54 protein-coding genes and 1 pseudogene (2 of these 55 cut by a window edge) are annotated in these 57,671 nt (G+C 45.8%); 33 read left to right on the forward strand and 22 right to left on the reverse strand.

The window, feature by feature from the left end; all coding sequences use genetic code 11:
* From KFE26_RS04100 to KFE26_RS04130, 7 genes are all read left to right on the forward strand, one after another.
* Positions 1–189, forward strand: the final stretch of a protein-coding gene (locus KFE26_RS04100; protein WP_212599734.1) for a sterol desaturase family protein. Its footprint begins 678 nt before the window's first position; only the last 189 of its 867 coding nucleotides appear in the window; its start codon lies off the left edge, out of view; the stop codon is at positions 187–189.
* Positions 190–358: 169 nt separating this feature from the next.
* Positions 359–982, forward strand: a complete 624-nt coding sequence (locus KFE26_RS04105; RefSeq protein WP_006080282.1) for a hypothetical protein — start codon at positions 359–361, stop codon at positions 980–982.
* A gap of 198 nt (positions 983–1,180) precedes the next feature.
* On the forward strand, positions 1,181–2,575 hold the full coding sequence (gene mpl, locus KFE26_RS04110) for a UDP-N-acetylmuramate:L-alanyl-gamma-D-glutamyl-meso-diaminopimelate ligase (RefSeq protein ID WP_198572859.1): 1,395 nt from the start codon (positions 1,181–1,183) through the stop codon (positions 2,573–2,575).
* 1 nt (position 2,576) lies between these two features.
* Positions 2,577–3,236 carry a flavin prenyltransferase UbiX gene (locus tag KFE26_RS04115; protein ID WP_212599735.1) on the forward strand — a complete coding sequence of 220 codons (660 nt, stop codon included), beginning with the start codon at positions 2,577–2,579 and terminating at the stop codon, positions 3,234–3,236.
* A 7-nt stretch (positions 3,237–3,243) separates the two neighbouring features.
* Positions 3,244–3,774 carry a hypoxanthine phosphoribosyltransferase gene (gene hpt / locus KFE26_RS04120; protein WP_028761726.1) on the forward strand — a complete coding sequence of 177 codons (531 nt, stop codon included), beginning with the start codon at positions 3,244–3,246 and terminating at the stop codon, positions 3,772–3,774.
* Between the two features lie 202 nt (positions 3,775–3,976).
* Positions 3,977–4,915 carry an ABC transporter ATP-binding protein gene (locus KFE26_RS04125; protein ID WP_113939775.1) on the forward strand — a complete coding sequence of 313 codons (939 nt, stop codon included), beginning with the start codon at positions 3,977–3,979 and terminating at the stop codon, positions 4,913–4,915.
* Positions 4,912–5,682: an ABC transporter permease gene (locus KFE26_RS04130; protein WP_006080287.1), complete on the forward strand. Its 771-nt coding sequence runs from the start codon at positions 4,912–4,914 to the stop codon at positions 5,680–5,682. The genes KFE26_RS04125 and KFE26_RS04130 overlap by 4 nt, the downstream gene beginning before the upstream one ends.
* Positions 5,683–5,721: 39 nt before the next feature.
* Here the strand turns inward: KFE26_RS04130 and asnC are convergent, their stop codons facing one another.
* Positions 5,722–6,183, reverse strand: a complete 462-nt coding sequence (gene asnC / locus KFE26_RS04135; RefSeq protein ID WP_006080290.1) for a transcriptional regulator AsnC — start codon at positions 6,181–6,183, stop codon at positions 5,722–5,724.
* 95 nt (positions 6,184–6,278) lie between these two features.
* Positions 6,279–6,956, reverse strand: coding sequence for a bifunctional tRNA pseudouridine(32) synthase/23S rRNA pseudouridine(746) synthase RluA (gene rluA, locus KFE26_RS04140; protein ID WP_105250130.1), 678 nt, complete (start codon positions 6,954–6,956; stop codon positions 6,279–6,281).
* Between the two features lie 203 nt (positions 6,957–7,159).
* Between rluA and KFE26_RS04145 the strand changes: the two genes are divergently transcribed.
* Both KFE26_RS04145 and KFE26_RS04150 read left to right on the forward strand, forming a co-directional pair.
* Positions 7,160–9,076, forward strand: a complete 1,917-nt coding sequence (locus KFE26_RS04145; RefSeq protein WP_212599736.1) for a U32 family peptidase — start codon at positions 7,160–7,162, stop codon at positions 9,074–9,076.
* Positions 9,077–9,276: 200 nt separating this feature from the next.
* On the forward strand, positions 9,277–9,651 hold the full coding sequence (locus tag KFE26_RS04150; protein WP_105250128.1) for a PH domain-containing protein: 375 nt from the start codon (positions 9,277–9,279) through the stop codon (positions 9,649–9,651).
* 159 nt (positions 9,652–9,810) lie between these two features.
* Here the strand turns inward: KFE26_RS04150 and KFE26_RS04155 are convergent, their stop codons facing one another.
* Positions 9,811–12,207, reverse strand: coding sequence for a toxin-antitoxin system YwqK family antitoxin (locus KFE26_RS04155; RefSeq protein ID WP_212599737.1), 2,397 nt, complete (start codon positions 12,205–12,207; stop codon positions 9,811–9,813).
* Between the two features lie 180 nt (positions 12,208–12,387).
* On the opposite strand from KFE26_RS04155, the gene KFE26_RS04160 reads away from it, so the two are divergent.
* Positions 12,388–12,705, forward strand: coding sequence for a cupin domain-containing protein (locus tag KFE26_RS04160; RefSeq protein ID WP_212599738.1), 318 nt, complete (start codon positions 12,388–12,390; stop codon positions 12,703–12,705).
* Between the two features lie 18 nt (positions 12,706–12,723).
* Here the strand turns inward: KFE26_RS04160 and KFE26_RS04165 are convergent, their stop codons facing one another.
* The 4 genes from KFE26_RS04165 to KFE26_RS04180 form a co-directional block, all read right to left on the reverse strand.
* Positions 12,724–13,896: an AAA family ATPase gene (locus tag KFE26_RS04165; RefSeq protein ID WP_212599739.1), complete on the reverse strand. Its 1,173-nt coding sequence runs from the start codon at positions 13,894–13,896 to the stop codon at positions 12,724–12,726.
* Positions 13,897–13,979: 83 nt separating this feature from the next.
* Complete coding sequence (locus KFE26_RS04170; RefSeq protein WP_212599740.1) at positions 13,980–15,146, reverse strand: membrane dipeptidase; 1,167 nt, start codon at positions 15,144–15,146, stop codon at positions 13,980–13,982.
* 176 nt (positions 15,147–15,322) lie between these two features.
* A complete protein-coding gene (locus KFE26_RS04175; protein WP_212599741.1) occupies positions 15,323–15,763 on the reverse strand; it encodes a SufE family protein in 441 nt (146 codons plus the stop codon).
* A 69-nt stretch (positions 15,764–15,832) separates the two neighbouring features.
* Positions 15,833–17,182 (reverse strand): cysteine desulfurase, encoded by a 1,350-nt coding sequence (locus KFE26_RS04180; protein ID WP_212599742.1) that lies wholly within the window; start codon positions 17,180–17,182, stop codon positions 15,833–15,835.
* A 345-nt stretch (positions 17,183–17,527) separates the two neighbouring features.
* On the opposite strand from KFE26_RS04180, the gene KFE26_RS04185 reads away from it, so the two are divergent.
* The 5 genes from KFE26_RS04185 (at position 17,528) to KFE26_RS04205 (ending at position 22,742) form a co-directional block, all read left to right on the forward strand.
* Positions 17,528–19,228, forward strand: a complete 1,701-nt coding sequence (locus tag KFE26_RS04185) for a methyl-accepting chemotaxis protein (protein WP_212599743.1) — start codon at positions 17,528–17,530, stop codon at positions 19,226–19,228.
* 280 nt (positions 19,229–19,508) lie between these two features.
* Entirely contained in the window at positions 19,509–20,348 is an 840-nt protein-coding gene (locus KFE26_RS04190) for a MipA/OmpV family protein (protein WP_212599779.1), read from the forward strand.
* Between the two features lie 9 nt (positions 20,349–20,357).
* Positions 20,358–20,747, forward strand: a complete 390-nt coding sequence (locus KFE26_RS04195) for a DUF3019 domain-containing protein (RefSeq protein ID WP_173497302.1) — start codon at positions 20,358–20,360, stop codon at positions 20,745–20,747.
* Position 20,748: 1 nt separating this feature from the next.
* Positions 20,749–21,453, forward strand: a complete 705-nt coding sequence (locus tag KFE26_RS04200; RefSeq protein ID WP_212599744.1) for a response regulator transcription factor — start codon at positions 20,749–20,751, stop codon at positions 21,451–21,453.
* The gene (locus KFE26_RS04205; protein WP_212599745.1) at positions 21,450–22,742 is read left to right on the forward strand and encodes an ATP-binding protein; all 1,293 of its coding nucleotides are present in this window, start codon (positions 21,450–21,452) and stop codon (positions 22,740–22,742) included. The genes KFE26_RS04200 and KFE26_RS04205 overlap by 4 nt, the downstream gene beginning before the upstream one ends.
* 260 nt (positions 22,743–23,002) lie before the next feature.
* Here the strand turns inward: KFE26_RS04205 and KFE26_RS04210 are convergent, their stop codons facing one another.
* The 3 genes from KFE26_RS04210 to KFE26_RS04220 all read right to left on the reverse strand — a co-directional run bounded on the left by KFE26_RS04210 (position 23,003) and on the right by KFE26_RS04220 (position 25,651).
* Complete coding sequence (locus tag KFE26_RS04210; RefSeq protein WP_028761861.1) at positions 23,003–23,461, reverse strand: CC0125/CC1285 family lipoprotein; 459 nt, start codon at positions 23,459–23,461, stop codon at positions 23,003–23,005.
* A 21-nt stretch (positions 23,462–23,482) separates the two neighbouring features.
* Complete coding sequence (gene ompV / locus KFE26_RS04215) at positions 23,483–24,256, reverse strand: outer membrane protein OmpV (protein WP_212599746.1); 774 nt, start codon at positions 24,254–24,256, stop codon at positions 23,483–23,485.
* Positions 24,257–24,610: 354 nt separating this feature from the next.
* Entirely contained in the window at positions 24,611–25,651 is a 1,041-nt protein-coding gene (locus KFE26_RS04220) for an NADP(H)-dependent aldo-keto reductase (RefSeq protein ID WP_212599747.1), read from the reverse strand.
* 454 nt (positions 25,652–26,105) lie between these two features.
* On the opposite strand from KFE26_RS04220, the gene KFE26_RS04225 reads away from it, so the two are divergent.
* From KFE26_RS04225 to nqrF, 6 genes are all read left to right on the forward strand, one after another.
* Entirely contained in the window at positions 26,106–27,479 is a 1,374-nt protein-coding gene (locus tag KFE26_RS04225) for a Na(+)-translocating NADH-quinone reductase subunit A (RefSeq protein WP_212599748.1), read from the forward strand.
* Positions 27,479–28,711, forward strand: a complete 1,233-nt coding sequence (locus KFE26_RS04230) for an NADH:ubiquinone reductase (Na(+)-transporting) subunit B (protein ID WP_028759366.1) — start codon at positions 27,479–27,481, stop codon at positions 28,709–28,711. Before KFE26_RS04225 ends, KFE26_RS04230 begins: the two co-directional genes overlap by 1 nt.
* The gene (locus tag KFE26_RS04235; RefSeq protein WP_105250117.1) at positions 28,701–29,507 is read left to right on the forward strand and encodes a Na(+)-translocating NADH-quinone reductase subunit C; all 807 of its coding nucleotides are present in this window, start codon (positions 28,701–28,703) and stop codon (positions 29,505–29,507) included. Before KFE26_RS04230 ends, KFE26_RS04235 begins: the two co-directional genes overlap by 11 nt.
* Positions 29,504–30,124 carry an NADH:ubiquinone reductase (Na(+)-transporting) subunit D gene (locus KFE26_RS04240; RefSeq protein ID WP_028761892.1) on the forward strand — a complete coding sequence of 207 codons (621 nt, stop codon included), beginning with the start codon at positions 29,504–29,506 and terminating at the stop codon, positions 30,122–30,124. Before KFE26_RS04235 ends, KFE26_RS04240 begins: the two co-directional genes overlap by 4 nt.
* 9 nt (positions 30,125–30,133) lie before the next feature.
* Complete coding sequence (gene nqrE, locus KFE26_RS04245) at positions 30,134–30,742, forward strand: NADH:ubiquinone reductase (Na(+)-transporting) subunit E (RefSeq protein ID WP_105250116.1); 609 nt, start codon at positions 30,134–30,136, stop codon at positions 30,740–30,742.
* A 77-nt stretch (positions 30,743–30,819) separates the two neighbouring features.
* Positions 30,820–32,037: an NADH:ubiquinone reductase (Na(+)-transporting) subunit F gene (gene nqrF / locus KFE26_RS04250; RefSeq protein ID WP_105250115.1), complete on the forward strand. Its 1,218-nt coding sequence runs from the start codon at positions 30,820–30,822 to the stop codon at positions 32,035–32,037.
* 119 nt (positions 32,038–32,156) lie between these two features.
* Here the strand turns inward: nqrF and KFE26_RS23965 are convergent, their stop codons facing one another.
* Complete coding sequence (locus tag KFE26_RS23965; protein ID WP_249195582.1) at positions 32,157–32,297, reverse strand: hypothetical protein; 141 nt, start codon at positions 32,295–32,297, stop codon at positions 32,157–32,159.
* Positions 32,294–32,473, reverse strand: coding sequence for an ankyrin repeat domain-containing protein (locus KFE26_RS23970; RefSeq protein WP_249195583.1), 180 nt, complete (start codon positions 32,471–32,473; stop codon positions 32,294–32,296). The genes KFE26_RS23965 and KFE26_RS23970 overlap by 4 nt, the downstream gene beginning before the upstream one ends.
* Before the next feature lie 167 nt (positions 32,474–32,640).
* Here KFE26_RS23970 and KFE26_RS04260 point away from each other — a divergent pair, with 167 nt between their 5' ends.
* On the forward strand, positions 32,641–32,958 hold the full coding sequence (locus KFE26_RS04260; RefSeq protein WP_212599749.1) for a hypothetical protein: 318 nt from the start codon (positions 32,641–32,643) through the stop codon (positions 32,956–32,958).
* Positions 32,959–33,209: 251 nt separating this feature from the next.
* Positions 33,210–34,412 (forward strand): serine hydrolase, encoded by a 1,203-nt coding sequence (locus KFE26_RS04265; RefSeq protein ID WP_212599750.1) that lies wholly within the window; start codon positions 33,210–33,212, stop codon positions 34,410–34,412.
* A gap of 118 nt (positions 34,413–34,530) precedes the next feature.
* Here KFE26_RS04265 and KFE26_RS04270 read toward each other — a convergent pair whose 3' ends face one another.
* The 3 genes from KFE26_RS04270 to yjjX form a co-directional block, all read right to left on the reverse strand.
* On the reverse strand, positions 34,531–36,993 hold the full coding sequence (locus tag KFE26_RS04270; RefSeq protein WP_212599751.1) for an ankyrin repeat domain-containing protein: 2,463 nt from the start codon (positions 36,991–36,993) through the stop codon (positions 34,531–34,533).
* A 241-nt stretch (positions 36,994–37,234) separates the two neighbouring features.
* On the reverse strand, positions 37,235–38,284 hold the full coding sequence (locus KFE26_RS04275) for a bifunctional helix-turn-helix transcriptional regulator/GNAT family N-acetyltransferase (RefSeq protein WP_212599752.1): 1,050 nt from the start codon (positions 38,282–38,284) through the stop codon (positions 37,235–37,237).
* A gap of 4 nt (positions 38,285–38,288) precedes the next feature.
* The gene (yjjX, locus tag KFE26_RS04280) at positions 38,289–38,849 is read right to left on the reverse strand and encodes an inosine/xanthosine triphosphatase (RefSeq protein WP_173246621.1); all 561 of its coding nucleotides are present in this window, start codon (positions 38,847–38,849) and stop codon (positions 38,289–38,291) included.
* 258 nt (positions 38,850–39,107) lie between these two features.
* Between yjjX and KFE26_RS04285 the strand changes: the two genes are divergently transcribed.
* Positions 39,108–41,672, forward strand: coding sequence for an acylase (locus KFE26_RS04285; protein WP_212599753.1), 2,565 nt, complete (start codon positions 39,108–39,110; stop codon positions 41,670–41,672).
* A 451-nt stretch (positions 41,673–42,123) separates the two neighbouring features.
* Complete coding sequence (locus tag KFE26_RS04290) at positions 42,124–43,419, forward strand: aromatic amino acid transport family protein (RefSeq protein ID WP_028761640.1); 1,296 nt, start codon at positions 42,124–42,126, stop codon at positions 43,417–43,419.
* 109 nt (positions 43,420–43,528) lie between these two features.
* Here KFE26_RS04290 and KFE26_RS04295 read toward each other — a convergent pair whose 3' ends face one another.
* The gene (locus tag KFE26_RS04295) at positions 43,529–43,972 is read right to left on the reverse strand and encodes a GNAT family N-acetyltransferase (RefSeq protein WP_105250107.1); all 444 of its coding nucleotides are present in this window, start codon (positions 43,970–43,972) and stop codon (positions 43,529–43,531) included.
* A 213-nt stretch (positions 43,973–44,185) separates the two neighbouring features.
* Between KFE26_RS04295 and KFE26_RS04300 the strand changes: the two genes are divergently transcribed.
* Together KFE26_RS04300 and KFE26_RS04305 are read left to right on the forward strand one after the other, a co-directional pair.
* Positions 44,186–44,482, forward strand: a complete 297-nt coding sequence (locus KFE26_RS04300) for a hypothetical protein (protein WP_212599754.1) — start codon at positions 44,186–44,188, stop codon at positions 44,480–44,482.
* Positions 44,483–44,691: 209 nt separating this feature from the next.
* Complete coding sequence (locus KFE26_RS04305; protein ID WP_212599755.1) at positions 44,692–46,026, forward strand: dicarboxylate/amino acid:cation symporter; 1,335 nt, start codon at positions 44,692–44,694, stop codon at positions 46,024–46,026.
* Positions 46,027–46,099: 73 nt separating this feature from the next.
* Here the strand turns inward: KFE26_RS04305 and KFE26_RS04310 are convergent, their stop codons facing one another.
* Entirely contained in the window at positions 46,100–46,516 is a 417-nt protein-coding gene (locus tag KFE26_RS04310; RefSeq protein WP_113939802.1) for an META domain-containing protein, read from the reverse strand.
* A gap of 71 nt (positions 46,517–46,587) precedes the next feature.
* Here KFE26_RS04310 and KFE26_RS04315 point away from each other — a divergent pair, with 71 nt between their 5' ends.
* Positions 46,588–46,818, forward strand: a complete 231-nt coding sequence (locus KFE26_RS04315; protein WP_212599756.1) for a hypothetical protein — start codon at positions 46,588–46,590, stop codon at positions 46,816–46,818.
* Positions 46,819–46,854: 36 nt separating this feature from the next.
* On the opposite strand, the gene KFE26_RS04320 is transcribed toward KFE26_RS04315, so the two are convergent.
* Positions 46,855–47,871: a GGDEF domain-containing protein gene (locus tag KFE26_RS04320; RefSeq protein WP_212599757.1), complete on the reverse strand. Its 1,017-nt coding sequence runs from the start codon at positions 47,869–47,871 to the stop codon at positions 46,855–46,857.
* Positions 47,872–48,039: 168 nt separating this feature from the next.
* Between KFE26_RS04320 and KFE26_RS04325 the strand changes: the two genes are divergently transcribed.
* Complete coding sequence (locus tag KFE26_RS04325; RefSeq protein ID WP_113939804.1) at positions 48,040–48,582, forward strand: GNAT family N-acetyltransferase; 543 nt, start codon at positions 48,040–48,042, stop codon at positions 48,580–48,582.
* Between the two features lie 80 nt (positions 48,583–48,662).
* Positions 48,663–49,013, forward strand: coding sequence for a hypothetical protein (locus KFE26_RS04330; RefSeq protein WP_131525100.1), 351 nt, complete (start codon positions 48,663–48,665; stop codon positions 49,011–49,013).
* Between the two features lie 38 nt (positions 49,014–49,051).
* Here the strand turns inward: KFE26_RS04330 and KFE26_RS04335 are convergent, their stop codons facing one another.
* Positions 49,052–49,456: a GNAT family N-acetyltransferase gene (locus tag KFE26_RS04335; protein WP_212599758.1), complete on the reverse strand. Its 405-nt coding sequence runs from the start codon at positions 49,454–49,456 to the stop codon at positions 49,052–49,054.
* A 158-nt stretch (positions 49,457–49,614) separates the two neighbouring features.
* On the opposite strand from KFE26_RS04335, the gene KFE26_RS04340 reads away from it, so the two are divergent.
* A complete protein-coding gene (locus tag KFE26_RS04340; protein ID WP_212599759.1) occupies positions 49,615–52,029 on the forward strand; it encodes a TonB-dependent receptor domain-containing protein in 2,415 nt (804 codons plus the stop codon).
* Positions 52,030–52,142: 113 nt separating this feature from the next.
* Here KFE26_RS04340 and KFE26_RS04345 read toward each other — a convergent pair.
* The 3 genes and pseudogenes from KFE26_RS04345 to metK all read right to left on the reverse strand — a co-directional run.
* Positions 52,143–52,471 (reverse strand): annotated as a pseudogene (locus tag KFE26_RS04345) (transposase); the annotation flags it as partial.
* A 77-nt stretch (positions 52,472–52,548) separates the two neighbouring features.
* Complete coding sequence (locus KFE26_RS04350) at positions 52,549–53,034, reverse strand: hypothetical protein (protein ID WP_212599760.1); 486 nt, start codon at positions 53,032–53,034, stop codon at positions 52,549–52,551.
* Between the two features lie 155 nt (positions 53,035–53,189).
* Positions 53,190–54,341, reverse strand: coding sequence for a methionine adenosyltransferase (metK, locus tag KFE26_RS04355; protein WP_028761631.1), 1,152 nt, complete (start codon positions 54,339–54,341; stop codon positions 53,190–53,192).
* A gap of 445 nt (positions 54,342–54,786) precedes the next feature.
* Here metK and tkt point away from each other — a divergent pair, with 445 nt between their 5' ends.
* Positions 54,787–56,781, forward strand: a complete 1,995-nt coding sequence (gene tkt, locus KFE26_RS04360) for a transketolase (protein WP_212599761.1) — start codon at positions 54,787–54,789, stop codon at positions 56,779–56,781.
* 116 nt (positions 56,782–56,897) lie between these two features.
* A protein-coding gene (gene epd, locus KFE26_RS04365) for an erythrose-4-phosphate dehydrogenase (protein WP_105250098.1) crosses the window boundary here: on the forward strand, positions 56,898–57,671 show its 5' portion. It continues 243 nt past the right edge of the window; only the first 774 of its 1,017 coding nucleotides appear in the window; its start codon is at positions 56,898–56,900; its stop codon lies off the right edge, out of view.

Below are 57,671 nucleotides of genomic sequence, written 5' to 3' on the forward strand. Positions count from 1 at the left end.
TTTGAGCCCGAGGTAGAGACTGTGATTTACGGCATTACTAAGCCAGTGAATAGTTTTAATCCCTTTAAAGTGACTTTTAGTGAATGGCGAGACATGTTTGCAGAGGTTACCGCGACAGGTTTGAGTGTTAAACAACGACTACGTATCTTGTTTGCTCCACCTTCCAGCAGTTTAAAAAGCGAGGAATAACAATTCACTGCATTTTCCAAGTTAAATAGCGCAAATGGCTAATAGAGTCTTGAATTTAGCCTTGCTAGCCTATATTCCGTTTTTTGCCACTGTTTTGGTGTAAAAATGTACAATCCCATACTTTGGTGGTACTTTTTGGGGTAAGGAATTTAACTCGGGAGGACTTATCATGATGGATGAACCTCGATTATCCGCGGAGGAGCTTGCTTGTTTTAGCGAACTTTTTTCGCCGACTCGTGTGGGCACTGCCTTGACTAACGATCCCCTAGTCAATCACGTGCTCACAGTCACAACTGAAGTACCGCAAGTTATCGCCTCGATTCTCGGTAAGGCAAAACTCACTTTATTGGCCGAAGTCGGGCCCTATAAACTCTGGTTTCCGCTACTGATGAAAGTGGATGACTTTGGTCAGTTTCAACCCACTTTAGGTGTGCCTGAGGTTCTCGATGCCTCGGGAGTGGAGCGCAGTTGGCGGTTAACTCAAGCCGATGATGTGTGGATATTCGACCACGATCAAGGTGAGCAATGGTCTGTTGCCTCGTTATCCAGTTCTGGCATGGCCATTCGTGCTAAATCACAGCAGCAATTTAAACAATTGTTAGGCAGTAAAGACTTGCAATTACAATTGCCCAATGGCGAGACTATGCGCGTCGATATCGAGCCTATTCGTAGCGAGAAAGGTCTGGCTTTCGTTAAGTTTCAGGCCGAAACCGAAGAGCGTGAAGCGTTACGTCAATTCTTATTTAGTCGTCACCGTAGCCAGCACGCTCAGCTCTACCGTGACTTACGTTAGTACCTGCATTGCGACAGTTTTCGGCCTTGTGTTAGTTGACCTGTTATCTAAAAATCTCAGTTCTGCAGCTCAAATGTGAAATCTACTGATTTTGAAACTGTCATTTGTGATTGCTGTACTTTTCCCTGATTGTTACCTGCCAATCTGTCGCTTGATGGATTAGAATGGCGGTGAATTCAACACATCAGAGCGAGCGGTATGCACGTACATATTTTAGGAATTTGTGGAACCTTCATGGGGGGGCTAGCGTTATTGGCTAGGGCCAAAGGGCACAGAGTGACGGGCTCGGATGCCAATGTCTATCCTCCAATGAGCACGCAACTAGAGGACCAAGGCATTGAGCTTATTCAAGGTTTTGATCCTAGCCAGCTGGGTGAAGCAGGGCACTATCCTGACTTAGTTGTCATTGGTAATGCCATGAGCCGGGGTAATCCTTGTGTGGAAGCCGTGTTGAACATTGGCATCCCTTATACTTCTGGCCCGCAGTTTTTAGCCGATCATATTTTGCCTGAGCGTTGGGTGCTGGCAGTGTCTGGCACTCACGGTAAAACCTCGACATCTAGCATGTTAGCCTGGATTTTAGATGATTGTGGTTATGAGCCTGGGTTCTTAATCGGTGGCGTACCGCAAAACTTTGGTGTGTCGGCACGTTTAGGCAAGACCGCTTTCTTTGTCGTTGAGGCTGACGAATACGACAGTGCCTTCTTCGATAAACGTTCGAAATTCGTGCATTATCATCCGCGTACCTTAGTGATCAACAATCTTGAGTTCGATCATGCCGATATTTTTGCCGATCTGGCTGCGATTCAAAAACAGTTTAACCACTTAGTTCGCACCGTTCCTGGTGAAGGCAAGATCATTTGGCCCGCCGATTCCCATGCCGTTAAGCAAACGATTGATATGGGTTGTTGGAGTGAGCAAGAAACCTATCATTTAGCCGAATCGACCAGCGGTTGGTATGGCAAAGCGTTAAGTGATGATTGCCATCGCTTTGAAGTGTTTTTTGATGGCGAATCTCAAGGCATTCTCGAATGGGATTTGATTGGTCAACACAATATTGAAAACGCCATGATGGCCATTGCTGCCGCACGCCACGTGGGCGTTAAGCCGAGTGCTGCAATTGAAGCTTTAGCTAAGTTTATGCCACCTAAGCGTCGACTCGAATTACTCGGAACCGTTAATGGTGTGAGCGTATACGACGACTTTGCACACCATCCAACGGCGATTGCGACCACGTTAAAAGGCATGCGGGCTAAGGTTGGGCAGAGCAAAATTACTGTGGTACTTGAGCCGCGCTCAAATACCATGAAGAGCGGTGTCCATAAAGACACTTTAGCTTTTTCTATGATGCAAGCCGACGAAGCCTTTTTATATCAAGCCGATACCATCGACTGGAATATGAAAGAAGCCATGGAAGCGGCGGTGATCCCTGTGACTGTGTTACATCAAATTGATGATGTGGTCGCGAAAGTCGCAGCAACCGCCAAAGCAGGCGACACCATAGTGGTGATGAGTAACGGCGGTTTTGGTGGGTTACATAAGAAGCTGCTGGCCGCATTAGAACAGGCTTCAACTGTAGAGCAGGTTAGCTAAGATGGCCTACGCAAAGTCGACTAAGGCGATTAGCTTAGCTTGGACAGGTGCCTCGGGTGCACCCTATGGGCTTAAGTTACTCGAGTGTCTATTGGTATCGGGTTATCAAGTGTTTTTGATGATCTCCAGTGCCGCTCGAGTGGTATTGGCGACGGAACACGGCTTACAGTTAAGCGCCAACGGTGACAAAGCCCATGCCCAGCTGTTGGCTTTGCTGCACGAAAAAGGCGTGATTATTGCTGGCGAGTTAGTGGTATTAGGCAAAGATGAGTGGTTTTCGCCGCCTGCATCGGGTAGCGCTGCACCTAAACAAATGGTGATTTGCCCTTGCTCGACGGGGACGTTAGCGGCTGTAGCCACTGGAATGAGTAATAATTTACTCGAACGCGCCGCCGATGTGGTGATTAAAGAGCGCGGTCAGCTTATCCTAGTACCGAGGGAAACTCCTTTTAGTGCCATACACTTAGAGCATATGTTAAGCCTTTCTCGCCTCGGCGCGACCATTATGCCCGCTGCACCCGGTTTTTATCACAATCCCAAATCGGTAGAAGATCTGGTAGACTTTATGGTCGCTCGAATTCTCGATCATTTGGGCGTTGACCATGCATTAACGAGTCGCTGGGGTTATGACAAACAGTCTAACCGCGACCTCGACAATTGAGACTTATATGAAACACACCACCGAAGTGATGATCTCTGCTGAAGAGATAAGCCAGAAATTGGATCAAATGGCCGAGCTAATCAATGCCCATTATGCCCACAGTGAACGTCTGCTGATGGTAGGCTTGTTAAAAGGCTCAGTGGTCTTTATGGCTGACCTGTGTCGCCGCATTAAAGGCCATGTTGAAATCGATTTTATGTCGGTTTCCAGTTATGGCAATACTATGACCAGCTCACGGGATGTGAAAGTGCTGAAAGATGTGCAATCAGATATCGCCGGTCGCGATGTATTGATTGTGGAAGACTTGATTGACTCAGGTAACACCTTAAGCAAAGTGCGCGAGATGTTGTTACTGCGGGAGCCTAAGAGTCTTGCACTGTGCACCCTGTTGGATAAACCTGAGCGTCGTGAAGTGGATGTGAAGGTCGATTTTATCGGTTTTACTATCCCTGATGAGTTTATCGTAGGTTATGGTATTGATTATGCTGAGCAGTATCGCAATCTACCTTATATCGCCAAAGTCGTACCACTCGATTAAGTGTCCGATACAGTTTAAAACTCCCGCAACAGGCGGGAGTTTTGCTTTTTGCGGCAATATAAAAAGCATTAATGATTGAATCATTAAAGATTTTTTTTCAATCAATTAGCTAATTTTTTGCTTTAGTTCTGCAACCCATCATTGTAATTGTGTTTTTTAGCACCATCTTATTACTTTCTAATGTGTAAGGATCGGTACAAATATGGCGAATATTACCCATGCTCTGGTACTCGAAGGGCTTAAAAAAACCTATAAAGGCGGCGTCGAAGCGGTTAAAGGCATCAGCCTCACCGTCAATCAAGGGGATTTCTTTGCCTTGCTCGGCCCCAATGGTGCGGGTAAATCCACCACGATTGGTATTATTAGCTCCTTAGTGCAGAAGAGTTCAGGTACGGTCAAAGTCTTTGATTATGATATCGATAAGCAGCTAGAACACGCCAAACTCTGCATTGGTTTAGTGCCACAAGAGTTTAACTTCAACCAGTTTGAAACCGTGCTGCAAATTGTGGTGAATCAAGCGGGTTACTATGGTGTGCCAAAACCTATCGCCCTTGAGCGTGCCCAAAAATACTTAAGCCAACTGGATCTGTGGGAAAAGCGCAATAGCCCTTCGCGGGAATTATCCGGCGGGATGAAGCGACGGTTAATGATTGCGCGCGCTCTGATGCACGAACCTAAATTATTGATTTTAGATGAACCTACCGCAGGTGTGGATATTGAACTGCGCCGCTCTATGTGGGAGTTTCTTAAACAAATAAACCAGCAGGGCGTGACGATCATCCTGACCACTCATTACCTTGAAGAAGCGGAAATGCTTTGCCGTAATATCGGCATTATCGATAAAGGTATTTTAGTGGAATGCACTAGCATGAAGGCGTTGCTGAGTAAGCTGAATATGGAGACTTTTATTCTCGATCTTCGTCGCGATACTGGAACGGCCCCCGTGCTCGATGGCATGGCTTGTCGCTTAACCGACTCTCATACCTTAGAGGTGGATGTAGCGAAAGAGCATAATCTTAACGATGTCTTTAGCCAATTGAGCGCAGCCAATATTGAAGTGCTATCGATGCGTAACAAGTCTAATCGGTTAGAAGAACTCTTCGTCGAACTCGTGAAGAAAACTCAGGGAGCCTCAGCATGAATCAGCTCTACTTTATTGCCTTTAAAAGTATTTTAAGTAAAGAGATTAATCGTTTTACGCGAATTTGGATCCAGACCTTAGTCCCGCCAGCGATTACCATGACTTTGTATTTTTTGATTTTTGGTAACTTAGTCGGCAGCCGGATTGGAGAAATGGGCGGCGTATCTTATATGGAGTTTATCGCCCCTGGTTTGATCATGATGTCGGTGATCACTAACTCTTACTCGAATGTCGCTAGCTCATTTTACAGTGCCAAGTTTCAACGTAATTTAGAAGAGTTGATGGTGGCACCTGTGCCCCATTATGTGCTGATTGCTGGCTACGTAGGTGGCGGCGTGGCGCGCGGTTTGTGTGTTGGCCTGATAGTGACGTTAGTGGCCATGTTCTTTGTCGACATTAGCTTACATCATGCAGGTTTAGTGGTGATGACAGTGTTTTTAACTTCAGTGTTATTTTCATTGGGTGGCTTAATTAACGCTGTTTTTGCTAAAAGCTTCGACGACATTAGTATCATCCCCACCTTTGTGCTTACCCCATTAACTTACCTTGGCGGCGTATTTTACTCCCTGTCACTCTTGCCCCCATTTTGGCAAGGCGTGTCGGCACTTAACCCTGTGGTCTATATGATCAACGTGTTCCGCTACGGCTTTTTAGGCTTCGCCGATATCAGCGTGCCATTATCCATTGCCATTATGATCGGTTTCTGCGTCGCACTTTGGACCTTAGCGTATTACTTAGTCTCGCGCGGAATAGGCCTGCGTTCGTAACCTAATGTGTTTGTTTATAGAGTATAAGGATGATTTTATTTATGGCTTAACCGCTCTGACGATTGGGTTTTGTAGGCTGATCAAGGTTTCTGTCGACTGGATTTCATCGATAGATTGGATGCGATTGATGAGCACGTGTTGTAAGCCGTCGATGGATTGGCACATGACCTTTACGAAAATGCTGTAGTTGCCTGTGGTGTAATAGGCTTCGACGACTTCTTCGAGAGCGTTGAGTTTGGCGATAGCTGCGGGGTAATCGCCAGCACTTTTAAGGTTGATACCGATAAAACAGCAAACGTCATAGCCTAAGGCTTTAGGGTTTACCGTGATCTGCGCACCTGTAATGATCCCCGCTTGCTTCATTTTTTCTACCCGAACATGGATAGTGCCGGCGCTCACGCTAAAGCGTTTAGCGAGTTCGGCAAAGGGTGTGCGGGCATCCTGCATTAGGGCTTCGAGGATATGATTATCGAGTTGATCGCGCTGAAATGCGGTATCCATAAATAAACTCTCTATAACGTAGTGAATTGTCATAAAGTTACGTTTTTTTATGGGGAATTGCTACCTATTTTGCCCGTATTATTTGATTTTAGTGATCATTGTTCGCCCAAAGGCTCACAAAAAGGGACTTTTGCGCTAAAAGTCATACTGACACCCGAGTAGGGATGTTTGATGGTGAGCTCTGCTGCATGTAGTAATAGTCGAGGCGCTAAGGATTTTGCCAGTGAGTCGGCATAAAAACCATCGCCTAAAATCGGATGTCCTAGCGCCATCATATGCACCCGTAATTGGTGTGAGCGGCCTGTGATTGGCATCAGTTTAACCAGCGTTGAGCGTTTGGCGCGGCTCATTACTTGGTAGTGAGTCAAAGACGGTTTGCCAACAAGATGATCGACTTTCTGTTTAGGGCGATTTGGCCAGTCGCAGATCAGTGGATAATCAACGCTGCCAGTGTCATTTTTGAAATGGCCTGCGACCCTTGCATAATAGGTCTTACTGGTTTCTCTATCGTGGAACTGACGTTTTAATTCCCGCTCTGCGCTACGAATAAGGGCGACAACGATCACGCCAGAGGTCGCCATATCGAGGCGATGGACGATTTGACAATGGGGATGCTCAGCTTTTACTCGAGCATAGACACTGTCGTAATGGGCTGGGTCGCGACCGGGCACAGACAACAATCCTGAAGGTTTGTTGATGACGATAATGTCTTTATCTTGATAAAGAATATCGAGCCAAGGAGTGGTCGGTGGTTGGTAAATAAAATCAGTCATAAATAGTGCCTATTCGTCAATGCGGGGCAAAGATACTCTGCTCGGCTTGAGGGTGCAAGTGTGAGGCCCAAAGATCGGCTGTGCCATTATCCTCGCTGACAAAAGTAAAGCGGATTAGTTGATGATTTGCTGATAGAGCTGTATTTGAGTTTTTGTTATACTCCCGTCCTTTTCGTTAATGATCATTTTGAGTCTGTGAAGCCATGAGCCAGCCAGAGATATACACTCCCGAGAATCTTTCTCACGTCCATAACCGTCTTGAGTTATTGGCACCTGCAAAAAATGCTGACTACGGTATCGAAGCCATACGCCATGGTGCCGATGCGGTATACATAGGTGGTCCTGCATTTGGTGCGCGGGCAACGGCGGGTAACAGTGTTGAAGATATCGCGCGCCTGTGTACTTATGCTCATCAATACCATGCTCAGGTATTCGTCGCCCTCAATACCATTTTGATGGATAACGAACTGGCCGACGCCGAAAAACTCATTTGGCAATTGTACGAAGCGGGTGCTGACGCGCTGATTGTGCAGGACATGGGTGTATTGCAGCTCAATTTGCCGCCGATTGCCCTGCATGCCAGTACCCAAATGGATAACCGCAGTCCAGAAAAAGTGGCGTTTTTAGAGCAAGTTGGTTTTTCTCAGGTGGTGCTTGCCCGTGAATTGGGCTTAAGCCAAATCCGTGATGTCGCCGCGCATACTAATATGCAGCTCGAATTCTTTATCCACGGTGCTTTGTGTGTGGCTTACAGTGGCTTATGTAATTTGAGTCATTCCTTTAGTAACCGCAGTGCTAACCGCGGTGAATGCTCGCAAATGTGCCGTCTGCCGGGCAATCTTAAAACCCGTCAAGGGGATGTATTAGCGCAGAATGAACACTTATTGTCTTTAAAAGATAACAACCAAACTGAAAACCTCGAAGCGCTCATCGATGCGGGCATTCGCTCGTTTAAGATTGAAGGTCGCCTAAAAGATTTAAGTTACGTTAAAAACGTCACCGCGCATTATCGCCAAAAGCTGGATGCGATTATGGCGCGTCGCCCTGAGTTTAAGGCTTCGTCCCACGGCCGCTGTGAACATTCTTTTATCCCCGATCCAGAAAAGACCTTTAACCGTGGCAGCACAGATTACTTTGTTAACGAACGTAGCCAAGGCATTAAAGATTTCCGCTCGCCAAAATACATAGGCGAAGAAGTCGGTAAAGTGGTCAGCATAGGTAAAGACTTTATCCAAGTGAGCTCTAGCCATGAGTTTAATAATGGCGATGGCTTAGCGTTTTTCCCCGCGAATTTTGCTATGGCAAAACAATCCGATGACAAGCTGCAAGGCCTGCGGGTTAACCGTGCCGAAGGGTTAAAACTGCATATATTGCAGGTGCCAAAGGATTTAAAGGTCGGCATGACTTTATATCGTAACCATAACCAAGTCTTCGAAGCCCTGCTATCGAAAGAATCTTCTAAACGGATTATCGGCGTCGATTTACGGTTGAGTGACACCCAAGATGGACTGGCGCTGACCTTGACGGATATCTATGGCCTAACCGCCACAGTCAATTTAACAGTCGAGAAGACACCTGCGACAGATGTCGATAAGACCTTACAAAATACTCGCACTCAGCTGGGTAAGCTCGGCAGTACCGACTTTGTTGCCCGTAGCATTAGTATCGATACGGCCCAAGCTTGGTTCTTGCCTGCATCTGTGCTCAATGGTCTGCGCCGTGATGGTGTGGCCGCCTTAGAGGCTGCCCGTGTGCAAGGCTATGTGCGTCCACTGCCGTGGAAGCATAATCAAGATGCAGTCTATCCCGTCAAGCATTTGAGTTACTTAGGTAATGTTGCCAACGAAAAGGCCAAGGATTTTTATCAACGCCATGGCGTGATTGAAATCCAAGATACCTATGAGAAAAATGGCGTTACCGAAGATGTGCCATTGATGATCACTAAGCATTGCCTACGCTTTAACTTCAATCTGTGTCCGAAAGAAGTGCCAGGGATCAAGGCAGATCCTATGGTGCTTGAAATCGGCAATGATGTGCTCAAGTTGGTATTCGACTGCCCTAAATGCGAAATGATGGTGGTCGGTGAAAACCGTCAAGTGCGAGGCCAGAAGCACCTTTAATATTTGTCATTAGGAGCATTGCCCGAGTGCAATGCTCCTAGCACCTATTCAGCTACATCCATGCACCTACACTAGCCTACCTCTCATTGATGTTGCTCTCACCAGCGTCACTCTCATATTTTCATCAAAGCCTTATATTGCACATGCGGTAATGAGCAGATATCTTATTGAAAATAATATCAATAATAAGGGATGTTAAAATGGGATTGTTAGACGGTTTACTCGGTAATGCTGCTGAGGTTGATTTACAGGAATTAGCCGAGGAATTAAGGCCTATCATGGGCATTCAAGAAGAATTAAAACTCGCCTACAAAGTGATCCGCGATTTGTTTATTTTCACCAATAAACGCCTGATCTTAATTGATAAGCAGGGACTTACAGGCAAGAAGGTTACTTATCATTCCATACCGTATAAATCCATTACCCATTTTGAAGTGGAAACGACAGGCCATTTTGATATGGATGCCGAGCTTAAAATTTGGATCTCAGGCCAGAGTGAGCCTTTAGTAAAAGAGCTCAAGCGTGGTACGGATGTCGTGGGTATTCAAAAGACTATTGCCACTTTTGCACTTTAGTTTTTTTGCACTTTAGTTTTAGTGCTGCGACTTAGATTCATTTAGTGCTATCAAGCTTGGAATTGTTATCGCAAGCTAACGGTTAATGGGAGTAAGGTAAGCCAAGTTTTATCTGGGCTTACCTATCCTCGCTATCGAGTGTGATTCAAATCTGCTTGATTAATTTAACACTATCCTACTTGTGCTAGTGGAGTGCTCTATCGGTTCGCCCGCCATAGTATAGGTTTCGGAAAGCTTGAGTTTGCCTTGCTCATCGTATTGATTGTGAATGCCGACCCAGAATTGCTCCTGTCCCTGAATTTGTAAATTACCTTCTTCGGCAATCTGGCGATTGGGATGATAGCGTTTCATTGCATAAAGCTTGCTTTCATCATCAAATTTTAAGTGATAAGCCAATATGGGTTCTTGGGTGTGAGCGGTGACATCTGCTATTGTTTTATCTTCTCGCTGTTTTGTCGTGGTATTGCCATTGGGTGCGTGATACTTCTGACGAGATAAATATGCGTTATTGCTACTATTGCTAGCATGATGTTCGCTGTTATCCGAACGGTTATTTGGTCCGTTACTTTGCCCATCAGCATCGTCTTCATCATAGTCATAACTAGGATTTTCTGGGCTATCCCATTCAGGTTCTTCATCTTCCTGAGTTGCTATATTTTCATGAAAATCAAAGTAGTGACGGCTTTCTATCAGTTGGCCTTGTTCATCTAGCCAGGCTTCGCGGTACACTTGTCCTTGGGGCGTAAAACGTTGCCAATGGCCGATATCGAGGTAACGACCATTAGTAATTTGGATTGTGCCAGTTTCTAAAATTAAACCTTGAGGGGACAAGGATTTAGAGCTAAATAAATCCCCTTGCGTACGGGTGAGTAACCAGCGAATGGCGCCATCTTCATAGTATTCGATGCGAGTATCGGCGATACCTTCTTGATAGTATTCCCTTTGATTATTATCAAGATTATAGCCGCAGCGGGTATTCGAGTGACTCTGATAGGATTCGAGGATCCCTTTGTTATTATAAAAGCTGGACTCTTTGAGGTAGCCTTGGCCATCACGAACTTCATATTCAGAAATTGTACGTATCGTGCCATCTTCATAAAACCAGCGAGCAGTGCCATCACGGTTGCCCTGTGTGTGCGGTAGGTACATCTGAATTTGCTGGTTTTCGTGGTATTCAATAAAAGGGGCTACCGAGAGGTTATTTTTATATTGGCCTTCGGCCGAAAGCACGCCACTTCTATAATAGCTTCTAAATAGACCTTCCCTGAGTCCCTTTTCAAGATAGATCTCAAGGGCGAGTTGACCATTGTCATGATACCAAAGGGCCATGCCTTGTTCTTTACCATCCTCAAAATAGATTTTTTCTTCAAGTTGACCATTGGGATACCATTTTACATGTTCGCCATGTAATTGGCCTTCGGTATTGAAGGGTTCACGCCATGCAGGCTTACCTGAGTCGTAAAACTCTTCAATGACTTTGCCCGTCACATCGTTAAACACTTTTTGTTTAATCGCTCCATTGGGATGATACCAAACGGCTTCATATTCATAGCCTTGGTTGTAATATCTTTCAGCTTCTAGTGCACCATCAGGGTAATATTGTTTTTCAATTCCGTGGATAATATCTTGCACTAAGGGCCGGATCAGCTGTATTTGTCCAGATTCATAGTAGCGAGTTAACGTATTGATATAATAGCCATTGCTATCTTGTTCGGCGGTTTCTTTAAGCTGACCATTGCCATAAAAGTATTGAATAAATTGACCTTGGGGGTGGCGATCTTCTATTTGATTGATCTTGCCCTCATGGTCGTACCACGTTTGTGTTCCAAGTTGCTGATCATTAATAAAGTTGCCTTCAAATAACAGGGTACCTAGGGCATTGAATTGGCGGGTCACGCCATTACGTTCGCCAAAATAGTTTGAATCGACGGCTTGGGTAAGCCCTGGGCTTTGAGTGATGATTCTAAGTATACCCGCACCATCTTCAGCAGTGAGTTGGTGAAAAGTGCGGTGCAGTTGGCCTGTTAGGCTGGCGTAATCTTGAATATCGCCTTGCACTATATTGTCTGCATCTAGGGTAAAGTGGCTTATCAATAATGCATCGAGATTATTAAGCTCAACTTGCCACAACGCCTTTATTTGGCTGTTCTTTTTGGGGGTGATACTGCACACTTTTACCTTGTCGAGCCAAAAGTGCTGCTCGGAGAAAGGGAATTGATTGCTGATTTCGAGGCGGTCGAATTCGGTATGGTGGAAGTCGCAGCATTCATTGGCGTTTTCCCAGCCTAAGAGTTCTATGACTTGGGGCGTATCGTAGTGATAGAGAGTTAAGCCGTGGTCGGCATTTTCTTCGCAAGAAGTCGCGTCTGCCTTTGTCGCATGAATTTTTAAGCTGAAATGACGCTGGAATAGCGGCGCAGCGACTGACGGCTCCTGCGTTAAATCTTGTTCTTGGCTGAGTGTTTGTGATTCAGTTTGAAGATGAATGTCTTTTGGATCGCGGCTAGTTTGGTTTGAGGGAAATAACTTGGCTTTGAGTGCGCGAAACAACGACATTGGGGGAAATCTCCATATCCATATGTAAAACAATAAGCTTATCTGAGTGATACTCATGGCAACTGAGTATTTCTGTGCGCATATCATAGCGGTTTATGGATTCGTTTCTCAATGCTTGATTGCTCAAAATACCGTTTAATCAGAGTGGCACATTAATAAAAGCAGAGGAATAAAGACAAAATGCTTGATAACTTTTTTGCAAAATTACCCACAGATTTATCGGCGGAAGTGTTTGAAAAACTGGCGGGTAATGACACTGTGACCATAGAACGCATCGTTTCCAATGGGCAAGCTACGCTCGAAGGTCAATGGTACGATCAAACTCAACATGAATGGGTGATGCTGCTCAAAGGCGAGGCGACGCTTGAATTTGAACAAGGTGAACCCGTTACGCTAACCCCTGGTGATTACTTAACGATTCCGCCCCATCAAAAACATCGAGTCGCTTCGACTTCTATAAGTTCAGAAACCCTTTGGCTCGCGGTATTTTACGATTGATTAGGGTAAGGCTACAGGTTAACGATTCTGCCATAGCCAAGTGGGCGTATTGAGTAAGTCTTGGCCTTGGATCTGCGTTTGGCCTAAGGTTTTATCTAAGGCCAAGGTATTGCAGTGTTCAAATTGGCTTAAGGCATTAATAAGCCGATTAGCATGGGAAACCACCCACAACTGGCACTCTTCCGATACCTTAGCGATTAAGCGTGCAAGCGCAGGCAATAAATCTGGATGCAGACTGGTTTCTGGCTCATTTAACACCATAAGCTCTGGCGGCCTTGGGGTGAGTAGGGCGGTAATTAATAGCAAATAACGCAAGGTGCCATCCGACAATTCACTGGCATTGAGTGGCCTTAATAAGCCATTTTGATGAAATGCGAGTACTAAAATACCGCCCGCTTGGGGTTCAATGCGAACTTTAGCACCGGGAAACGCATCGCTGACCGCATGATCAAAAGCCGTTTTATCACCTATCTCAAAAATGGTTTGAATTGCTGATGCAAGGTCGCGCCCATCGTGGTGCAATACTGGCGTGGCTGTACCTAATTGTGGACGACGGGCTGGCGCTTCTGCATCGGTTCTGAAGTGATCGTAAAAGCGCCATGCGCGGATACTATCGCGAAGCTTGAGCACTTCAGGGCTGCGCTCTGGATCGGCAAGTTCGGTAAAAATACTGTCGCCGGTTTGCAGGTGTGCGCCTAAGGTTATCCAGCCTTGTCCGTCAGCACTGCGACTCTTCACCATAGGACCACGGCGCTCAACCAATACAGTTGAGGGTCGATACTTAGGCCCGCTCCAAATGGCTTCGCGCTTGATTTGTGGATCTAAGCCAAACAGCGTGGTGGCGTCGGGTTTGGGTAAACCGAGTTCAATAAGATAGCTAAAATCTTCGCCAGCAAATCCAAGCTTTAGGCGTTTTGGCGCTTGCCTGACGGTAGCTTCAATGGCGGTGTCGCCCGCTAGCATACTTTTGGTGGGGTTTTCTGGTCCCGCCCAAAAGCTGGAGTCGAGTCCGCCTTCTTGGGCTAAAGCATTGACAACGCCGCCCTGCGCCGTTTGTGCGAGTAAACGTAGTGCCTTGTATAGATTCGATTTACCACTGCCATTCGCCCCAGTGATCAAATTGAGTTGCCCTAGGGGCAAGACGATTTCACGCAGAGAGCGATAATTGAAAATAGCGAGTGTGGTCAGCATAGAATATCCAAGACTGAAACAAGCTGATAAACCAGTAAATTTATCGACAAAGTAAATTAAACCTGACGATAAAACAATGGCATTTACAGTAGCACTTTGTTGAGCACTCTTTGCCAGTTACCACCCATAAAACGGTCGCGGTCAGTAGATTTAAAGCGTGCCTTGGCTAAGGCATCGTCGATACGGCTCATGCGATCGATATGATTCAGCTCGGGGATTACTACATGCCTTGGCTCTGCATCAAAACCTAGCACGCCTTTCGCCCTCAGGCTGTACCACCATTCTTGATATTCTTTAATGCCTTTGGCGTTGTCATTACCCAGTGCCAGTAGGTTTTCTTGGCCTCGGAGCGGGAAGTCATTCGCGATTGCCACGCAGTCCACTCCACCAACACGCATAACGTATTCCAGTTGGCGAATATAATCATCAATCGTGGGCACGGCATTATTGGTAAGCCAGAAACTCATCATAAATACGCCGAATACGCCGCCGCTATCGCCGATGGCGCGGATCACTTCATCGGGGGAACAACGGGCATGGTTTACTATGCCGCGCGCCGCGCCGTGGCTTTGCACTATGGGTGATTTAGTGATTTTTGCGACATCTAAAGCGGTTTGAGCGCTGGAGTGACTCACATCGATCAAGATATTGGCGTGATTGAGTTTGGCGATAAGTTCGTGCCCGTGGGCCGTGAGTGGTTTATTGAGTCCGCCACTGGCATCATTATCTAAGGCGCCGCCGGCAAAGGTATTGCCGTAATGGTGGGTGAGTTGCAATACGCGTAGCCCTTGTTGATGAAACTCATCTACCCGCGCCCACTGGTTAGCTTCGCTGTCTTCTTCGACACAATCTGCGCCTTGTATTTGAAAGTATACCGCAGTGCGCTGGCTGTCGCGGGCACGTTGAATATCTCGCCCCCTCAGACCTTGCAGTAAAATATCGGGATGATCACTTACCCGTTTAGCGGCCTGCTTAATGCTTTCCATGCAAGCTTTATAAGTGCGTTTGTAGTTTTGAGTGCCATCGGCTTGTTCTATGGTCTCAATAGCCGAAATATCGCAAAGATAGGCATCGAGTTTAGCGGCGGTTACATCACTTAAGTCATCGGGTAGGAAGGATAAACCATCGACATATATCCGCCTTTGTGCGGCGGCAAAGCTAGGTAAACTGGCGAGTGGACTTAACAGAGTTGCTGCGCCAAGACCTTTAAGGAGTGTACGACGGTAGTGATTGACTGCCTTGATGGGCATGCTCGGTTCCTATCAATAACGCAAATGTAACTTCTTTATACCTTTTTAGGGCGTAGAAGTCTTTGATTAAATCCCTTTTTTGGCCTTTGCCCCTGAGCTAGAGTTGTGATTATTTGTTGTTGCCGAGTGGTTTTAATTATCGCTTGTCGCAGTAAATGAAAACCCTCGGGTTATGATTATCGAGTGGCTTCAACCATCGCTTTTGCCAGTGAGTTAAGGCCGTTAGTGCGCGATGGGCTGAGCTGACTTTCTAGGCCCAATTGTTTGAAGTAAGCTGTAGGATCAAATGCTTGGATTTCAGCGCGGCTTTTGCCATGGCAGGCACCAAGCAATAATCCAATCAATCCCTTAACGATGCGGGCATCGCTGTCGGCTAAATAATAGTGCCTGCCAGCCTGTTCTAGATGATAAATCCACGCATCACTCTCGCAGCCTTTGACCTGAGCGGCCTCGATGCGAAGCTCAGGGCTTAAACTTGGTAAGTCTTTCCCTAGCAACATAATTTGGCGATATCTTTCCTGCCAGTTAGGGGCATTGGTAAAACGCGCCAGTAAGGTTTCGGCATCTTGCACTAAATAGTGAAAATCGGCCTCATTTGGCATGATTGAATCTGTCATAGGGCTAAATCCTGTCTCATTTATCTTGAGCATCGTATGAGTGGCGTAGATCAGTGGCTAAATGCTGGATTACAGCAGCAAGTCTTTTACCGAGGCTAACGCGGCAATAAAGCGGTCGATATCGTCTTTATTGGTGTAGATACCGATAGAGGCGCGGCAACAGCCCTTAAGATTCAGGCTCTGCATTAATGGCATGGCACAATGATGGCCACAACGAACGGCAACCCCTTGTTGGTCCAGCAAAATGCCTACATCTTGGTGATGTTCACCGGCAAGATTAAAGGCGACGACGCCGATATTGTCATCAAAGGCGCCGTATAAATGCACTTCACCGAGTGCGCGCAATTGGCTTTGTAAATAGTTAACTAGTTCAGCTTCATAAGCTTGAACCTGCGGCATGAGCTCGGTTTGTAAAAATGTAATGGCCGCGCCCAAACCTATGACTTCAGCAATCGGCGGTGTGCCCGCTTCTAAGCGATTCGGCAGGTTGCCAAATTCTGTCGCCTCAAAACTCACGCGTTTAATCATCTCGCCTCCAGTTAATAGTGGCGCGAGATTATCTAACGCGTCGAAACGGCCGTAAAGCACGCCAACACCAGTGGGACCATACATTTTATGCCCCGAGAAGACGTAAAAATCACAATCGATTTCAGTCACATCCAGCGTTAAATGCGCCACTGCCTGCGCACCATCAACTAAGGTGATAGCACCTTGTTTTTTCGCTAACTGCACTAGCTGAGCCACGGGATTGACTGTACCTAGGGCGTTGGAAACATGGCACAGGGCGACGATTTTAGGCTTTAACTCGAGCAAGGTTTTATAGGCGTTGATATCTAAGCGGCAATCCTGACAGAGCGGGATTGGTTTAATGATTGCCCCTGTGCGTTTCGCCAGTTCCTGCCAAGGCACGATATTGGCGTGGTGAGCGGCGGCGTCGATTAATATCACATCGCCAGCATTTAATTGGGTAGTCAGCCCAAAGGCGACTAAGTTGATTGATTCTGTGGTGCCGTGGGTAAAAATGATTTCTTCGCGGCGTTTTGCCTTCAAAAATTGCTGCAACTGATCGCGCACTTTCTCATAGCTTAAGGTCGAACGCGCTGATAACTGATGCGCTGCACGGTGCACATTGGCATTGTCGTTGGTGTAAAACTGTGCCATGGCATCTAACACCATTTGCGGCTTCTGGCTGGTGGCTGCTGTGTCGAGATAACATAGGGGATAACCATCAAGCATTTGATTTAACGCTGGGAATTGCGACCGAATCTGAGCATTTTGCTGATATGCTTCAGATGATCCAAGTGTCACTGTGGTATCAGGCATAGCATTCGCTGAGGCATGGGATGTTTCAATGTCAGCCATTGTATTCGTCGCTGTGTTAGTCACAGTATTTGGCGTAGGCGATGCAGGTTGAGTCATGGGCGAGGCTAAGGGCAATGAAAAAGGCCAAGGGATCTTCTGTGATCTGCCATGTGAATGCAAGTTTTAGCGGTTTGTTGAGGCGTTGGTATTGGACAGTGGTATTGAACGCCTAATTTCACCAAGGTCTGTCAAACTGTTGCCTAATAGATATTTTGCACGCCTTAAACGGTTTTAGACTCTAACGCATCATTGAGCTTAGCTATGATGCGATTTTTCTAATGTTTAAGTTTTTCTTTTAAATTCAGCTAATACTTTACGCTTAATTCATCCACCGAAAGTTAAAACTCCGACTATCCTAAATTGGACGTCCTTCGTTGTCAGTGTTTGCTGGAGAGTAGTTTTATGGTGAAGCTTTTAAAAGACTTACGGATTAAACATAAGATGATCGCCCTCGTTGGGGTGATGTTAGTACTGATCTTGATTTTGTCTGGATTTAGTCTGTTGAAGATGCAGCGTGTATCGGAGGAAATTCATGGCATTGCAGAAGAGAATATTCCATTAGTCAGGCTATCGACTGACATCACCATTAAGCAGCTTGAAAGCTCTGTCATTCTAGAAAAAGCGTTTCGTGCCGCGGATGTTGACGCCGTATCCAGTCCACTCATTCTAGCGGCTTTTATTGCGGATGTTGTTCAGCACAATGAAGACATTAGCAAGGAGTTGCTCTCGACTCAAACCATGCTTGGAGAGGCATTAAAAAACGCTAAAACTCCTCAAGTACGTGAGAAAACACAGCAGCTAAATCAAGATATTGACACGATCATTCAGCATTTTGCAGATTATAAAGTCCTGCTTGGCACCGTTATTTCGGGTATTCAGCAAAAAGAAGACCATACCGCTTTAGCTAAGCGGGTTGAATCTTTAGAGGAAGCGCAAAATGTGTTTAATGCTGAGCTAAGTCAATTCGTAGAACGTTTAGCGCTGATGACTCAAGCTGCAGTTTCTGTAACAGAGGAAGAAGAGCTTAGGGCGATTTATGGCTTAACGATTATTTCGATAGTGTCTTTAGTCATAGGATTATTGATTGGCATCGTTTGCAGTCAATACATGGTCAAATCTATCAATCGGTTACGTAATTCTGCCGCCATGATGGAAAAGGGCAACTTTAACCAAGAGTTACACGTCGATTCCAAGGATGAATTAGGTGAACTTACCGTCAGTATGAATCAAATGGCGTGGACCTTAAGTAAAACTGTTGGCCAAGTGATTGCTCGAAGTGAAGAAATTGCCTCTATGGTGACTGAGCTTAATGCGGTGGCCGAGAATAATCGTGAGGCTATGTTGAGGCAGCAGGATAACACAGACCAAGTCGCCGCCTCTATGACCCAAATGGCAGCAACGATCACTGAAGTGGCGAGTAGTGCAGAAACCGCTTCGTATTCAGCGGGACAAGCTGAGCATAAAGTGAAAGAAAGTTGTGAGGTTGTCGATGCGAGCGAAAAAATATCGAAGCAGTTGGTTGCCAGCGCCCAGTATTCGAATCAACTTATTCAACAGGTTCAGGCGAGTACGGGGAAAATCCTCAACTTTGTTTCTGTGGTCGATGCGATAGCTGGGCAGACGAACTTATTAGCTTTGAATGCATCGATTGAAGCGGCGCGGGCGGGAGATCAAGGTCGTGGTTTTGCTGTCGTTGCCGAAGAAGTGCGGGCATTGGCAACGCGCAGTCAAACGGCCACGCAGGAGATCAGCGATCTTATCCAAACACTTGTGAAAGACGCCAAATCCTCAGTCGAATCCTTCGCCAATAACGATAAGCAAATCAGTGAGTCATCACTGCTCGTTAATCAAGCCAAGCAACACTTATTTGAGATTTTAGATGCGTTGACTGAACTGACTCAGGCTAATACTCAAGTCGCGACCGCTAGTGAGGAGCAAGCCGTGACCGCCGAAGATATTAGTGAGCGCATTAATGCGATTCGTGATTCGGGTGAGTTGGTACTCAGCAGCGCTAACGAAACAGCTAAAGCCAGCGAGTCACTGTCTAAGCAGGCGAATTCATTGAGGGAAACGATGCAGCAGTTTAAGGTGCGAGTTGTTTAAATGCATTAGCCCATAATTCAGTGTGCCAACGACTGACAGCGGTTAACTTAACTGCGCTACTTCATCTTAGCTTGAGCCTCATTTGTACCTTAACTCAATGTGAGGTGAGTATATCCCCAAATAATTTGAAGATGCAGGATTCAAGTTGTTTGGGATATAGGTCTCTCTTGTTATCCGACACACTATTGCCGTAAAAATGATACTGGTTGTGCAGTGACTTGCAACAAACTGTTGTAATATGTAGCGCTAAATAACGACTAAAAATGTGAATTAAATGGGCATGCGTATTCTTTGGCTTCTAGTGTTAACGCTGAGCATTCTTCCTAGAACCGCTGCAGCATCAGATATTGCGAGCAGTGTTACTGGAGGAACTAATCGCCTTGCTGACGGCGGTGATTTTGAGCTGGGCATGAGTGTTTACGGGATTAATCAAGTCGATGTTCGGCAAACGGATTCTGGTTCTGCACAGTTGTCGCTGTTAGTCAGTGGCATGTACCAGTACAAAGGGCTGTTTGTTGAGATGATCCATCAATCTCAAGATGGCATTAATCTGGGGTTTAATCTTTGGAGCTCAGAGGATTGGTCATTAGAACTGCTATTGGCTAACTTGCAAGGTTCATGGTCCCGTCCTGATGTGGATCCCAGTATGCTGGATGAAGCTGGCCGCAATGCTTATCTACTATCGGAAGATTCTCTCTATGTTGGTGCCGGTTTTCGTGCCACGCGTTATTGGGGCGATAACTATGTTTTTCAGTATAGGTTAGTATCTGATTATTATGATGATCAAGGTATTCAAAGTTCTGCCAGATTGGGTAAGTCCTGGCAGGTTCGTAATTGGAATTTTCACGTATTGGGGAGCGTAGGTTACTCATCTGCCACCTTGAATCGCTATCTTTTTGGGATCAGTAAGGAAGAAGCCACTGAACGCTTTCCTGAGTATCGGCCGGATAGCTCTTTCAGTTACGGCATGGAGTTAGGGGTTGCCTATCCGCTGAGTGAAAATTTTGTCTTTCGGGCCATGTATCGCTTCAATGTGTTATCCCAAGAAGTGACCGACAGTCCCTTCAATCAAGCGAGTTATACATCGTATTTTAATGCTTCTCTTAGCTATGTGTTTTAGGAGGAGGGCATGAATCGATTTAACCCATTGTTAGCGGTAGTGATGCTGAGCGCGCCTTTTTTGGCTTGGAGTCAGGATGATGCCGTTATTTTTACCGCGACCCCAGAACGCTGCATTGCACTGCATAAAGGGCAAACTTGCTATCAAGATGTATTGTTCCGATGGCAGACACCCGCGAGCGGCGAGTACTGCCTCATACTGACAGACCGTCAGCACCAGTTAACCTGCTGGACTGGCAAAGCTTTGCAAGAATATCAATATAGTTTTGAAGGGGATAAAACGGCGACTTTTAGTCTTATCCGTAATGATGATGTGCAACCGCTCGCGCAAGTTAAAGTGGTCGTGACATGGGTTTATAAGGCCCCTAAACAGAGTCAGTCCGGTTGGAGGTTATTCTAATATGTCAGTTGCAAAGCATATCTTAGTCGTAGAGGACGATACCTCACTGGCAGAGTGGATCAGTGATTATTTACTGGATCACGGTTACGGAGTCACAGTGGCCAGCCAAGGTGATTTTGCCTTAGAGATGATAGCCGATGAGATGCCTGACTTAGTGCTACTCGACGTGATGATGCCCGTTAAGAATGGCTTCGATGTGTGTAAGGAGGCCAGGGGATTTTATACTGGGCCCATTTTATTTATGACGGCTTGCGTTGAGGACGGCGATGAAATCCGCGGGTTAGATGCCGGGGCTGATGATTACCTCACTAAGCCGATTCGACCACAGGTGCTGTTAGCGCGGATAAAGGCCCTGTTACGCCGAGTGAGTGATGAGGAGCAAAAGCAGCAATTAGTGTTTGATTCTTTAGTGTTAAATGCGACGGCAAAATCAGTCACCATTGATAAACAACCGCTGGATTTGAATGCCAATGAGTTTGATGTCTTGTGGCTGCTGGCATTGAAGGCGGGCACGATAGTGAGTCGCAATGAATTGGTGGCCCAACTGCGGGGCATTGAATACGATGGCCTAGACCGCTCGGTGGATATTCGCATATCGCGCTTACGCAAGAAGTTGCAGGAAGCGTTGAGTCAGCCCTATAAAGTAAAAACCATTCGTGGCAAGGGATATTTGTTTTGCCGCGATGAGGCCGAGCAAGCTTTATGAAGAAGTTAATGACTTCTCTGGTGCTGGTCGTGCTGGTGGCCATTGCCAGCCTAGGCTGGTCGATAAGTGAGTTTGCAACACTTATTGATCCTGATAATGAAACGCCTAGCCCAGCAACTCACTTCGCGGCATTAAAACTGCTGGGCGGCTCACTGGCGCAAACGTTAGATAACGATCCCGCCCCAAATAATGCGTTTATAGACAACTGGAATCAGCGAAATGCAGATCAATTGTCTTTGGTGAATGAAGCGGATTTTGTCTTACCCTCAGCCCTAAAAACAGAGTTTTATTCAGGGGAATCATTACTGCTGGAGTCCGATGATGGCATCTCTTTGCACTATTTATTGCCTAAAACGGGTCAGGTGCTGAATATCAATACCCAGATAGTGACGCCCGCTGATGTGAGTTTTAACGCGAACAAGCTGTATACCATGCTTTTTTATGGCGGTGTGGTGGTGATTTTGTTGGTGTGGGTGTCTCCTTTAATCCGCCAATTGGTTAATCTCAGTAAGGTGACTCAAGCATTTGGTATGGGAGAATTACAGCAGCGAATTGTGGTCAGTAAAGCGTCTTACATAGGCACAATAGAAAGCGAATTCAATCGAATGGCAGATCGCATCCAGCAATTAATCGATGACAATAAATTGCTTAGTCGGGCAGTTTCCCATGATTTAAAAACTCCGATTGCGCGGCTGCGATTTGGTATTGCGGCGTTAGAAGAAACCCAAAGCGAACAACTTAGGGTGAAGTATTTTCAGCGATTGAACCGCGATCTGGACACTATGGAAGAGTTGGTCATGACACTGCTCAGCTATGCCCGCCTCGATGAGGCGAATATCCAACCTGATTGGCAACCTATTGAGCTTAATACTTGGTTGCTGGAAAAGTATCAAGGCCAAGTATACCCAGGGTTTTCAGTGGAACTCATCACCTGCCCAATACCGTTGAACATCAAAACAGATCCTAAGTACTTGTCAATGCAGGTGAATAACTTGCTCAGTAATGCGCTGCGTTTTGGCCGTGCAAATATCCGGCTGATGTTGGCATTGGAAGATGGGATTGCGTGGTTACACGTTGACGATGATGGCCCTGGTATAGATGAACAGGAATCTGCTCAAGTGATTAAACCTTTTGTGCGTGGTCAGCACAGCCGCGGAAATTCCGGTCATGGCATGGGTCTGGCGATTGTCGATAGAATTGGTTGTTGGATGGGTTCGCCATTACGTATTGGCCGTGCTCCTGACTTGGGTGGGGCTCGCATGTCACTAAAATTCAAGGCTGAAGTTTAAAGTTGGGGTTTAATACGATTGGTATAATACGAGGTTTGAGTCGTTTTTGTCTGTTTCTTTAACATGAGCTGAAACGAGCAATGCGGCTAAATCTGCGTCATCTAATCTGCTGTGTTGATTTAGAGATAGAGGCAGAATGACTCAACTTACTATACGAATGAGTGCTTAACGAATTGGTGCAAAACAGGGGGATTTATAAATAAAACGCACCAGCCTTGATACCTAACGAGAATCTAGACTGGTGCATTTTTGATGAGCAATTAACTTTTCACATTGACATTGTTAAGTATGTAATCTGTTTCATAGATGCGGGAACTCGCATTTTCTGGTTTGCTATGTAAACCTGTGACTTCGACCATGACAGAGGTTTCTTGATTCATCGTCGAACTCCCCCACAAGATATCCTTACTCGCGCTCGCTCCTACTCCAAACTGGCCAATTGCATCACGATCGGTTTGTTCGTGAGTAAAAGTGAAGTAGTTATAACCCGCTTGTTTGCATAACTCTGCTGACTTACGCATGACGTACTTTCGGGCCAATGCGCGGTCAGTGTTGGTATTGCCAACAAAGCTTATCTGCCAGCTATCGGGTGCAATCTGTGCGGTTTCAAATCCTTTACCGAAAGACCAAAATTGCTTTTCGGTATCGTAGGAAGTGGCACAAGCTGAAAGCATCAGAGCTAATCCAGCACATAAAAACGTTTTTCTGATAAGTGTCATGGTCTTGTCTCGTCAGGTTGTTTAGAAGCTATAGTTCACGCCAAGGGTAGTAACCCACTGGTTGTTACTGTCTATGAGCGGAGAGTCTGCCATGTTGGCACCTATGTGCGAGTAACCTGTGGCTTGAGTAATATCTAAATGCTTAGTGACTGGAATAACCAAAGCGTAGCCTAGCTTATATGCAAAGGTGCCGTCGGCTTGATAGGCAGGGCGCTGCGCCGTAGCTTCAGATGACGTCACACCTGTGTAGTAGTTTGCGAAGTCTTTACTGAAGTAGTGCACACCTGCATAAGGCACCAGATCACCGAAGCCTACATTTATTGGATGGTAATAGGTGATATCAGCCTGAAAACCATCATAAATATTGGTGACATCGTGTTGGAATTTAGTTGATAGCGTGCCATTTCCTAAATGAATGTCGGCGTTTAAACCCAGATCACCACTGAATTTGCGATCCTTCATGCCCGTTAAAATATCCGCATCATCGGTATCAAAGCCGGGATTGGCAACGGCAAAGATACTGAAATTAACGGCACTATCGTTCGTGCCTAAAAAGCGGTAGTTGATGCCGGACAGATCGGCGTTGAAGTCTTCACCGTGGTAGCCGCCATTGAGGTAGGCACCTGTTTGGTGATCTTGACCCTTATAAAACTGACTACCAGTAGCAACACCTGCGCCAGCAAAGAACTGATCTTGATGACTATAGATATTACCGTTACGAATGTAGGTATTGCTTTCAGCAAGAGCGTGGCTTGACATCAAAACACTTGTGATTACAAAGCAAAGTTTTTTCATTTTTTTATCCTTAAGACATCTGTCTAGTGACTGTGATGCCACTATATTTCACTTCTTAAAAGGACTCTGTATCCGAATGTAACCTAGACCATGTATTGCAGCCTTCTCGCATAGCCTGGCGCTGGTGAGCTCGTGGAGCTGAAGACGATGACCTTTTGCTAAGCCGGAGGGATAAGATAAACAAGACTAAGTAATAGGTAGCTTTTGATTGAATGGAGGAGAGAGCGCATTGATGAGGTGATATAAAGGTAAAAAGTTATGCCTCTAAAGCTATTTGAAATCAATAGCATCAGGGGGATTTGACCCGATGCTATTGGTCAGTCATTCAAACAACTCGCCGACTAAGCCTAGGGGCTAAGGACAAGGTAATCTAAATTGATCGGACAGTTGGTTTAATCGCACTAATAGCTCTGGCGATAAGGTGACTTTTAAACTGTCGATGTTTTCTTTCAGTTGATATAAGTCGGTGGCGCCGATGATATTGGAGCCGACAAACTTACGTGAGTTAACAAAAGCTAACGCCATTTGTGCGGGCGTGAGTTTGAACTCGCGGGCCAAATCGACATAGGCTTTTGTAGCCTCCAGAGCCATTTGCGAACCTGTATAGCGGGCGAAACGCTTAAACAAGGTCAGGCGCGCGCCTTCAGGCCATTGGTCGTTGCAATATTTTCCCGTCAAGGCGCCAAAGGCCAGTGGCGAATAGGCCAGTAATGGCAAGTTTTCGCGGTGACTGATTTCGCTCATGCCGACTTCGAAACTGCGATTAAGCAAGTTATAGGGATTTTGCACACTCACAATACGCGGCAAGCCATGTTTTTCGGCGAGTTGCAGGTATTTCATCAAGCCCCAAGGCGTTTCGTTCGACACCCCGATATAGCGCACTTTACCTTGGCGGATCACTTCGGCGAGCGCTTCTAGGGTCTCGAGGATCGGCGTTTGATGCTCATGCTCTTGTTGATCGTAAAACAGTTCACCAAAGAAATTGGTATTACGGTCAGGCCAATGGATTTGATAAAGGTCGATAGTGTCTATTTGGAGGCGTGCTAAAGACGCATCGACCGCTTGGTGGATGTTGTTCCAGTCCAGCGCCATATTCTTGCGAATATAATCACTCTTACCACCCGGTGCGGCAATTTTAGTGGCAATCACTAGGTCGTCACGGTTGCCGTGTGCCTTGATATATTGCCCCAGAATACGCTCGGTTTCCCCTTGGGTTTCGGGCTTAGGTGGGACGGGATACATTTCCGCCGTATCGATAAAGTTGATGCCATTTCCTATGGCGTAGTCCAGCTGCGCAAATGCTTCGGCTTGGGTATTTTGTTCGCCCCAAGTCATAGTGCCCAAACAAATTTTACTGACCTCAAGATTAGAATGCGGTATGCGTCTGTATTCCATCTATTTCTCCTACGGAAACTCTCTTAGTTTGAGGCTACCAAGCTTTTGCTGTAAAGCAAAGGTTAAACCATAGGTTGAAATGTTAGTGCGCTAAAAATAGCCAGCAAGTTTAGCCATCCTGCCCCATTTTGAGGCATGCCATTGGTTGAAGTTTGTTCGCTGAGTTGCTCTTTTAACGGTTTTAGCGCTTTACTGCACTGAAATGGAGATTTTTGCTTATTTTTGTAAACCTTAGGTACTACTAAATCAGTAATGACGTATTTATGAATAAATTGTTATAAAACTACATTTGCAGATTACAGTAAGTAAGGATGTGAATCTGTGTCACAAAATTGCGTAAATTTACGTATCTAACTTACGAATTTGCAGCGGAATGTGACGCCAATATCGGAATCTGCGTTAACAAATCTCTACCCTAAATTTATCTAAAAATTTTTCATGGTTGATATTTGTGATGGCAGATTTTTCAAACCAAATTGTAACGATCAAAAAAGGCCTCGACTTGCCGATTGTTGGTGAGCCGCGACAGGTCATTGAACTCGGTGCTAAGCCATCCCAAGTGGCTGTTCTGGGAGAAGAGTTCGTTGGGCTTAAGCCGACGATGTTGGTCGAAGAGGGTGATTTTGTTCAAAAGGGCCAAGCCCTATTTGAAGACAAAAAAACGCCTGGAGTCTTGTTCACTGCACCTGCTAGTGGCCAAGTCGTAGCAATTAACCGCGGCGAGCGTCGAATTCTACAATCAGTCGTCATTCGTTGTGATGACGGTGAAAACCGCGATGGGCAGATTTCCTTCGATATCCATCAAGACATCGCCGCTTTAGCAAGGTCAACCGTTCAGGCGCAATTAGTGAAAAGCGGTCTATGGACTGCACTGCGTACTCGGCCTTTCTCGCGCGTGCCTGCGCTCGATAGCACGCCAGCAGGTATTTTCGTCACCGCTATCGATACTAATCCACTGGCCGCTGATCCGCGTTTGATCATCGCCGAGCAAACCGAAGCTTTTAAAGCTGGCTTGCTGGTGTTGAGCCGTTTAACCGAAGGCAAGGTTTACCTGTGCCAGGATAAGGGCGAAGCGATTGTTAAAGAAGCATTACCACAACTTGAGGTGCGCCGTTTTGATGGTGTTCATCCTGCGGGTTTAGTGGGCACTCATATTCACTTTACCTTGCCAGTGAGTTTAGAACGTCAGGTATGGCATATCGGTTATCAAGATGTGATTGCCTACGGCAAGTTATTCCAAACCGGTGAGTTGTATACCGACCGCATCGTCGCCTTAGGTGGCCCGAGCGTGCTGAACCCGCGTTTACTGCGCACTCAATTGGGCGCTGAGCTAAGTACCTTAGTGAGTGATGAAATCAAACCTGGCCATAACCGCGTGGTATCGGGATCTGTGTTATCTGGCCATACCGCGGCGGGCGTACATGACTTTTTAGGCCGATTCCACAACCAAGTGTCAGTGTTGAGCGAAGATTCGCAGCACCATGTTCTCCCTTGGGTGCGCGGTGGTTCTGACAAATTCTCCATCACTCGTGCCGTAACATCACGTCTGTTTGGTGCGACTAAATTGTTCGAGTTTACGACTCATCAGGGCGGTTCTGCTCGCGCCATGATGGCTTTTGGTCAGTTAGATCGCGTGATGCCACTGGATATTTTACCCACCTTACTCGTTCGAGACTTAGTGGTGCGTGATACCGACGAGGCGCAGGCCTTAGGTGCATTGGAGTTAGATGAAGAAGATCTGGCGCTGTGTACCTTCGTATGTCCCGGCAAATATGACTTTGGTAAAGAATTACGTGCCTGTCTAGATGTTATTGAGAGGGAAGGTTAATGACCAAACAAGTGAAAAAACCTGATTTACAGGACGCCTCTGATTTGCAACAAGAGTACTACGCAACGGGTAAGTCGATGAAGGGCTTTTTGCGCTCACTCGTCATTGCCAATGGTCGTAGCACTAAGGGCCAAGTGCATGTGCGTGACGCGATTGACGTGAAACGTACCATGACGCTAGTCGGTTTGTGTTTACTGCCCGCCATTTTATTCGGTCTATATAACATTGGCCTACAGGCACAGCTTGCGCTCGCGGGCGGATTATCGACGCCAGATATTTGGAAGTTAGAAATCTTTAATACCCTGTTTGGCAGCCTTAGCCAAGACACTGGGATATTAGGTTTATTCCTCTATGGTCTTAGTTTTTATCTGCCGATTTACCTGACAGCACTGCTCACCAGTTTGTTCTGGGAAGTGGTGTTTGCGCGGGTTCGTGGTCAAGAGTTGCACGAAGGTTTCTTCGTGACGGCCCTGCTGTTTACCTTAATCTTGCCAGTATCAACACCGTTGTGGCTGGTGGCCATGGGGATTTCCTTTGGTGTGGTCGTGGCTAAAGAGCTATTTGGTGGCATGGGATATAACTTCCTTAACCCTGCGCTGGCGGGCTTGGCTTTTATCTACTTCGCCTATCCATCTGAAGTTTCAACCATTAAACAGCTCGTTGCCGTTGATGGTTTCTCTGGTGCAACAGCGCTGGCACAAACCGCAGCGGGCAAGTTGAGTTTTGCCGATTACTCTTGGTTTAGCGCCTTTAGCGATCCTAACTGGTGGAACAACTTTTTTGGCTTTACCGTGGGCGCGATTGGCGAAACCAGCACCTTAGCGATTTTGATCGGCGGTTCATTATTGCTGATCAGCCGCTTAGCGGATTGGCGCATTGTGCTAGGTGTGTTGCTGGGCATGATAGCGACAGCAACGCTGTGTAATTACATCGGTTCTAGCAGCAATCAAATGATGGCAATGCCGTGGACTTGGCATCTTGTCACTGGCGGTTTTGCGCTAGCAATGATGTTTATGGCCACCGATCCTGTAACCACTTCGTACACTCGCCAAGGCAAGTTTGCCTACGGTGCTTTGATTGGTTTTATGACTGTGCTTATCCGTGTCGCTAACCCCAAAATGCCTGAGGGCGTGATGTTAGCCATTCTGTTCGCCAACCTTTGGGCGCCGCTGTTCGATTATCTGGTGGCCCGCGCCAACATCAAACGGAGATTAAAACGTCATGGTATTTAAGAAAGATACTGTGGTGGGGACCATGATCTTCACCATCACGCTCTGCCTCCTGTGCTCTTTTATGATCACAGGCACTGCAGGCATATTGAAAGAACGTAAAGTTGCCAAAAAACGTGACGAAGTACAGCGCTATGTGTTGATGGCCGCCGATGTGAACTTAGGTCAGGGCAATGAGTTTAGAGAGATTTTCGCTAAATCCGTTAAGCCATTATTGATCAACTTAGACACAGGTAAGGTGGACTCAGACGCTAACGTCCTCGATTTCGATGAGCGTATGGCGGCAATTAATCCTGAGACTTCAAGTGCGCCGAAAAAAGATATCGCCAAGATTAAAACCCGTGCGAACGATGCCCGCGTGTTTAAAGTGCTCGATGCCAACGGCAAGTTAGACAGCGTGGTTGTGCCTTTCTATGGCAAAGGTCTGTGGTCGATGATCTACGGTTATGTGGCGGTTGAACCCGATTTCAACACCATTAAAGGGCTAGTTGTGTACGAACACGGTGAAACCCCTGGTATCGGCGATTTTTTAACTGATCCTAAGTGGGTGTCACTATGGAAGGGTAAGCAATTGTTTGATGAAAAAGGCAAGTTTTCGATACGTCTTGTGAAAGGCGGCGCTAAAGAAGGCGATATTCACGGTGTTGATGCGGTGAGTGGCGCGACCATGACGGGCCGCGGCGTGCAGCGCGCAATGGAGTTTTGGTTTGGCGTTGAAGGTTTTCAAACCTTCTTCAATCAGCTGAAAGCGACGGCCACGCAGGGTGAATTGCAAGGTGAGTTGGGAGAGGCAAAATGAGCAACACTTTATCCATGCGTGACATGTTAACGGGGCCAGTGTTTGCCAATAACCCCGTCGCGATGCAAGTGCTGGGCGTATGTTCGGCACTGGCGGTCAGTAACTCAATGCAAACCGCTGTGGTGATGACACTGGCAGTGACCTTTGTGTTGGTGTTTTCTAACCTGATTATCTCTGCCATCCGTAACTTTATCCCGACCAGTGTGCGGATTATCGCGCAGATGACGGTTATCGCCTCCTTAGTGATTATCGTCGACATGGTTCTGCAGGATGTAGCCTATGAGTTATCTAAGCAACTTTCTGTATTCGTTGGGTTAATTATCACTAACTGTATCATCATGGGCCGTGCAGAAGCCTTTGCCATGAAGTATCCACCGCATTTAGCGGTCGTCGATGCGCTTGGTAATGCGACAGGTTATGGCTTGATTTTGATCAGCGTCGCCTTTGTACGCGAGCTGTTAGGGACGGGGAATTTATTCGGTCACCCTGTGTTTACCACCATCGAGAATGGTGGCTGGTACTTGCCAAACGAGATGTTCAAGTTACCACCGAGCGCCTTCTTCCTGATTGGTGTGTTGATCTGGACTATCAATGTGATCCAGCGGAAACGGGGTTAAGGAGCAGATATGGAACACTATATAAATCTATTTTTGCAGGCCACTTTTATCGACAACATGGCGCTGTCGTTCTTCTTGGGCATGTGTACTTTCTTGGCCGTGTCTAAAAAGGTGTCAACCGCCTTTGGTCTAGGTGTCGCTGTGATTGTGGTGATGACCTTAGCCGTGCCGTTAAACCAGCTGATTTACGTCAAAGTGCTCGCACCTGGCGCACTGTCTTGGGCGGGATTACCCGGTATCGATTTAAGTTACCTGCAACTGATCACTTTCATTGGTGTGATTGCGGCGTTAGTGCAAATCCTTGAAATGTTTTTGGATAAGTACATTCCTAGCCTGTATGACTCCCTTGGGATCTTCTTACCTTTGCTCACAGTGAACTGCGCGATTTTTGCCGGGGTGATCTTTATGGCGAACCGTGATTACAACTTCGGTGAGTCAGTGGTGTTTGCGATGGGCTCGGGTCTTGGTTGGGCGGTGGCGATTGTACTGCTGGCGGGACTGCGCGAAAGAATGAAATTCAACGCGATTCCCGAAGGCTTACAAGGTATTGGTATCACCTTTATTACTACAGGCTTGATGGCGCTGGGCTTTATGTCTTTCTCAGGGATCTCGCTGTAAAGCTACAGTAGGCGAGCCAAGAATTGAGAAAGTGAAACCAGATTCTTTTTAGAAAAGAGCTAGAAAAGGGTAATACGATGGAAATGGCAATTGGCATAGGCATGTTCACGCTAGTGGTCTGTCTATTGGTGATAGTGATTCTAATCGCCAAAAAGAAATTAGTGGCTACGGGTGAAGTGACAATCAGCATCAACGAAGATGCCGAAAAAAGCATTCAAGTTGCCGCGGGTGATAAGTTACTCGGCGCTTTGGCGAGTCAGAGTATTTTTATTCCGTCGGCCTGTGGTGGCGGCGGAACCTGTGGTCAGTGCCGAGTGAAAATCAAATCGGGCGGCGGTGACATTCTGCCGACTGAAATGGGCCATATCACCAAGAAAGAGGCTAAAGAAGGTTGTCGTCTCGCCTGCCAAGTCTCAGTGAAAACCGATATGGAACTTGAACTCGACGAAGAAATCTTTGGGGTGAAGAAGTGGCAATGTCAGGTGATCTCTAATGATAACAAGGCGACTTTTATCAAGGAGTTATTGCTTGAGTTACCCGAAGGTGAAGATGTTCGCTTTAAAGCAGGGGGTTATATTCAAATTGAAGCGCCAGCCCATGTGGTGAAATACGCTGACTTTGATATTCCTGAAAAATACCGTGGCGATTGGGACAAATACGGTCTGTTTGACATTGTCTCTACCGTTAATGAAGAAGTGTTGCGCGCTTACTCTATGGCCAACTATCCCGATGAAAAGGGCCGCATTATGCTGAACGTGCGGATTGCGACGCCGCCATCGGCCAATGTGCCAGCGGGCAAGATGTCATCTTACATCTTCAACCTGAAAGCGGGCGATACAGTGACGATTTCTGGGCCATTCGGTGAGTTCTTTGTGAAGGAAACCGATGCAGAAATGGTGTTTATCGGTGGCGGTGCGGGCATGGCACCTATGCGTTCACACATTTTCGATCAGCTTAAGAGTAAGAAAACCACACGTAAAATGAGCTTTTGGTACGGTGCTCGTTCGACCCGTGAAGTGTTTTATCAAGCGGATTTCGATGCTCTAGCGGCAGAGAATGACAACTTCGTTTGGCATGTGGCGTTATCTGAGCCATTGCCTGAAGATAATTGGACTGGCTACACTGGCTTTATTCATAATGTGATTTATGAGAATTATCTTAAAAATCATAAGGCACCAGAAGACTGCGAGTACTACATGTGTGGTCCTCCAATCATGAACTCTTCAGTGATTAAGATGCTTGAAAGCCTAGGCGTTGAGCCAGAAAACATCCTACTCGATGACTTTGGTGATTAGGTTGTAAGTGAGTAATAAAAAATCGCGTTAGGCCCAGCTTAACGCGATTTTTGTTTATAGGGCTTTTTATCATTTCGCAGTTTTTAGCTTTCGCATTTTGATGCTATTTAGCTCCTCACCTAGCTAAAGGATTTGCCGCCGTGGCGGGTTAAATAGCTCACCATGCGCTCACTCTTAGCGGTATAGCATCCCATGCGAAACTCACCCTGCCAGTAAGCAATATCGAGCGGATGATACCCCTGCGAGTTTGGATGATTCACATTGGCCCCGCATCCACCAATAATTTGAGCAGTTCAAAAGACTGCAACTCACAGGCATGCAAGAGTGCCGTCATCCCGCCATTGTCCACGCCTTCAAGATTAGCGTCATTTGCAATAATGCGCTTAACAGCAAGCGTATCTTTGGCTTTAACCGCATCGATGAGTTCTGTGCTCATTTGATCGCTATTTAACCTCATCCAAAGGATTTAATTTAAGTGGATTTAGCCTAGGTTTCTTTAACTTGTGGGCGAAACTCCGTAAGCTGAGTAGCATATACCTAAATGCTTATGTCTAGAGGTATAACTTATCATGGATGTAATAGTTGTGGGATTAGGAGGCTTGTTTGAAAAAGTTAGCAGTAGTATCACTTATCTGTTTCTCCCTCAGCGCATGCTCTTCACTCAATGAAGTTAAATTGGACTCTCAGTCGATATCCAGCTACATAGGTGAAAAGGTCAAAGTCACCACAATCTCTGGCGAACAAATGGAATTTCAAGTCGAAAGTGCAACGGAACAGCATATCGAGGGAGAAGGGCAACTAGTCAAAATTGAAGATATACAGACGTTGGAAGTTGAGGCGTTTAGCCCACTAAAATCGATATCACTTTCTGCAGGCTTATATATGTTAGGTGCGATAATTATTACTATTGTCGTTTTATAGCCATTTTGAATGTGTATTAGCTGCAACTTGAGATATTCAGTCTACAAACTGGGGCAGACTGCCACTTGGTTTATACTGCTCGGATTAGCTTCGTCGCCCTAGGCATCACTTTGTTGTGTCATTTTTATATGGAATATTTCCTTTATAATTCAATTGTAAAGATTAAATTGTATTATCCATAAAAAGCACTTGTGATAAGCTTGCTTTTTCTAGCAGGCAGCATTATTTGTTAATTACGTTAAGGATAACCCATGCGTTTGAGTGTTATCAGTACCCTGTTGACTGGTTTTTTATTATTCCCAAGTGCCAATAGTTTTGGTTTGTTATTAGAAACAGGTGCTGAACAAGAGCAAATCGGGCAAGGCAGTAACTCTATTGCCGTTGAAAGCCAAACCGCATCTTCAGTATCGAAGGTGGCGGAGATTAAGACCTTAATCCAAGCCGCGATAAAGGATTCGCCGCAGCCATTTAGTGGCAGTGTTATCCTGCTTGAGGAGGGCAAGCCGCAGCTTGAACTGCAAAAGGGTGAAGGTATTAGTCAAGATTCGCGCTTTGTGATGGCATCGCTCTCTAAGCAGATTACTGCAACCTTGATATTGCAGGCGGTCGATTCGGGGAAACTCGAGGTAAACCGTTCGCTTAATCATTATCTTTTTGGTGATGCTGAAGGGAATAATAAGGCGCTAAAAGGCACTGTGGCGGGGGCAAATCTAAGTGTGGATGCACTTAATTCCAGTCGATATGACGAGCGGATTACGCTGCACCAACTGCTAACGCATACATCGGGTGTCGATAAACTGGGTAAGGCCAATCGATTCGAGCCGGGTAGCCAATTTGAATACTCCAACTTTGGTTATTCACTGCTTGGGCAAGTGCTTGAGAAGGTCAATCACCAATCCTTTGCCGAGCAAGTGGCGCAGTTTGCAACGCGATACCAGCTTAATGGCCTGAGTGCTGAGCTTGGCAGTATTGAGGCGATTCACGCCAAAGTGCCTTCACTCACCGTAGGTTTACAGGAAAGCGAGGTGATTGCCCCTGCTGACTTAGTGCTTGATGAAGCTTTGTTGCCCGCAGGGGGATTAATTGCTTCAGCGCCAGCTTATGCCGCCTTTCAGCATCTATTACATTCTGGCAAGTTGATGAGTGCAAAGAGTTATCAACGGATGACAACGGCGTATACCGAGATCCAATTCTTATGGCCGAATATGCGCTATGGCTATGGGGTGAGGATCAATAAGGACGATGGTCTCATCGAATACAGTCATACGGGCTATTTATCTGGCTATATGTCGATGACACTGCATTATCCTGAATTCAATTTGGATCTGGTGATGCTGGAAAATCTATCGCTAAATCTTAATGATCGCGCTCGAGTATTTGAACTGCATAATCAGATACGTCAAATCATTCGTAGCCAGTTACTGCTTGCTAAAGCGTCTAATGTTAAGCCTTAAGTCTCTCCATTATGTTGGCTAATAGGCGGCTAAGTCAGATGGTGTGAGTCTCGAAAGCATAAAGCCCCAAAGTTAGGGCTTTATGCTTGGTACTCGTTGGCAGTTAAGGTGCTAATCGTTACCAAAAGCGCTTTCTAAGTGCGGTCTCGATATCAATCTCAACCCTAAAGTACTGCAAAATCGTCCAAACTGAATCGACTAAAGCTTCGGTAAGCGCTGGATAATCATCCTCGATAATTCCGTTAATTTCTTCGACGGTTTCATCGATATATTCTTGAACACCTTCCTCAAATTCGGCCTTTGTCGCTTGATTGCGGAAAAAGCTAAAGTTGTCGAGCTTTTCAATCAATTGATCAATAAGGACTCTTACCGAATTGAGTTGCTCAACTGTGATCGTCGGATCGGTGGCGATCAGTTTAAAAAAACTCTGCACTTTGGTTTTGAGATCGAATAGCGTTGGGATTTGATCTCGATTTGCCGCCGCATTACTCACCTCTAATTTGGTTTGCTTGACGGGGGCAGGTGTCACATTCACCTCAGATGCTTGCGGATTGGCCGTCATAGGATCGGCATTGCTCGAAGCTGTTGCTGGTATTGCGCGATTGTGGGCTATGGTTGTGGGGGCTGGCGATATCTCGCGCCCCAGTGTTTGTAGCAGGCGGCGCTGGAAATAGCTTTGCGGCAGGGCTTTGCTAAGTGCTTGCTCAAGCTGAGTTTCACTGTAGGAGGCTATCTGCAGCAGCGCTTCGAAAATCTCTTTATATTCTTGCTCAATAGCCGCTATTAGCGGGCTATTGCCGAAGCTATTGGTCACGGTTAAGTCGGCGCCATATTGCTGCAAAAGTCTTAAGATCCGCACCGCCGTTGATTCAAAGCGGGGGAACTCGATTGAACTGCCGCCTATCACAGCGCAAAGGGCTGGGGTGGTGTCTTCGGCATTGATGGCATTGGGGTTGGCGCCATGTTCGAGTAGCACCTCAACGCAGGACTGCGCGCCGTAGTAACTGGCACACATCAATGGCGTAAATTGCTCATCTACTGAGAACTCTTCAATTTTAGCTCCGTGTCGTAGTAACAGTTCTACGGTATTGCGCCGCATGGGGCCAGAGATTTGATCCCACCAGTAGGTCGAAATCGCCTTGTGTAGAATGGGCGAGTTATCGTGGCCGCAATGGGTAAAAATATCCCCGCCTTGGTGAATGAGCCATTCAAGTAGTTGGCTTCGACAGGAGATAGCCGCTGCGGACACATAGTTAGTGTTGTAGATATTGGTGAGGCTTAAATCCAGCCCTTTGGTGAGCAGATATTCCATCACTTGGATAAGTGTTGCTTGATCTTCTTTACCTGAACCACGCTGGCATAGGGTGAGTAAGGTCGGTTCATCCACCGCACCAAATTTTTTATTGATATCCATACCATATTGCAGGAACAGATCGAGGAACTCGGGCAGAAAGGTTTTGTTTTCGACCATGGGATAAATCAGTAGTCGTAAGTTCGACCAGACTAACATCTCATAGGCTTTACCCGTATTCACAAATTCGGCATTAGGATTAGCGCCATATTTGAGCAAGAGTTCAAGGGCTTGATAGATGTAATTCCGTTTGTTTACATCGGTAAATTTAGCAAGATCAAGATATTGGTTGAGCAAGGGGGAATGGTCGGCATCAGGCGGTGTCATCCTATAGATGCGATTGATATCGACCGTGGCCTTAATCAGTTTTTCGATAATCCTAAGGTCAAATTCTGAGGTCAATGCCGCATAGACCAAACTTTTAGCGTGGGAGTCGGCCTTGAGCTGCGGATAATGGTCTAACAGGTATTCAGTGTAGTCTTGCGCTTTGGCGTAAACGCACAGTTCTAATAGATTAGCATCATCCCAGAAGCTGCTATCGTTGGCCATAATATAGCGTGACTTTTTAAATGCAGGGAAGCGTTTAACTAAGGGAGAAAATGTTTCTACTCCCCAAAATTCGCTCGAAGAAATAATGTTTTCAATTAGGCTTAATTTGCCAATGTCTAATGGGATATCTTTATTAATGATATGCAGGAACAGATCTTTATTGCGTTCATCATATAATATTTCTAGTGGGTGATTTAATTCACCATTGGTCCAAAAACTCACCGGTTTATTGATATCTAAGTTAGCTGCAAGTAGAAGATCGATCATGTCTCTACGTTGATAGTCTTGATAGATATATTGCGGATTAGGATGAAATAGATAGTTGAGCCAGCAATTGTTATATTGATTTTGAAAGTAAAGATTGGCACTAGAGTCTAGGTATAGGGTAACGAGTTCTGAGTTGTTATATTCAATAGCCGAATGCAAGGCACTGAAACCATTAAATTCGATTTTAGCGCCTTTGCTGAGCAAGTATTTTATAAGCACTAAATCGGACTGAGGACTGCAAGATAGTGGAACTAATATATTGCAGGGTGAAACATTGAGATCAATAAAGTTGAGATCTCCACTATCGGCAAGAAATTGATCAACTTTCTTTATTTTAACCGAGGTCGAAAGCGTGTTATCTAGGCATATTTCCCGAAGTGTGAGTTTCTTATCACTAAAAATCCAACTGAGCATAATGTTCCCTATTTAATGCCGTTAACAAAATGGTATCAAACACCTTTCAATTTATTAAAAATTGAGTGAGGTAAAATTGCCATATTTTAATGCATTTAAGTTAAGAAAAACTATGCCCTAAGACTGATAATTAAAATGATCCTGTCTGAATAACATTTTTTGATACAAATTGATAATGCCAAACAAGTTGCATGATGACATGTTTGGCATTGTTACTTTGATTGGAATTCTGCTTCATATCCTATTGATTAAGATCTAGCAGCATCGGCATTTCGCAGGCGTCGTGGCCTGTGTTCCCTAGGGGAGCCGACAGATGTACAAAGCCTAATTTCTCATAGAGTTTTACGGCTTCATTTAGTACAGCGGTGGTTTCTAAATAGCAGCTTTGATAACCCGTTTCGCGGGCGAAATCGAGTGCCATTAACGCTACGCGTTTTGCGAGTCCTTTGCCGCGAATTTCTGGCATAAAGTACATTTTTTGCAGTTCGCAGACGCCATCATTGTTAGCTAAAGGCGCAATACCGGCGCCGCCTAAAATGCGGCCCTCTAATTCAATAATCCAATAGTTGGCGCCCGCTTGGGAGTAAATCTGGCTTAGGCAATCTAAGGTCGGGTCCGCCACACTATAGCCTTTATCCGCGGTTAAGCCGTATTCGGCCGAAACATCGCGGATGACTTTGGCAATTGCGGCATCATCTTGGGCTGTGGCTTGGCGAATGTGACAACCACTTTGCTGCTTGGCGTTATGTACGGCTTGGTTATATAACACGAGGGCCTCTTCGATTTGTGAAGTTTGCAATGGAGTCAGTTGGGCTAAGATCCCTTGGAATAATTGATTCTGCTGAGTATCCAATTTAACGAGTAATTTCTTACCCGCAGGTGTCAGTTGCACAACTAAGCAGCGACTGTCCCGTGGGTGCACCTGACTCTGGGCAAGATGTTTATCGATCAAATGCTTGATAGCGCGGCTCGCATTGGACTTATCTATGCTGAGTTTGCAGGCAAGCTCTTTGATGGTCAGGGGCTGCTTGCCTATCTCAAACAGGGCATGGGCTTGCACGGGCGAAAGGGGTAAATCCCCAAAGGCGGCGTTGAGCATGCCTAAATTTCTCACCAGATAGCGAGACAAATGCCTGAGTTGGGCGGATGAGCCTGACTCAGTCGTTTGCTTAGTTTGAGTCACAGGCTTCGCGGGATCTTGAGCCAATGGTGCGTCTGTTTGAGCCATAGTCGAATAGGTTTGGTTGCATGTCACAACTAAGTTAGCGGGCTTTAATTCCTCTTGCAACATATTACTAACAATCTACTGTGTAAATATCAGGATTCAATAATGGTGCCATGGCGAGAATAATCGCTTGGGTGTAATTACTTTCACGGGTCGCATGGCCGTGGGTGAGTAAACCTATGGCACCGCCTTTTTGCTTAATATTGATTGTATTGAACAACCTATCCATGACATCCCCGAGTTCTTCCCCCGCTTCTAATGCCCGATAAACTTGCATTGGTAAAGGTAAAATCGCACTGCGGCCAATGGCAAGCTGGTCTTTATGGCCAATCGCGATATAGGCGAATGTGGCAGGGCAAAAGTCGAAACAATCGACACCGCCTTCCATCGCAAAATAGTAGTCGGCTTTAGTCTCTTGCGGGTCCTGCTGTTGACAATAGCGCACCCGATTGATCGCCCCTTGGCGAGTATCGAGATCTGTCATTGGCTGCGCCGCAACACCAGAAGGGGCATCCATACCGCTGGCTTCTATGATGCTCTCAGGGAACAGTTGTGCCATGGCGTTAGTTGCCGCGTTGATTTTTACCGGGTTTTTAGAACCCACTTTTATCTTAATAATGTTTTGTTGCATATAAGTTATTTATTTTGGATTTTAATGTGGACGCTCGTTTGAATCATTGCTTAAATGGTCTGAGGTGTCTAAGCGTTTGGGTTTTCTATTCTGCCACAGTCGTCGGCGAAGCTCAGTAAAAAAGCCAACAGTAGGGGAGGCAATAGCCAGCCTTAGGGACTAGGAAGCGACATGCAACTATTGCTCCTTCAGTAATTTGGGCTGGAATAGGCAGTAAGGCTATGTCATTGAAGGAACCAAAACCAAGAGATAATAATAATGAAATTCAACAAACTCGTGATTGCTATGGGAATGGCCTGCGGTGTAATACTGACCGGCTGTAACGATAGCGAAGATAGCACTACGCCTACCGAACCTGAAACTCAACTGCAAACTTTTGCCCCCAATGGTTTACTCAAAGCGAGTATTCGCCGTACTACCTATGGCGTGCCGCATATCCAAGCTGACAACTTAGAAAGTTTAGGTTTTGGCAGCGGTTATGCGCAGGCACAGGACAACTTATGTGTATTAGCCGATGGTTTTATCAAGGCGAACTCACAGCGTTCTATGTACTTTGGTCCCCATGCGTTGATTGACTTCACTACGGGTCAACCCACGGCGGAAGATAACGGTAACCTTATCTCAGATTTTGCCTATAAAGCGTTAAAGATCAGAGCACAAGCCGAAGAAAAATGGCCGAAATTTAGTGAAAACTCTCGGGCACTTATCCAAGGTTTTACCTCTGGTTATAACCAATATCTTGCTGATGTCGAAGCGGGAACACAAACGGCAGAACCTTTCTGTGGCGGTCAGCCTTGGGTGAAACCCATAGTGCCAGAAGATGTGGTGACTTATTTGTTTTCTATCGCCTTATTACCGGGCGCAGCTAACTTTCTCGATCTGATTTTTTACGCTAACCCAGGAGATGCACAGGAATACATGCCGCGTATCGTTGGGCCCGCGCCTAGCCAAGACCAAACTGCGTTTGTGGCCGATATGCAGTCTAAGTTGATTGCCCGCGCGGCTCGTATCACGACACCAGAAACCAATCCCCGCGATTTAGGTTCAAATGGTTGGGGTTTAGGCAAGGATAAAACCGAAAATGGTAAGGGCATGGTGCTAGGTAATCCGCATTTCCCGCATACGGGTAACCTGCGTTTTTGGCAATCCCATATTACGATCCCAGGGCATTTAGATATGATGGGCGGCTCGTTAGTGGGTATGCCAGGACCGATTAATATTGGTTTCAATAAAGATCTCGCTTGGACTCATACCTTCTCTACCGCTGAGCATTTTGTGATGTATAACCTTGAGTTAGTCTCGGGTGATCGGATGCAGTATTTGTTTGATGGTAAACCTATGCCTATCACCAAAGAGACAGTATCGGTTCTAGTGAATGCAGGTCCTGCGGGCATGCTGGTCGCCGAGAAAGATATTTATACTACGGCCAAAGGCCCTATGGTCGAAGCTCCTCCCGCTTTAGCGCCTTTCGGTTGGGATGATGGCAGTGCCTTTATGATCCAAGATGCCAATATGGGGACTATGGACCCTGTTGACCATTGGTTAGCCATGAACATGGCGACGAACAAAGAAGAGTTCCAACAGGCATTTAAGGACTACGATGGTGTCATCTTTAATAACACTATGTACGCCGATAAAGAGGGCAATGCTTTCTATATCGACGACTCAACTGTGCCAGGATTATCCGAATCTGCAGTCGTGTTGTTAAAAACCTCACCGGATATTAAAGCGGCTAAGGCAAAAGCCGGATTTACGATTTTACCCGGTAACACTTCGTTGTTTAGCTTCGATGGTCCTACGCCCTATGAACGTGCGCCCAAGCTTGAGCGCAGCGACTTTGTGCAAAACTCCAATGACTCCTTTTGGTCGACTAACTTGAATGAACCGCTGACTTACTTCTCGCCTATGTACGGCGCAGAGGCTGGACAGCTATCACTACGTACACGGATGGGCTTGAGTTTAATGCAGGACGCCGCGGGGGCTGATGGCAAGTTCAGCTTGGAAGAACTCGAAGCGGCTGTGCTGTCGAATCGCAGTTATCTCGCCGAGTTAGTGCTGCCTGACTTGATTGCCCAGTGTGATGCCCAAGGCAGTACACCTGTGGTGGTGTCGGCGAGTTTATCTAAGGATATCTCTTCGGCTTGTGCGGCATTAAAGGCGTGGAACGGTAAGCAAGATAACGACAGTAAAGGTGGTGCTTTACTACGTGAATTTGCCCATCTATTCAGCCAAACAACCATGTTGACCCAAGGATTCGATCCCGCTAATGCGGCAACGACACCTAAAACCTTGACTACGGATGGCAGTGCCTTAAAGGCCTTGGCTCACAGTGCGCTTAACCTTGAGACTGCAGGCTTTGCCTTAGATGCGCCATTGGGGGATGTGCAATTTGTGGAGAAATCGCTGCCAGATGGAACGCCAAGCGGGTCGCGTTTACCTTGGCCGGGTAGCCATAATGCTGAAGGTGGATTCAACGTGTTTTCAACCAGTTTGTCGGGTGATGACACTTTGATCCCGCAACACAAATACGCTGCTGTGATGGATGTGGTCACTGGCAAGGCGATGAGTTCTGGCTTAACGGCGAAAGGGTACCAAGTGCGTTACGGGTCAAGTTGGATGATGGCGGTGAACTTTACCGACGAGGGGCCTGTGGCGCGGGGGATTTTAACTTACTCTGAGTCGAGTAATATCTTAATGCCTGCGTTTGCTGATCAAAGTATCTTGTACTCGAGCGCTAAAAGCTTCCGTCCTTTGTTGTTCAAAGAGGCTGACATAGCCCCTGCTGTAGTGTCGACAACTGAGCTGACACTACAAAAACCATAAGTCAGATTTTGCGCTTTAATCGTTAGCGGCTCACTTCGGAGTTGAATCTGGATGAGCCGTTTTTTATGCGTGTTTGCGACTGATAGCGATTTGTAAAAATTTAACATTAACGACTGTGATCTCGATCTACCTTAGGTGCGAGCATGCGGCGACTGGTCTCGTTTTGTTGATTTTTGTGACGCACGCCCGGTTAGCTGTTTTTCTCGGCGCTTATGCAATGTCACTGGATTTGGCTTGAGGTGAATATCTTGTATTTTTAAGTGGCTTTTTATGTATATGTTTTGATGCTGTATTGAAAACTTATTACATTAAATCAGCGATCTAGATCTCAATATCAGTTTATTATGAAATTCCCTTACATAAAGCCGTGTCAGATCAACTTTTATGGGCTTTTTTTGGTTATCCTTAGCGCGAATTTATTATGCTAGTCACACCGTAAGGTAACTTTTATATGCAAAAAGATGCGACCAGTGTTCTTGGAACACCTCAAAGCACACAGAATCTAGATTCAACGAAACACTTACCTTGGACTCGCCAAGACACGACTTGGATGTTGAGTTTGTTCGGCACTGCCGTTGGCGCTGGAATTTTATTTTTACCTATCAATGCGGGCATGGGCGGCTTTTGGCCTCTTGTGTTAATGGCAGTGATCATCGGTCCTATGACCTATCTTGCCCACCGTGGTTTATCTCGTTTTGTTTGTTCATCAAGCATTCCTGGTAGCGACATTACTCAAGTAGTTGAAGAGCATTTCGGTGTTGGCGCGGGTAAAGCCATTACCGTACTGTATTTCTTTGCTATCTACCCGATTGTATTAATTTACGGTGTGGGTATTACCAACACCGTCGATAGCTTTATCGTCAATCAGTTAGGCATGGCATCGCCACCACGCTTCATTCTATCGGGTGTATTGATCCTCGGTATGATGGCTGTAATGGTCGCAGGTGAGAAATTCATGCTCAAAGTGACACAATTGCTGGTGTATCCGCTGGTGGGTATTTTGGCCTTTATGTCTATCTACCTGATCCCTGAATGGAAAATGGATGCTTTACTCGTTGTACCAGAAGCGGGTGCATTTTTAGGCACAGTTTGGTTAACGATTCCAGTTTTAGTGTTTGCCTTTAACCATTCTCCAGCGATTTCACAGTTTTCTGTGTCATTGAAACGTGACCATGGCGCGAATGCTTCTCGCAAAGCTGATGTTATTTTACGTAATACTTCCATGATGTTAGTGGGCTTTGTGATGTTGTTTGTGTTCTCTTGTGTGCTGTCATTATCGCCAGCACAATTGGCCGAAGCGAAAGCTCAGAATCTACCGATTTTGTCTTATCTCGCCAACGTGCATTCAAGTGGTTTTGTGAGCTACTTTGGTCCATTAATCGCCTTTATCGCGATTGTGTCTTCTTTCTTTGGCCATTACATGGGCGCGACAGAAGGCATGAAGGGGATTATTGTTAAGCAGTTAGACACGAATAAAAAAGGCATTTCAGAGCAAAAAATCAACAAATTTATTCTGGTGTTTATGTTTGTGACGATTTGGGCCGTGGCAATCAAAAACCCAAGTATTTTGAATATGATTGAAGCTTTAGGTGGCCCAATTATCGCGGCTATCCTGTACTTGATGCCTATGTATGCTGTATACAAAGTGCCAGCATTAAAAGCGCACCGTGGTCGCATCAGCAATATCTTCGTGGTTATAGCGGGTTTATTGGCAATGACGGCTATTCTGTTTGGCTTCTTTCGTTAAGTTTTAATCTTAGTAGGAATGCGGTTTGAATGTGAATCGTGAGTCGTAAAAAGAAAAGGATCGTGCCATTGGCCCGATCCTTTTTTATTACGTATAAGATTTGAATCGCTTATTTTTCTTCGTACATTAAGTAGTAACTCTGCTTCATCCCTAACGCTTGATAGGTCTGCTGTGCGGCGAGATTTTCTTGCTCGACATATAAACGGAAGCTTGCGGCACCACCATTGGCTTCGGCCAGTTGTTTGACTTCGCTGTAGAGTTTGGCATAGATGCCTTGGCGACGATTTTTCGGGCGAATATACACACTCTGGATCCAGTAATAATCCTTCGCACGCCAATCGCTCCATTCAAATGTCACCATGAGCGAGCCGACTAGCTCACCTGCGATTTCAGCGACCAGGTAAAACCCTTTTTGCGGGCTCTCAAGTAGCGTGCCCACACCTCGAGTCAGTGTCGCTTCATCTAAGGCTAGGCCTTCGGTTTCTTGGGCCATGGCCTGATTAAACTGCACTAAGGCGATTAGGTCTTGAGCCTTAGCTTTACGAATCAACATACTACAACTCCTAGGCGGTTATTTGGCAATACCGCTCTTGCTTAGTAAACAACATTTTGTGATTCACTTTATCATGGAACGACGAGGGATAACGAGTTTGGCTGTGGCAGGTTAGGCACTGATATTATTTATTGCTGTGGATATTTGCACGACTAAAGTCTTATCTGCTAGGCTTATCTTTAGTGTCCTTTCGCTGAACTAAGTGAGTTAATGATGGGATTTATTAAGTCTACTCGCCGCTATAAACTTAAGATTTTACCCGTCTATGATATTGCTGCTGATGAACAGATAAATCATCTTCTGCATTTTATTTTAACGCTGTTGAGCTTTGGTTTATGGGGTTTAGTTTGGTGGTGGTTGGTCTTAAAAGCTAACGGTAAGTCCGACTTTATTTTCAGTGGTTTTGATGACGATTATTGGAGTTATTTGATTGAGCGTGAGCAACCGCCTGCGTCGCTTTATCGTCATCAAATAGCACCAAAAAAAGTCACAGAATATTTTGATGCTTAAGCAGGAAAACTAACATCTCAGCTGCCAATTTAACAAAGTTGGTTTGGTTAATATTACTGATTTTAAGGCGGTTTAGCTCAACGTGACCCAGATCATCCCTCGATTAAAACCCCTCTGCTAGACTCGGCGATTGCCCCATTTAGACTGAGAAACTAGCGCGCTAGTTTTGGTCTTTGCCCCATCATAGTTTCGAATTCAAGGTTATCAATATGACAAAACAAAAGTCGTCAGCATTAGGCCGTATTTGGTCTCGCTGGATGTCAGTGCCGCTGTGGCTGCAAATTGTTATCGGTATGGTGCTAGGTATTTTAGTGGGCATCATCTTCGGCGAGCAAGCGACTCACTTAAAGCCGATAGGCACCTTGTTTGTTAATTCCATTAAGATGCTGATTGTGCCATTGGTGTTTTGCTCACTGATTGTGGGCGTTACTTCGATGCAAGATACGAACAAGATGGGGCGTATTGGTTTTAAATCTTTTGCGTTTTATCTCTTTACCACGGCTATCGCGATCACTATCGGTTTAATTGTCGGTTATGTTCTTCAACCTGGTGCTGGTTTAGGTTTGTCATTGGCAGAAGGCGCGACTCAAACTGCCAAAGAAATACCTTCTTTAGTCGATACTTTGATCGACATAGTGCCGACGAACCCTATTGCGGCTTTAGCAAGCGGGCAAATTTTGCAAGTTATAGTATTTGCGATTGTTTTAGGTATCGCCTTAGTGCTGATTGGCGAGCATGGCAAACCTGCAATTAAAGTGTTCGAAAGTTTAGCTGAGGCCATGTATAAAATGGCCGACATGGTGATGAAGCTCGCACCCTACGGTGTATTTGGGCTAATGGCTTGGGTAGCGGGGGAGTATGGGATTGATATGCTCTGGCCACTGATCAAAGTTATTATTGCTGTGTATCTTGGCTGTATTATTCATGTGCTTGGATTCTATAGTTTTTTACTGCGCGGATTTGCAAAGTTAAACCCGCTGCAGTTTTTTAAAGGGATTAGCAATGCCATGTTAGTGGCGTTTACCACATCGAGCTCTGCGGGCACGCTCCCTGTGAGTATGAAGTGTGCAAGTGAAAATTTGGGGGTTCATAAGAAGATCTCTAGCTTCGTATTACCGCTAGGCACAACAATCAATATGGATGGCACAGCATTATACCAAGGGGTCACAGTGCTGTTTGTGGCACAGGCGTTTGGTATCGACCTGACTGTCGTCGATTATCTCACCATTATTTTAACGGCGACGTTGGCCTCTATTGGTACTGCGGGTGTGCCCGGTGCGGGTTTAGTGATGTTGACTTTAGTACTCACAACCGTAGGGCTTCCCTTAGAAGGGGTGGCATTGATTGCGGGAATTGACCGTATTTTAGATATGGTGCGTACTGTGGTAAACGTCTCCGGTGACTTAGTGGCGACGACTGTCATTGCAAAGTCTGAAGATGAGTTGGATATGGCGCATTATAATGCCGACATAGATCAAAGCGCCGTAATAGCCGAACAGAATATCGCCCTCGAAATTGCAGCGGCTAAGAGTGTCAAAGCATAGGGAGCTTTTATTGCTGGTTCGTTAACTAAAAAAACCGCCATTGGCGGTTTTTTTATGCTGACAAGTTTTATGGTTACTTCATTTGGCTTAACACTAACACTGGCTTGTCGTCGCTGTTAAGTAAGGTAAGTCGGCCTTGCACTAATTTTGCTTTGGTAACTAATGGCATAGCTTGCATCACTTTGTGCTCTTGCTGCATTAGGGCATCCACGCAGGCTTTCATTGTGCTACCGGCAGGAGATAGCTTAAGCTCTTCGCCTTGCTGAGTATATTGACCGAAAAAGTTATTGCAGCTGTTGTTGCCATGTAATTTACCTTCGGCCTCAAAGGTAATTTGCGCAGGGCTGTAATCGATAGTCGGTTGGCCTTGAACCATTTCAATGTGCCAGCGGCCTTCTAATGGAATGGTATCATTTGGGGCTATATCGGCACTTTGGCAGGCTGTGATGCCTAAGAGTAATGCACCTAAGATGAATGTTTGTTTTAACATCGTTGCGGTTCCTTTTTCCATGATTATGGCCATAGTGTGACAAGTTTTTCGTAAGATCTAAAGGGGTTTATATGACAGGCTCAATTAAAAGTACTCTGAATTTGTTGAAGTTTTTACATTGGTTAGGTGTATTGATGCTAGTTTGTGGACTTGGGTTTTATATGTTGACGCAATGGAGTCTAGAGATAAGCGGCATGTTATTGATCTCAAGTCTGATTGGTTTAGGGTTGGTCTTAATGTCGCCCTATCCTGTGGTGCTGTTTATCCAATGGGCGAAGCGCCAAGATGAGCATTCCAAGTAATTTTGTACTGCCTAATTAAGCCTAAATTTCATTAAATCAAAGCTCTGCCGAATCTGCGGCGGGATTATCGTACAAGCTTGAGTCAATGGCGGGTTCTACTGGCGTGTCTGCGGCTTGTGGTACAGGTGGGCGCATTGAATCGAGTTTGCCCCGCGCGAGTTCTATCATAGGTGCAAGCTTAGCGCTGGATTCTGGAGTGAAGAAACTGTAACTCGCATCGAGTTTAAGCTGGTGGTTTTGCTGTTCTAACTGTTTTTCTACCCGCTTCATAATATGTTGAATATCTCGTTCACCATCCACAAAGGCCAATACCACAAATTGAGTGCTGTTGTAGTGGGCGGCAACGTCGGCGGTCCGTATCGTATCTTGGATTAACTTACCTAACAGTCTGTGGTGATTATCTTCGAGGGGGATGGGCGTGTTATCCGGACTCAGTAATTCAAAGAAGATGATACCTGCATGGGCACCAAAGCGGCGGCCTAAATTGAGCTGCCTTGGTGCCATCATCAAGAAGCCGTAATGGTTGAGCATGCCCGTTTCTTGATCGCGCATCGAAAGGGATTCAATTCTATGGTTCTGACACAGAAGGGATAATTCCTGTTGCAGTAAAATCTGAAATGGTTCGAGCATAGCGGCATTGACTAGCGGGTCTGCCATATGTGGGTTGAGTACGCACAGGGCGCCAAATTGGCTACCATCCGGCCAAACGATAGGACGTGAGAGAATATGCTGAATACCATCAAAATCCCTTGGTAAATCCTCTAACATAAAGCTGCCGAGGTTTTGATATAAACCATCAGGTTGGCTGTTTTGTATCTGTTTGAAGAGTTCGAGTGCTGGTGGATATAAAGTGCCTGCGGTAAATTGCGGTGTTTCAGTGATTGAACTGACGATGATCTCAAACCCTGCACTGATTTTTTGGAATATGAAAACCGTGTTGGCGTTGTAATAGCTTTTGATGAGCTCACATTGGTGCATCCAGCGTGTGAGATTGACTTGTTGATTATCGGTATCAAGTAAACTCAAGTTGGGATTAATTGTTTCTGGCAACATACAAACGCCTAACTATGGCTAAATATCCATTAAGTTTGGGAAATAAAAGGATATTTAGCAAATCAAAGCCCTAAATATTGCCTTGTTCTTGCTGTGCCTATTAACCCAACCGAGTATACTGGCGGGCTGAAATTGGGCCCAAAGCCGAAATAATGCTGTGAGAACATTGTGAAAATTAGACTAGCCTTACCTCAAGATGTTGATTTATTAGCGATGCTAGAGAAAAAACATCTTAATGATGAATTAGCTTCCGCCAGTATGGGGTTACAAGGGCAAGCTTTTTCCCACAGTGAATTGAGCGAATTAGTGCAGCACCATTGGGTCGTGGTGGCGCAGGTTGAGCAGCAGATCGTCGGTTACGTGATTGCAGGCCGTTGGGGATTTTTCGAACATTGGCCCATTTACCGCACTTTGTTGAATCGTTTGGGGCAACTCGATTGGGATGGACCTAAATTAACTAAGGTCAATTCTTGCCAATACGGGCCGATATGGGTGCAGCAAGCCTACCGTGGGCAAGGGATTTTCGAGGCATTAGTCCATGAAATTCGTCGCCAAGTTGCTCCGCATTTTAGCTATATGTTGACCTTTATTGCTGAAGATAATGAACGTTCCTTTGCCGCTCACTCGGGTAAAGCGCACATGCAGGTTGTGGATTTTTTCACCGTTTCGGCAAGAGATTATTATTTAATGGCGGCAAAGACCCAAGCTTAGTTGTTCGATGATAGAAATTAAGGATTCAATCTCTACTGTGTAAATAACCCGAGTTCAGGTTAAATAACGGAGATAAATACATGAATGTACAATTTGTTGAGTCACTATTAACGGCCTATGCCGAAGTCAATTTATCGGCTTGGGACAACTTGAGATTGGTCCTATCTGAGTGCGCTCACCATGAATGTGAGGCGAGGGGATTTGAAGTCGAGTTTATCTCCGATTCAGGGCAAGTGCAGCATTATTGGGTACAAGTGGGGAATATTTGGCTCGATTGTGGTCGAACCAATGCCTATTCGACGGTGATTACGCGACTGACCGATAAGGAACTTAGCCGTGTAAACTCCAAGAGCGCGTTAGAATGCGCTATTTTATCCCAAGAGCAGATTGGTCTACTCTGCATGCAAAACGCCCATTTCGATCATTGCTGAGTGTGTTAATTCAGTCCGTTTCTCAATCGCTTTTTTGATCAATACTTCTTCATCAGAAAGATGCGCTGAGGGTCAGTGGTGACAGTGCCTATGATCTCAAACCCTTGTTTTTCATAAAACACAGGGGCTTGAATCGATAAGGTATCCACTTGGGCTACTAGGCAACCGCGTTGTTTCGCCTCTGCTTCTGCAAGTGCCATCAGTTTACGCCCAAGCCCTGTGCCTCTGGTTTGCTCATCAACCCAGACGACATTGATTAAGAAGTTTTTATAGATAGTTCGACCACCCAGACCACCAATCAACTTGCCAGCTTCATCACGTGCAATGACAGTCAAAGGTACTGATTTCTCGGGTCCTAAGAGCCCAGCATTATATTGCCGAACGCCGTCTACCAGCGCATCCACAATCGCGATATTTTCTTCACTCATAACTTCAAAGTTCATGTCAAAAACTCTTTCTGGAATGTGATTACTTTATAAACGTAAATGTTATTTCTGTTGTATTTAACTTTTGATTGATCTCGCCAATGTTAATCATTATCATTCGCGAAATCATTTATTGGTTACATTTGTAAACTAAGTTTACTAAACAGGAGAGGTTTATGTTATTTCGTCAAACTTGCTTGGCAGTTGCCATTACCGCTGTATTTGCGGGTAATTTTGTCCAAGCCGAAGAGGCTCCCGACAGAAAAATGGAAGTTATGGTTGTTACTGCCTCTGGATATGAACAGAAATTGGTTGATGCACCAGCCAGTATTTCTGTTATCACCCAAGAAGATTTGATGATAAAACCTTATACCACTCTCCTAGATGCAGTGCGTGACTTGGAAGGGGTTGATATTGGTGAAACCCGTGATAAAACAGGGCAAGGTACCATCAGTCTACGCGGTATGGGATCTGACTATACCTTAATCCTTGTCGATGGTAAGCGTCAGAATAACCATGGTGATATTTATCCAAATAGTTTTGGTGGCAATCAATTTGGTCATGTACCACCACTTGATGCTATTGATCGAATTGAAGTTATTCGTGGGCCAGCATCAACGTTATACGGTGCAGATGCTCTAGGTGGTGTGGTGAACATCATCACTAAAAAAGTGGGCGACGAATGGTCTGGCTCTATCACTCACAGCAGAACTCATCAAACCAATGATGCCTATGGCGAAGATATCACTACCGATTTCAGCGTGATGGGTCCCCTCATTAAAGGCGTTCTTGGGTTATCGATTCATGGCAGTATTTATGATCGAATGGGGTCTACACCAGAGTACGCACCAGTAGATTATCCTAATGGAGAAGTACGCACTCGTTCACTTGGTTTTGGTGGTGGCGGTAAAACCGTCGATAACGAAAATCATATGTTAGGTGGTAGTTTAAGTTGGACACTAAATGAACATCACAAAATTTGGTTTGATTTAGATTCCTCATCTCAAGATTATGATAATACGCCACTGATCAATGATAACGGTGAACGCGAGTATCCGCTTGGTACTGTTGATAATATCGATAGTCTCTGGATTGCCAGTAACTTCTGTAAAGGCGGCGTAGGTTCCCGTGAGGCTGCTTGTCTAGCCAGCGGTGGTGAATGGGCAAGACGATCAAATCCGCGAGCGGGTTACAGCGAGACTCAAAAATTTACCCGTGATGCTTGGGCGTTAACCCATGAAGGTGCTTGGGATTTTGGTACAAGCTTTGTGTCACTATCCTATGTAGACACACAAAATAATGGCCGCACACTGCCATTTACCACTGCTGAACGAGTATTACTACTGCAGATGATTGATGGTAAAGGGGATTACACCGGCATGACTGAAGCCGAACGTAAAGCGATTGCTGAATCCACTTTCCTGCCTAGACCTAAACGCGAAATGGCAAGTAATCAATATACGCTTGATATGAAACTCGATATTCCATTTGAAGCTGCAGGAAATCATGTCGCAGTGACGGGGGCGCAGGTGATTCGTGGTGAGTTGAAAGACGGTGTATTTGGTATGGAAGAAGGTACGCCGGGCGCAGTACAAGAACACAATATGTGGTCTGTTTTTGCTGAAGATACATGGAGCATGACTTCTGATTTATCTGTTACTGCGGGTTTACGTCATGATGATCATGAAATATTTGGCAACCAACTCAGCCCACGTCTATACGGCGTTTACACCATTAATAATGAGTGGACTGTAAAGGGTGGGGTGAGCACAGGTTTTAAAACACCTAAAACCACACAATTGTATGATGGTGTCGTTGGCTTTGGTGGCCAAGGAACCTCACCGCAATTTGGTAACCCAGATCTCGAAGCTGAAACCAGTGTGTCCAGCGAAGTCGCCCTGTATTGGTCTCATCCAGATGGCCATAATTTTAACGTCACTATCTTTAAAAATGACTTTGACGATAAGATTGCTTCACAACCCTGTGGTAAAGGTACGAGCATAGAATGTTCCGATGCGGGTGAATATGCTGATTTAGGTTATGCAGTCAGTAGCAAAACAGTCAACATAGATAAAGTTACTATTCAAGGTGCTGAGCTCGCGGGACGTTGGGAAATTCTAGATGCCTTAACGTTAAATGCTAATTATACCTACACAGATAGCGAGCAGAAAAGCGGTGCAGAGCAAGGCCGTCCACTCGGGAACAGTGCCAAGCATATGGCAAACGCGACATTAAAATGGGAGTTGACCGACTCATTTAACGTCTTCTTGACCTCAGAATACCGTGCTAAACGTTATCGCTCTTGGGATATCATTAATGATGCTGCACTCTACTATAAAGGTTATAACGTGTTCCATCTTGGTGGTTCTTATCAGGCGAGTGAGTTTGTCACCTTCAACATGCGAGTAAATAACTTGTTTGATAAAGATTTTACTTCATACGATATTGTCTTCACCGAATGTAGTGACACTAGCACCACTTGTGTCTCTGACGATAATGGCCAAAACGGATACACAGCATCTTACGTTGATGATTTTAATAACAAAGATAAGGCCCGTAACTTCTGGGTTGGTATGAATGTACGTTTCTAAACGAATACCCTGTGCATTAGCCATTATTTGATATTCATGGACGACAGATAAAACTGAGAGTTACCCGTTTGATAAAGGTATCCACTACCAATTAAACAATAGGGTAACTCTCATGACTCATGACTCAGTGCACCTGCACTGTGCTGGTGAGTCTGCACTATCGAGCCATCAATAAAGACCCATTCCGTGTCGGCCATTTTCACTAAAGCTTTGAATAAATAGGCCTGAATGTCTTTTTAGATCATAAATAAAACCGTCTAAAGACCGTACTCCAATGGTCCAACTCTTTGGGTAAATCTTGCTAAGGGGGGCCTGCTAGAAGGCGGTAAAGAATGCCTTCGAATGTTTGTCTATGTTCAGGTTTATCATAAACACGGCCTGTGCTTTTCATTAAATGAAATAGTGTTTCCCAGCGTGCATTGGTTAGCATCAGTATTGGCATGCTGTCTAAAAATCATCCTCGAAAGCTCAATAGACCCTAGATGAAGTCAGAAAAATTAAAGGTGCTAGCGTATAAGGCTACAGAATGAGCCATTGTCCGTTTGGATAAGTACCAATATAACCAAAGGGGATTCTTCCACAGAGATACCAAGATAGGCGTTCACTCGTAAAGGCTGAAAGTTTAACGTCAGCTAGTAGCAGTGTTGCGAGCGTATTAGCGTCATCGGATGTCAGCGCGCATATTTCTGCAACGGGAATAATTTTCCAAGTGGCGAGGTAAGCTGACTTAGAAATTTCATCGACTTCGCTGTCAGAAATCCAAGCATGCACATCATTTACTACTGCCTTTGTTTTTAACGAATTAGCCAAGTCATGATCTGTTACACACAGGCTTTCATATTGGATTTCGTAAGGTGTTTCAAAAAAGGCTTCAGGATCGGATTCAAGAAAAGCGGCGATCTCCTCTAATGTACCGTATGTCTTTGCTGTTTCCTCTGGCTGACCTACGTTGGCTGCCCACGCACAAGATTGAAGTTGCTGTAATAAGATGGCGTTATCGGTCATGGGGTCTGTGCACTCTAATGGTCTATGTATATGCTGCTTTTTATCTTGCCATATTTGTCTTAGCACTATTAATCTAACCAAATGTCAGGCATAAAAAAACCGCTGGGTAGCGGTTTTTTATGGGTCTTAAGTGTAAAAATTGAAATGAATTAAGACTATAGACCCGCGTCAGCGCGCAATATTTCGGCTTTATCAGTTGCTTCCCATGGGAATTCGCTGCGACCAAAGTGGCCATAAGCGGCGGTCGCTTGATAAATTGGACGTGCTAAATCTAGCATGGCCGTTAAACCGTATGGGCGCAGTTCAAAGTGTTGACGTACTAACTTGATCAGCACTTCTTCAGATACTTTACCGGTACCGAAGGTCTCGATGCTGATAGAGGTCGGCTCTGCCACACCAATTGCGTAAGACACTTGGATTTCACAGCGATCAGCAAGACCTGCTGCAACGATGTTTTTTGCCACATAACGGGCAGCATATGCCGCGCTACGATCCACTTTTGATGGATCTTTACCAGAGAATGCGCCACCACCATGACGGGCCATGCCGCCGTAGGTGTCAACGATGATCTTACGACCCGTTAAGCCGCAATCGCCTACTGGACCACCGATAACAAAACGGCCAGTTGGGTTGATAAAGAACTTAGTATCTTTGTTTAACCATTGAGCCGGTAATACTGGCTTGATAATGGTTTCCATCACGCCTTCAATTAAGTCGGCTTGTGAAACGTCATCTCTGTGTTGAGTCGATAACACAACTGCATCGATACCGACAATTTTGCCATCATCATAGGCAAAAGTGACTTGGCTTTTCGCATCTGGGCGTAACCAAGGTAGCGTGCCATTTTTACGCACTTCAGACTGACGTTTCACTAATGCGTGAGCGTAGGTGATAGGTGCAGGCATCAGAATGTCGGTTTCGTTGTTGGCATAGCCAAACATTAACCCTTGATCGCCAGCGCCTTGCTCTGCAGGGTCAGCGCGGTCTACACCTTGATTGATGTCGGGTGATTGCTTACCAATGGCGTTTAATACCGCGCAAGAATCGGCGTCAAACCCCATATCTGAATGGGTATAACCAATTTCACGCACCGTTTTACGGGTGATTTCTTCAATATCAACCCAGGCAGAGGTAGTGACTTCACCACCCACTAATACCATGCCGGTTTTGACATAAGTTTCACACGCTACGCGTGCTTTTGGATCTTGAGCCAGAATTGCATCTAGCACAGCATCAGAAATCTGATCTGCAATCTTATCGGGATGACCTTCTGAGACCGACTCAGAAGTAAACAAGTGCTTTGCCATAGTAGGAAAATCTCGTCGTTAGCATTCAAACGTGTAGAAGCATCTACATCTAGACGGCTATTTTAGTTTAAATCCGATTGCCGATCACCCCCGATAATAAAAAATCCTCTCAGATTGTGACCTGAAAACGACTACGCTCAGTCATAAATAGGTTATTTTTCTTATATTTCATGGTATTAAGTTTGCTATGTTTTTGAGAAATTTATTTCTCCATTACAAGTGATCCTTGCTATGCCCTCTTAAGTAAACGCCAGTAGAGTGACTGGCTTGTTTCTGCGACTTGTATACCCAAGCGACCTGAATCCTGCATCTTCAAGTTGTTTGGGTATATATTCGGCCATCTTTTGCTGAGTGAATGGTAATTTTAGTTTGCGTCACACTGGCATGTAGGGGAAAATATGCATCCAAATTGCCCGCTAGACCCCACAAACAAGCAGGAGAGAGCATGTCTTCCCGTAAAGTACTCGCAAACGCAATCCGTGCGTTAAGTATGGATGCAGTTCAAAAAGCAAATTCAGGCCATCCCGGCGCCCCAATGGGTATGGCAGATATTGCTGAAGTGCTGTGGAATGATTTCCTTAAGCACAACCCGAACAATCCGAAATGGGTAGATAGAGATCGTTTTATCCTCTCCAACGGTCACGGTTCAATGCTGATCTACTCTTTACTTCACCTGACAGGTTATGAATTACCAATTGAAGAGCTAAAACAGTTCCGTCAATTGCATTCTAAAACCCCGGGTCACCCAGAATACGGTTACACCCCAGGTGTTGAAACCACAACGGGTCCACTCGGTGCGGGCATCAGCAACGCTGTCGGTATGGCGATTGCTGAGAAAACCTTAGCGGCACAGTTTAACCGTGATGGTCACGATATCGTTGATCACTACACTTACTGCTTCCTCGGCGATGGCTGTTTGATGGAAGGTATTTCCCACGAAGCCTGTTCATTAGCCGGTACTTTAGGTTTAGGTAAACTGGTCGCATTTTGGGATGACAACGGTATTTCTATCGATGGCCATGTTGAAGGCTGGTTCACCGATGATACGCCAAAACGTTTTGAAGCTTACGGCTGGCATGTGATTGCCGGTGTTGACGGTCACGATAGTGCGGCAATCCGTGCTGCTATCGAAGCGGCGAAAGCCGTTACCGATAAACCAACAATGATTTGCTGCAAAACCATTATCGGTTTTGGTTCACCTAACAAATCTGGCAGCCACGATTGTCACGGCGCGCCACTAGGCGATGCGGAAATCGCAGCCGCCCGTGAATTCCTTGGCTGGCCACATGCACCATTTGAAATCCCAAGTGATGTTTATGCCGGTTGGGATGCCAAAGAAGCCGGTGCGGCCCGTGAAGCAGCGTGGAACGAGAAGTTTGCAGCATATCGCGCTGCTCACCCAGAACTGGCTGCTGAATATGAGCGTCGCGTTCTGAAAGGTGAATTACCGGCTGATTTCGAAGAAAAAGCGCAGGCATTCGTACAAGCATCACAGGACAAAGCCGAAGGCATTGCGAGCCGTAAAGCCTCACAAAATGCTATCGGTGCATTTGGCGCTATGTTGCCTGAACTGTTAGGCGGCTCTGCTGACTTAGCGGGTTCTAACTTGACACTGTGGTCAGGTTCTAAAGGTATTCAAGACGATCCAGCCGGTAACTACATTTACTACGGCGTGCGTGAATTCGGCATGAGTGGCATTATGAACGGTGCTTCGCTGCATGGTGGTTTCATCAATTACGGCGCAACGTTCATGATGTTCATGGAATATGCTCGTAACGCAGTACGTATGTCGGCGCTGATGGGCATTCAAAACATCTTCGTTTATACCCATGACTCTATCGGTCAAGGTGAAGATGGTCCAACGCATCAGCCAGTTGAGCAATTAGCTAACCTGCGTATGACGCCAAATATGGCCGTATGGCGTCCATGTGATGCGGCAGAAACGGCAGTTTCTTGGAAAGCTGCGATTGAGCGCCGTAATGCACCTACGTCACTGATCTTCAGCCGTCAAAACCTGAAAGCGCAAGCGCGTACCGCTGAGCAATTAGCCAACGTGGCTAAAGGTGCTTATGTACTGCAAGACTGTGCGGGTACACCAGAACTGATCCTGATCGCAACTGGTAGCGAAGTACAATTGGCAATGGATGCAGCCGCTGCACTGACTGAGCAAGGTAAACACGTTCGCGTAGTTTCTATGCCATCGACAACTGAGTTCGATAAGCAAGATGCTGCTTATAAAGAATCTGTATTACCACGTGCTGTGACTAAACGTGTGGCTATTGAAGCGGCGCATACCGATTTCTGGTACAAGTACGTCGGGTTTGAAGGCACAGTTGTGGGCATGACCACATTTGGTGAGTCTGCGCCGGGTAACGTGCTATTGAATCACTTCGGTTTCACCGTTGAAAATGTGCTGAATGCTGCAAAATCATTGGGCTAATTGCTCGAGGGATTAGATTCAATACAAAAGGTTAAACTTTTTAAGTGTTAATCTGTATAATGCGGCCTGCAATCGTTTGCAGGCCGTTTTTGTATTAAGAGGAAATTGAGACCTCAATGATCCGAGTCGCTATCAATGGTTATGGCCGTATCGGCCGCTCTATTCTCCGAGCTTTATATGAGTCTGGAAAACGGCAGCAAATGCAGATTGTCGCGATTAATGAATTAGCTAAACCTGAAGCCATTATTCATCTGACCCAGTACGACACCACCCACGGTCGGTTTGCGCATAAAGTGAAGCTTGTTGATGATCATATGCTGATTGGCGACGATGCGATAAAAATCCTCCACGAGCCCGATCCGGCAAAACTCCCTTGGCACGAGATGGACATAGATATTGTCTATGAAGCCACAGGCGTATTAGTCGATCGTCAAAGCTGCGAAGCCCATATTCACGCCGGCGCTAAACAAGTGCTGATAAGTCATCCATCCTCAGCCGATGTCGATGGCACGATCGTCTATGGTGTAAACCACGATTTACTCCGCGCCGAACACACAGTGGTGTCCAACGCTTCTTGCACCACAAACTGTATCGTGCCAGTGATCGATGTGCTCGATCGCCACTTTGGCGTTAAAAGCGGTGCCATTACCACTATCCATTCGGCGATGAACGATCAGCAAGTGATTGATGCTTATCATGATGATTTGCGTCGTACCCGCGCCGCTGGCCAATCGATTATCCCTGTCGATACTAAACTTGCCCGCGGCATTGAGCGGATCTTGCCGCACATGAAAAATAAGTTTGAAGCGATTTCGGTGCGCGTGCCCACCATCAACGTGACCGCCATCGATTTGTCCGTGACCTTAGAAAAAACCGTCGATATTGCCACA

It is taken from the genome of Shewanella sp. M16, assembly GCF_018224605.1.
Classification (GTDB): domain Bacteria; phylum Pseudomonadota; class Gammaproteobacteria; order Enterobacterales; family Shewanellaceae; genus Shewanella; species Shewanella oncorhynchi.

Bases quoted from the DNA above. Each gene is read 5' to 3' on its own strand.
- KFE26_RS04105 (WP_006080282.1), top strand. From the start codon at position 359: ATGATGGATGAACCTCGATTATCCGCGGAGGAGCTTGCTTGTTTTAGC.
- mpl (WP_198572859.1), top strand. From the start codon at position 1,181: ATGCACGTACATATTTTAGGAATTTGTGGAACCTTCATGGGGGGGCTA.
- KFE26_RS04115 (WP_212599735.1), top strand. From the start codon at position 2,577: ATGGCCTACGCAAAGTCGACTAAGGCGATTAGCTTAGCTTGGACAGGT.
- hpt (WP_028761726.1), top strand. From the start codon at position 3,244: ATGAAACACACCACCGAAGTGATGATCTCTGCTGAAGAGATAAGCCAG.
- KFE26_RS04125 (WP_113939775.1), top strand. From the start codon at position 3,977: ATGGCGAATATTACCCATGCTCTGGTACTCGAAGGGCTTAAAAAAACC.
- KFE26_RS04130 (WP_006080287.1), top strand. From the start codon at position 4,912: ATGAATCAGCTCTACTTTATTGCCTTTAAAAGTATTTTAAGTAAAGAG.
- asnC (WP_006080290.1), bottom strand. From the start codon at position 6,183: ATGGATACCGCATTTCAGCGCGATCAACTCGATAATCATATCCTCGAA.
- rluA (WP_105250130.1), bottom strand. From the start codon at position 6,956: ATGACTGATTTTATTTACCAACCACCGACCACTCCTTGGCTCGATATT.
- KFE26_RS04145 (WP_212599736.1), top strand. From the start codon at position 7,160: ATGAGCCAGCCAGAGATATACACTCCCGAGAATCTTTCTCACGTCCAT.
- KFE26_RS04150 (WP_105250128.1), top strand. From the start codon at position 9,277: ATGGGATTGTTAGACGGTTTACTCGGTAATGCTGCTGAGGTTGATTTA.
- KFE26_RS04155 (WP_212599737.1), bottom strand. From the start codon at position 12,207: ATGTCGTTGTTTCGCGCACTCAAAGCCAAGTTATTTCCCTCAAACCAA.
- KFE26_RS04160 (WP_212599738.1), top strand. From the start codon at position 12,388: ATGCTTGATAACTTTTTTGCAAAATTACCCACAGATTTATCGGCGGAA.
- KFE26_RS04165 (WP_212599739.1), bottom strand. From the start codon at position 13,896: ATGCTGACCACACTCGCTATTTTCAATTATCGCTCTCTGCGTGAAATC.
- KFE26_RS04170 (WP_212599740.1), bottom strand. From the start codon at position 15,146: ATGCCCATCAAGGCAGTCAATCACTACCGTCGTACACTCCTTAAAGGT.
- KFE26_RS04175 (WP_212599741.1), bottom strand. From the start codon at position 15,763: ATGACAGATTCAATCATGCCAAATGAGGCCGATTTTCACTATTTAGTG.
- KFE26_RS04180 (WP_212599742.1), bottom strand. From the start codon at position 17,182: ATGACTCAACCTGCATCGCCTACGCCAAATACTGTGACTAACACAGCG.
- KFE26_RS04185 (WP_212599743.1), top strand. From the start codon at position 17,528: ATGGTGAAGCTTTTAAAAGACTTACGGATTAAACATAAGATGATCGCC.
- KFE26_RS04190 (WP_212599779.1), top strand. From the start codon at position 19,509: ATGCGTATTCTTTGGCTTCTAGTGTTAACGCTGAGCATTCTTCCTAGA.
- KFE26_RS04195 (WP_173497302.1), top strand. From the start codon at position 20,358: ATGAATCGATTTAACCCATTGTTAGCGGTAGTGATGCTGAGCGCGCCT.
- KFE26_RS04200 (WP_212599744.1), top strand. From the start codon at position 20,749: ATGTCAGTTGCAAAGCATATCTTAGTCGTAGAGGACGATACCTCACTG.
- KFE26_RS04205 (WP_212599745.1), top strand. From the start codon at position 21,450: ATGAAGAAGTTAATGACTTCTCTGGTGCTGGTCGTGCTGGTGGCCATT.
- KFE26_RS04210 (WP_028761861.1), bottom strand. From the start codon at position 23,461: ATGACACTTATCAGAAAAACGTTTTTATGTGCTGGATTAGCTCTGATG.
- ompV (WP_212599746.1), bottom strand. From the start codon at position 24,256: ATGAAAAAACTTTGCTTTGTAATCACAAGTGTTTTGATGTCAAGCCAC.
- KFE26_RS04220 (WP_212599747.1), bottom strand. From the start codon at position 25,651: ATGGAATACAGACGCATACCGCATTCTAATCTTGAGGTCAGTAAAATT.
- KFE26_RS04225 (WP_212599748.1), top strand. From the start codon at position 26,106: ATGGCAGATTTTTCAAACCAAATTGTAACGATCAAAAAAGGCCTCGAC.
- KFE26_RS04230 (WP_028759366.1), top strand. From the start codon at position 27,479: ATGACCAAACAAGTGAAAAAACCTGATTTACAGGACGCCTCTGATTTG.
- KFE26_RS04235 (WP_105250117.1), top strand. From the start codon at position 28,701: ATGGTATTTAAGAAAGATACTGTGGTGGGGACCATGATCTTCACCATC.
- KFE26_RS04240 (WP_028761892.1), top strand. From the start codon at position 29,504: ATGAGCAACACTTTATCCATGCGTGACATGTTAACGGGGCCAGTGTTT.
- nqrE (WP_105250116.1), top strand. From the start codon at position 30,134: ATGGAACACTATATAAATCTATTTTTGCAGGCCACTTTTATCGACAAC.
- nqrF (WP_105250115.1), top strand. From the start codon at position 30,820: ATGGAAATGGCAATTGGCATAGGCATGTTCACGCTAGTGGTCTGTCTA.
- KFE26_RS23970 (WP_249195583.1), bottom strand. From the start codon at position 32,473: ATGAGCACAGAACTCATCGATGCGGTTAAAGCCAAAGATACGCTTGCT.
- KFE26_RS04265 (WP_212599750.1), top strand. From the start codon at position 33,210: ATGCGTTTGAGTGTTATCAGTACCCTGTTGACTGGTTTTTTATTATTC.
- KFE26_RS04270 (WP_212599751.1), bottom strand. From the start codon at position 36,993: ATGCTCAGTTGGATTTTTAGTGATAAGAAACTCACACTTCGGGAAATA.
- KFE26_RS04275 (WP_212599752.1), bottom strand. From the start codon at position 38,284: ATGTTGCAAGAGGAATTAAAGCCCGCTAACTTAGTTGTGACATGCAAC.
- yjjX (WP_173246621.1), bottom strand. From the start codon at position 38,849: ATGCAACAAAACATTATTAAGATAAAAGTGGGTTCTAAAAACCCGGTA.
- KFE26_RS04285 (WP_212599753.1), top strand. From the start codon at position 39,108: ATGAAATTCAACAAACTCGTGATTGCTATGGGAATGGCCTGCGGTGTA.
- KFE26_RS04290 (WP_028761640.1), top strand. From the start codon at position 42,124: ATGCAAAAAGATGCGACCAGTGTTCTTGGAACACCTCAAAGCACACAG.
- KFE26_RS04295 (WP_105250107.1), bottom strand. From the start codon at position 43,972: ATGTTGATTCGTAAAGCTAAGGCTCAAGACCTAATCGCCTTAGTGCAG.
- KFE26_RS04300 (WP_212599754.1), top strand. From the start codon at position 44,186: ATGGGATTTATTAAGTCTACTCGCCGCTATAAACTTAAGATTTTACCC.
- KFE26_RS04305 (WP_212599755.1), top strand. From the start codon at position 44,692: ATGACAAAACAAAAGTCGTCAGCATTAGGCCGTATTTGGTCTCGCTGG.
- KFE26_RS04310 (WP_113939802.1), bottom strand. From the start codon at position 46,516: ATGTTAAAACAAACATTCATCTTAGGTGCATTACTCTTAGGCATCACA.
- KFE26_RS04315 (WP_212599756.1), top strand. From the start codon at position 46,588: ATGACAGGCTCAATTAAAAGTACTCTGAATTTGTTGAAGTTTTTACAT.
- KFE26_RS04320 (WP_212599757.1), bottom strand. From the start codon at position 47,871: ATGTTGCCAGAAACAATTAATCCCAACTTGAGTTTACTTGATACCGAT.
- KFE26_RS04330 (WP_131525100.1), top strand. From the start codon at position 48,663: ATGAATGTACAATTTGTTGAGTCACTATTAACGGCCTATGCCGAAGTC.
- KFE26_RS04335 (WP_212599758.1), bottom strand. From the start codon at position 49,456: ATGAACTTTGAAGTTATGAGTGAAGAAAATATCGCGATTGTGGATGCG.
- KFE26_RS04340 (WP_212599759.1), top strand. From the start codon at position 49,615: ATGTTATTTCGTCAAACTTGCTTGGCAGTTGCCATTACCGCTGTATTT.
- KFE26_RS04350 (WP_212599760.1), bottom strand. From the start codon at position 53,034: ATGACCGATAACGCCATCTTATTACAGCAACTTCAATCTTGTGCGTGG.
- metK (WP_028761631.1), bottom strand. From the start codon at position 54,341: ATGGCAAAGCACTTGTTTACTTCTGAGTCGGTCTCAGAAGGTCATCCC.
- tkt (WP_212599761.1), top strand. From the start codon at position 54,787: ATGTCTTCCCGTAAAGTACTCGCAAACGCAATCCGTGCGTTAAGTATG.